General features: G+C 41.0%; 49 protein-coding genes, 7 tRNA genes and 1 pseudogene (1 of these 57 running past the window's edge). 17 read left to right on the top strand and 40 right to left on the bottom strand.

Translation table 11 applies throughout. The annotated features are described in order from the left end of the window. The 3 genes from L1272_RS12825 to L1272_RS12815 all read right to left on the bottom strand — a co-directional run. On the bottom strand, positions 1-1,238 hold the 5' portion of the coding sequence (locus L1272_RS12825; RefSeq protein WP_166339343.1) for a hypothetical protein. Its footprint begins 139 nt before the window's first position; the window shows 1,238 of its 1,377 coding nt (coding positions 1-1,238); its start codon is at positions 1,236-1,238; the stop codon falls past the left edge of the window. Between the two features lie 108 nt (positions 1,239-1,346). After that, positions 1,347-4,091, bottom strand: a complete 2,745-nt coding sequence (locus tag L1272_RS12820; RefSeq protein WP_054553057.1) for a TonB-dependent receptor plug domain-containing protein — start codon at positions 4,089-4,091, stop codon at positions 1,347-1,349. Between the two features lie 589 nt (positions 4,092-4,680). Further along, on the bottom strand, positions 4,681-5,079 hold the full coding sequence (locus L1272_RS12815) for a hypothetical protein (RefSeq protein ID WP_138600035.1): 399 nt from the start codon (positions 5,077-5,079) through the stop codon (positions 4,681-4,683). 366 nt (positions 5,080-5,445) lie between these two features. On the opposite strand from L1272_RS12815, the gene ccoN reads away from it, so the two are divergent. From ccoN to uspE, 10 genes are all read left to right on the top strand, one after another. After that, positions 5,446-6,879 carry a cytochrome-c oxidase, cbb3-type subunit I gene (gene ccoN / locus L1272_RS12810; RefSeq protein ID WP_036967883.1) on the top strand — a complete coding sequence of 478 codons (1,434 nt, stop codon included), beginning with the start codon at positions 5,446-5,448 and terminating at the stop codon, positions 6,877-6,879. A gap of 12 nt (positions 6,880-6,891) precedes the next feature. Next, complete coding sequence (gene ccoO, locus L1272_RS12805; RefSeq protein ID WP_054553056.1) at positions 6,892-7,566, top strand: cytochrome-c oxidase, cbb3-type subunit II; 675 nt, start codon at positions 6,892-6,894, stop codon at positions 7,564-7,566. Between the two features lie 5 nt (positions 7,567-7,571). After that, a complete protein-coding gene (locus L1272_RS12800) occupies positions 7,572-7,757 on the top strand; it encodes a cbb3-type cytochrome oxidase subunit 3 (protein ID WP_010373992.1) in 186 nt (61 codons plus the stop codon). Continuing rightward, positions 7,754-8,719 (top strand): cytochrome-c oxidase, cbb3-type subunit III, encoded by a 966-nt coding sequence (gene ccoP / locus L1272_RS12795; protein WP_235373576.1) that lies wholly within the window; start codon positions 7,754-7,756, stop codon positions 8,717-8,719. Before L1272_RS12800 ends, ccoP begins: the two co-directional genes overlap by 4 nt. A 149-nt stretch (positions 8,720-8,868) precedes the next feature. Next, on the top strand, positions 8,869-9,360 hold the full coding sequence (locus tag L1272_RS12790) for a FixH family protein (RefSeq protein ID WP_054553054.1): 492 nt from the start codon (positions 8,869-8,871) through the stop codon (positions 9,358-9,360). Positions 9,361-9,369: 9 nt separating this feature from the next. Beyond that, positions 9,370-11,745, top strand: coding sequence for a heavy metal translocating P-type ATPase (locus tag L1272_RS12785; protein ID WP_235373575.1), 2,376 nt, complete (start codon positions 9,370-9,372; stop codon positions 11,743-11,745). After that, on the top strand, positions 11,742-11,909 hold the full coding sequence (ccoS, locus tag L1272_RS12780) for a cbb3-type cytochrome oxidase assembly protein CcoS (RefSeq protein ID WP_054553052.1): 168 nt from the start codon (positions 11,742-11,744) through the stop codon (positions 11,907-11,909). The genes L1272_RS12785 and ccoS overlap by 4 nt, the downstream gene beginning before the upstream one ends. Beyond that, positions 11,902-12,573 (top strand): sulfite exporter TauE/SafE family protein, encoded by a 672-nt coding sequence (locus tag L1272_RS12775; RefSeq protein WP_138600032.1) that lies wholly within the window; start codon positions 11,902-11,904, stop codon positions 12,571-12,573. The genes ccoS and L1272_RS12775 overlap by 8 nt, the downstream gene beginning before the upstream one ends. Before the next feature lie 36 nt (positions 12,574-12,609). Further along, positions 12,610-13,344: an FNR family transcription factor gene (locus tag L1272_RS12770; protein WP_054553050.1), complete on the top strand. Its 735-nt coding sequence runs from the start codon at positions 12,610-12,612 to the stop codon at positions 13,342-13,344. A 102-nt stretch (positions 13,345-13,446) separates the two neighbouring features. After that, on the top strand, positions 13,447-14,370 hold the full coding sequence (uspE, locus tag L1272_RS12765) for a universal stress protein UspE (protein ID WP_138618183.1): 924 nt from the start codon (positions 13,447-13,449) through the stop codon (positions 14,368-14,370). A gap of 64 nt (positions 14,371-14,434) precedes the next feature. On the opposite strand, the gene ttcA is transcribed toward uspE, so the two are convergent. From ttcA to L1272_RS12725, 8 genes are all read right to left on the bottom strand, one after another. Then, positions 14,435-15,328, bottom strand: coding sequence for a tRNA 2-thiocytidine(32) synthetase TtcA (gene ttcA, locus L1272_RS12760; RefSeq protein WP_054553048.1), 894 nt, complete (start codon positions 15,326-15,328; stop codon positions 14,435-14,437). 242 nt (positions 15,329-15,570) lie between these two features. Next, positions 15,571-15,984, bottom strand: a complete 414-nt coding sequence (locus L1272_RS12755) for a hypothetical protein (protein ID WP_235373574.1) — start codon at positions 15,982-15,984, stop codon at positions 15,571-15,573. A 23-nt stretch (positions 15,985-16,007) separates the two neighbouring features. Beyond that, on the bottom strand, positions 16,008-16,523 hold the full coding sequence (locus L1272_RS12750; RefSeq protein WP_054553046.1) for a demethoxyubiquinone hydroxylase family protein: 516 nt from the start codon (positions 16,521-16,523) through the stop codon (positions 16,008-16,010). Position 16,524: 1 nt separating this feature from the next. Continuing rightward, entirely contained in the window at positions 16,525-16,947 is a 423-nt protein-coding gene (locus L1272_RS12745; RefSeq protein WP_235373573.1) for a hypothetical protein, read from the bottom strand. 117 nt (positions 16,948-17,064) lie between these two features. Continuing rightward, positions 17,065-17,379, bottom strand: coding sequence for a hypothetical protein (locus tag L1272_RS12740; RefSeq protein WP_054553044.1), 315 nt, complete (start codon positions 17,377-17,379; stop codon positions 17,065-17,067). 11 nt (positions 17,380-17,390) lie between these two features. Next, positions 17,391-18,284 (bottom strand): polyphosphate kinase 2, encoded by an 894-nt coding sequence (gene ppk2 / locus L1272_RS12735; RefSeq protein ID WP_235373572.1) that lies wholly within the window; start codon positions 18,282-18,284, stop codon positions 17,391-17,393. Between the two features lie 498 nt (positions 18,285-18,782). Next, the gene (locus tag L1272_RS12730; RefSeq protein WP_235373571.1) at positions 18,783-19,451 is read right to left on the bottom strand and encodes a DUF2987 domain-containing protein; all 669 of its coding nucleotides are present in this window, start codon (positions 19,449-19,451) and stop codon (positions 18,783-18,785) included. Beyond that, positions 19,444-20,262 (bottom strand): glucosaminidase domain-containing protein, encoded by an 819-nt coding sequence (locus L1272_RS12725; RefSeq protein ID WP_054553042.1) that lies wholly within the window; start codon positions 20,260-20,262, stop codon positions 19,444-19,446. The genes L1272_RS12730 and L1272_RS12725 overlap by 8 nt, the downstream gene beginning before the upstream one ends. 214 nt (positions 20,263-20,476) lie before the next feature. Between L1272_RS12725 and L1272_RS12720 the strand changes: the two genes are divergently transcribed. Together L1272_RS12720 and L1272_RS12715 are read left to right on the top strand one after the other, a co-directional pair. Then, the gene (locus L1272_RS12720; RefSeq protein ID WP_054553041.1) at positions 20,477-21,772 is read left to right on the top strand and encodes an anti-phage deoxyguanosine triphosphatase; all 1,296 of its coding nucleotides are present in this window, start codon (positions 20,477-20,479) and stop codon (positions 21,770-21,772) included. 101 nt (positions 21,773-21,873) lie between these two features. Then, entirely contained in the window at positions 21,874-22,965 is a 1,092-nt protein-coding gene (locus L1272_RS12715; protein WP_235373570.1) for a DUF481 domain-containing protein, read from the top strand. Between the two features lie 80 nt (positions 22,966-23,045). Here the strand turns inward: L1272_RS12715 and L1272_RS12710 are convergent, their stop codons facing one another. From L1272_RS12710 to L1272_RS12685, 6 genes and pseudogenes are all read right to left on the bottom strand, one after another. Next, positions 23,046-25,199, bottom strand: coding sequence for a prolyl oligopeptidase family serine peptidase (locus tag L1272_RS12710; protein ID WP_235373569.1), 2,154 nt, complete (start codon positions 25,197-25,199; stop codon positions 23,046-23,048). A 161-nt stretch (positions 25,200-25,360) separates the two neighbouring features. After that, positions 25,361-26,362 (bottom strand): annotated as a pseudogene (locus L1272_RS12705) (branched-chain amino acid aminotransferase); the annotation flags it as partial. A gap of 178 nt (positions 26,363-26,540) precedes the next feature. Further along, positions 26,541-27,329, bottom strand: coding sequence for an SDR family oxidoreductase (locus L1272_RS12700; protein WP_054561314.1), 789 nt, complete (start codon positions 27,327-27,329; stop codon positions 26,541-26,543). Between the two features lie 21 nt (positions 27,330-27,350). Then, the gene (locus L1272_RS12695) at positions 27,351-27,854 is read right to left on the bottom strand and encodes an Mpo1 family 2-hydroxy fatty acid dioxygenase (protein WP_235373567.1); all 504 of its coding nucleotides are present in this window, start codon (positions 27,852-27,854) and stop codon (positions 27,351-27,353) included. 104 nt (positions 27,855-27,958) lie between these two features. Further along, complete coding sequence (locus L1272_RS12690) at positions 27,959-28,363, bottom strand: hypothetical protein (RefSeq protein ID WP_235373566.1); 405 nt, start codon at positions 28,361-28,363, stop codon at positions 27,959-27,961. 54 nt (positions 28,364-28,417) lie between these two features. Continuing rightward, entirely contained in the window at positions 28,418-29,080 is a 663-nt protein-coding gene (locus L1272_RS12685; protein WP_235373565.1) for a Crp/Fnr family transcriptional regulator, read from the bottom strand. Between the two features lie 109 nt (positions 29,081-29,189). Between L1272_RS12685 and L1272_RS12680 the strand changes: the two genes are divergently transcribed. Beyond that, a complete protein-coding gene (locus L1272_RS12680; RefSeq protein ID WP_166339371.1) occupies positions 29,190-30,479 on the top strand; it encodes an amidohydrolase in 1,290 nt (429 codons plus the stop codon). A 116-nt stretch (positions 30,480-30,595) separates the two neighbouring features. After that, complete coding sequence (locus L1272_RS12675; RefSeq protein ID WP_063704772.1) at positions 30,596-31,225, top strand: trimeric intracellular cation channel family protein; 630 nt, start codon at positions 30,596-30,598, stop codon at positions 31,223-31,225. Here L1272_RS12675 and L1272_RS12670 read toward each other — a convergent pair. From L1272_RS12670 to L1272_RS12635, 8 genes are all read right to left on the bottom strand, one after another. Beyond that, complete coding sequence (locus tag L1272_RS12670; RefSeq protein WP_235373564.1) at positions 31,222-31,677, bottom strand: GNAT family N-acetyltransferase; 456 nt, start codon at positions 31,675-31,677, stop codon at positions 31,222-31,224. The genes L1272_RS12675 and L1272_RS12670 overlap by 4 nt on opposite strands. Then, a complete protein-coding gene (gene recD, locus L1272_RS12665; RefSeq protein ID WP_442961837.1) occupies positions 31,664-33,748 on the bottom strand; it encodes an exodeoxyribonuclease V subunit alpha in 2,085 nt (694 codons plus the stop codon). The genes L1272_RS12670 and recD overlap by 14 nt, the downstream gene beginning before the upstream one ends. Beyond that, positions 33,745-37,320, bottom strand: coding sequence for an exodeoxyribonuclease V subunit beta (gene recB / locus L1272_RS12660; protein ID WP_235373563.1), 3,576 nt, complete (start codon positions 37,318-37,320; stop codon positions 33,745-33,747). Before recB ends, recD begins: the two co-directional genes overlap by 4 nt. Then, positions 37,307-40,651: an exodeoxyribonuclease V subunit gamma gene (gene recC, locus L1272_RS12655; protein WP_235373562.1), complete on the bottom strand. Its 3,345-nt coding sequence runs from the start codon at positions 40,649-40,651 to the stop codon at positions 37,307-37,309. The genes recB and recC overlap by 14 nt, the downstream gene beginning before the upstream one ends. Before the next feature lie 153 nt (positions 40,652-40,804). Continuing rightward, on the bottom strand, positions 40,805-41,866 hold the full coding sequence (locus tag L1272_RS12650; protein WP_442961836.1) for an alkaline phosphatase D family protein: 1,062 nt from the start codon (positions 41,864-41,866) through the stop codon (positions 40,805-40,807). Next, positions 41,863-42,990, bottom strand: coding sequence for a sulfatase-like hydrolase/transferase (locus tag L1272_RS12645; RefSeq protein ID WP_235373561.1), 1,128 nt, complete (start codon positions 42,988-42,990; stop codon positions 41,863-41,865). Before L1272_RS12645 ends, L1272_RS12650 begins: the two co-directional genes overlap by 4 nt. Before the next feature lie 57 nt (positions 42,991-43,047). Beyond that, positions 43,048-45,405, bottom strand: coding sequence for a TonB-dependent receptor domain-containing protein (locus tag L1272_RS12640; protein ID WP_235373560.1), 2,358 nt, complete (start codon positions 45,403-45,405; stop codon positions 43,048-43,050). A 212-nt stretch (positions 45,406-45,617) separates the two neighbouring features. Further along, positions 45,618-46,661: an alkene reductase gene (locus L1272_RS12635; protein WP_235373559.1), complete on the bottom strand. Its 1,044-nt coding sequence runs from the start codon at positions 46,659-46,661 to the stop codon at positions 45,618-45,620. Positions 46,662-46,945: 284 nt separating this feature from the next. On the opposite strand from L1272_RS12635, the gene L1272_RS12630 reads away from it, so the two are divergent. Beyond that, positions 46,946-47,527, top strand: coding sequence for a TetR/AcrR family transcriptional regulator (locus L1272_RS12630; protein WP_235373558.1), 582 nt, complete (start codon positions 46,946-46,948; stop codon positions 47,525-47,527). 85 nt (positions 47,528-47,612) lie between these two features. Then, positions 47,613-48,011, top strand: a complete 399-nt coding sequence (locus L1272_RS12625) for a DUF2750 domain-containing protein (protein WP_138618128.1) — start codon at positions 47,613-47,615, stop codon at positions 48,009-48,011. 27 nt (positions 48,012-48,038) lie between these two features. On the opposite strand, the gene L1272_RS12620 is transcribed toward L1272_RS12625, so the two are convergent. Next, positions 48,039-48,923: an AraC family transcriptional regulator gene (locus tag L1272_RS12620; RefSeq protein ID WP_187490421.1), complete on the bottom strand. Its 885-nt coding sequence runs from the start codon at positions 48,921-48,923 to the stop codon at positions 48,039-48,041. A gap of 229 nt (positions 48,924-49,152) precedes the next feature. Between L1272_RS12620 and L1272_RS12615 the strand changes: the two genes are divergently transcribed. Beyond that, positions 49,153-49,677 (top strand): carboxymuconolactone decarboxylase family protein, encoded by a 525-nt coding sequence (locus L1272_RS12615; RefSeq protein ID WP_235373557.1) that lies wholly within the window; start codon positions 49,153-49,155, stop codon positions 49,675-49,677. Positions 49,678-49,687: 10 nt separating this feature from the next. Here the strand turns inward: L1272_RS12615 and L1272_RS12610 are convergent. The 14 genes from L1272_RS12610 to tolQ all read right to left on the bottom strand — a co-directional run bounded on the left by L1272_RS12610 (position 49,688) and on the right by tolQ (position 56,765). Then, a tRNA-Ser gene (locus L1272_RS12610) sits at positions 49,688-49,775 on the bottom strand. A 151-nt stretch (positions 49,776-49,926) separates the two neighbouring features. After that, the gene (nadA, locus tag L1272_RS12605; protein WP_138618121.1) at positions 49,927-50,967 is read right to left on the bottom strand and encodes a quinolinate synthase NadA; all 1,041 of its coding nucleotides are present in this window, start codon (positions 50,965-50,967) and stop codon (positions 49,927-49,929) included. A 129-nt stretch (positions 50,968-51,096) separates the two neighbouring features. Continuing rightward, positions 51,097-51,172: transfer RNA gene (locus L1272_RS12600), tRNA-Lys, on the bottom strand. Positions 51,173-51,223: 51 nt separating this feature from the next. Further along, positions 51,224-51,299: transfer RNA gene (locus L1272_RS12595), tRNA-Lys, on the bottom strand. 51 nt (positions 51,300-51,350) lie between these two features. Further along, positions 51,351-51,426: transfer RNA gene (locus L1272_RS12590), tRNA-Lys, on the bottom strand. A gap of 57 nt (positions 51,427-51,483) precedes the next feature. Beyond that, positions 51,484-51,559, bottom strand: a tRNA-Lys gene (locus tag L1272_RS12585). A 55-nt stretch (positions 51,560-51,614) separates the two neighbouring features. Then, positions 51,615-51,690 (bottom strand) — tRNA-Lys (locus L1272_RS12580). A 55-nt stretch (positions 51,691-51,745) separates the two neighbouring features. Next, positions 51,746-51,821 (bottom strand) — tRNA-Lys (locus L1272_RS12575). A 168-nt stretch (positions 51,822-51,989) separates the two neighbouring features. Next, positions 51,990-52,751 (bottom strand): tol-pal system protein YbgF, encoded by a 762-nt coding sequence (gene ybgF, locus L1272_RS12570; protein ID WP_235373556.1) that lies wholly within the window; start codon positions 52,749-52,751, stop codon positions 51,990-51,992. A gap of 12 nt (positions 52,752-52,763) precedes the next feature. Further along, entirely contained in the window at positions 52,764-53,306 is a 543-nt protein-coding gene (gene pal / locus L1272_RS12565; protein WP_054553016.1) for a peptidoglycan-associated lipoprotein Pal, read from the bottom strand. Positions 53,307-53,340: 34 nt separating this feature from the next. Continuing rightward, complete coding sequence (gene tolB, locus L1272_RS12560; protein WP_054553015.1) at positions 53,341-54,699, bottom strand: Tol-Pal system beta propeller repeat protein TolB; 1,359 nt, start codon at positions 54,697-54,699, stop codon at positions 53,341-53,343. 9 nt (positions 54,700-54,708) lie between these two features. Beyond that, positions 54,709-55,647 (bottom strand): cell envelope integrity protein TolA, encoded by a 939-nt coding sequence (tolA, locus tag L1272_RS12555; RefSeq protein WP_054553014.1) that lies wholly within the window; start codon positions 55,645-55,647, stop codon positions 54,709-54,711. Position 55,648: 1 nt separating this feature from the next. Then, complete coding sequence (gene tolR / locus L1272_RS12550; protein ID WP_054553013.1) at positions 55,649-56,074, bottom strand: protein TolR; 426 nt, start codon at positions 56,072-56,074, stop codon at positions 55,649-55,651. Beyond that, positions 56,061-56,765: a protein TolQ gene (gene tolQ / locus L1272_RS12545; RefSeq protein ID WP_054553012.1), complete on the bottom strand. Its 705-nt coding sequence runs from the start codon at positions 56,763-56,765 to the stop codon at positions 56,061-56,063. The genes tolR and tolQ overlap by 14 nt, the downstream gene beginning before the upstream one ends. Between the last annotated feature and the right edge of the window lie 906 nt (positions 56,766-57,671).

Raw genomic sequence — 57,671 nt, 5'->3', positions numbered from 1 at the left:
TGATAACGCCTCTCTACGGCTTTCTTAGAGATTTTATTACTATCTAGATGATAGAGCTTACCTTCACCCCGCTTTAAATAGCGAGCAAACGGTGCCAAGCTAAATTGCATGGTTTGTTGCAAGGTATCGTAGCCAGGTAAAAACTCTTTAGCGTTAACTTGTGTTTCGCTTGCAAAATGCAGCCACTGAGCAGCCTGTTTATTTTGATGACGTCGCTTCGAAAAAATTCTTCTTACCGTTTTCGGCAGGCGTTTAAAACTGGTGTATTCAAGCCAAATGTATTGGCTGGCAATTTTGTCTTTAGTAATGCTGTTTTTAAATTGAAACCGCCATTTTGGTCGCCCTCTTACGATAGCTCGCCAGATCACCCGTGTGATGTCTTCTTTAAATATTTCGCGAAGACCATAAATAACACCCAAGATCAAAATCAAGGTTGCTGTTACTTCGGTAAAGTTTGAGCGAGCATTTAACACAACCAACATCACAAAGGCCATGATCACTGCGGTCACCGTGCCCTTTACCATGCGTTTTAAATAACTGTTTAAGTGACGCGTGCTACGTGTAAGCACCACTCCATGCTCAATCAAACGTTGTAATAGGCGCATTTTATTAGTGATACGGTTGGCATCTTCGAGTGTTGATTGCGAATTATATTCTTGCTCATCACGATAACTGTTTTCAGCTTTGCAGAACTCTAATAAATCACTGCGCTCTTTTGCAAAATCACTACTGCGCGGCCCTTCATCCAATAGTTTCAAAAATGACTGCTCTACATGCCAACTTAAGTAGTTATCAGCGTTTTTATAAAATGGCAGCAGCTTTTCATCATCTGGGGTATAGCGTCTTAGCTTTTTCAACAAGCCTTTGGTTTGCTGGCACAACTCAATGGCTGCAGGGTAAAACTCTTCGGCTTCTTGGTGTTTTAGGGTGTCTTTAATATCTGCATTCAGCGCGAGTCGAACTTGATAACAATATAAGTTTAAGTTTTGTCGATAATCCTGTTGTTCACCTTTGTTTTTACTAACAAAGCGGCTTCTCACTAAGGGTAAGTGAATGTTGTTAGCGTTATACGCAAGGTGCGATTTAAAGTTATTATTAAAGAATGATTCTTCGCTCAGTGTTTGCGGGTTAACACTCATTTCATTCGGAATGGAGAAATACAGGTCGAGTCGTTGCTCTGTGCGTGGTTTAAGCTCAGGCTCAATAATAAAAGATAAGTTTTCGTCTTGTTTAAGCAATATCACCTCGTTTGTTAAAAGTACCTCTATAGTTTACGCGTTGATAGGCTTTCAGACAATAAAAAAGGCCCAGTAAAAACGGGGCCTTAGTAATCATTTCAAACTAGATTAGAACTTAACGTTAATACCAGCGTGGAAACGACGACCTAATACATCATATGTGTACGGGTCAGTGTTTGAGTCATTGTTACCAGTGTAATATGGTGGTTGTTTATCAAATAAGTTATTTACACCTGCAGAAAGTGTAATTGAGTCATTGATAAGGTATGAACCACTGATATCATGGTAAATAACCGTTGGTGTTGTAGGCGCATAACATGAATCTTCATCACCGATACATGCAAAACTATCCATACCAGCAATATAACGAGCTTGGTACTGAGCATCCCAGTTATCACCAGCAACATTAATTGTTAGGTTTGATTTAAGATCTGCATAACCACCAGAGCCTGACGTAATAACACCTGCGTAGTCAACAGGTTCACCAGTAACTTGAACAACATACTCGTCTAAGTAAGTTGTATCTAAGCCCGCTTTCCAGTTAAGGCCAGCAGCTTCAAATGAGTAAGAAAGATTTAAATCGATACCAGATGTTTTTTCAGAACCAATGTTTTGTAGCTGGTTATTGAAAATGATACGACCCGTTGAATCGATTGATACATTTGCCGAGTTACATAACGCAGAACCATTATTTGCATCTGTCTTCAAACACTGATCAACAATGTATTGGTTATCTACTGTCGCAATCGCATTTTCAATTTCGATATCGTAGTAATCTAGCGTCATGCTGAAGCCTTCAAACCACTCAGGCTCATAGACGATACCAGCAGTTAAAGTATCAGCTTCTTCAGGTGTTAAAGATGAGTTACCACCTACAGTAACTTCTGCTTGGTCTTGCGCACCAGGGTACTCAACTTGTTCGAATGAAGGTGAGTTACCAGAATAAAGCTCTGAAACAGTTGGTGCACGGAATGCTGTTGATACAACACTACGTAGCATTAACTCATCGTTTACTTTCCAAGTTAAACCAAGTTTCCAAGTCTCATCTGAACCAAATGTGCTGTAATCAAATGCACGGATAGCAGCGCTTAATTCTACATTTTGTGCAAGTGGCGCATCTGCAAGAAGTGGTAATGCAAATTCAACATATGCTTCGTTTACATCAAAACCACCTGATGTTGGCTCAACCATCGGATCATTAGCTAGGCCTTGAGCAGTTAAAGAATCAGGCGTGTACCAAGCTTTTTCTTGACGGCGCTCAACACCTGCTGCGAATGCTGCATAACCTGCTGGTAATTCAAATAACTCACCTGATACAGAAGCCGCTAGGATAAATAGTTGACTACCACCATTATTTACTTCAGTGTAAACGTTTCTACGGAAACCTTCAGAAGTCCAAGCATTTTGATCTAGTGGGTTAAATGTGCCCACAACTTGACCTTCATCATTCGTGTACATAATGCTATCAGTTAATGAACCAATATTGTGAAGGTTGCTCAATTTATCTACTGAATCATTACGACCAAAGTTAGCAGATACATCCCATGAATAGTCACCGATGAAACCATCAGCACCAATTACAGCACGAACAGTATCTACAGATTGCTCAAAATAACGTGCGCCAGTGTCTGACATACGACGACCGTAGAAAATTTTATCGCCATACGCGTAATTAGCTGTTTCAGTGATGTAGTTACCATCTGCATCACGGTCAGCAATACCATCGCCATCACGGTCAACTTTACTGTTATATGTTTGACCTAATAGTGAGTCACCCATTGATTCATCATAAGTAAAACCAAACCAAATTGGTTGAGCAGCCATTTGTTGCTCAGACCAACGCTTAGTATAAGTGAACTCAGTGAATAAACGCGTCTCGTCGCTTAGTTCATAAGTAGCAAGACCTGTTAAGTTTAAGCGCTCCATTGGCGTGTAAAGGTAGCTATCAGGTGCAAAGTTGTAACGATCAGCATCAGTAAATGGGTGTAAACCACCAAGACCGCTCAAACCATTATCTTGGTGGGCTAGGCCAGAAGTAATTGGATTACCATCTGCATCTACAGACTCACCCGCTTTATTTACATCACCAATTGTACCGTCTTGCCAAATGTGACCACCTTCAGCATAAACAGAACCGCCGTTACAGTTTAAACCATTAGCGCCTTCAGAGATTGGGCAATCAGAAAAGTCACGGTCAGATTGTTTTGCTTTGCCACGATCGGTGTATTGCATACCGATAACAATGTTACCTTTATCAAAAGACGAACCAACTGTGAAGTCGAATGAATTTTCTGTTGCATCACCTTCACCAGTGATTGCAGAGTTAACATTCATGTCAAGACCTTCAAAATCGTCTTTTAAGATGATGTTAACAACACCAGCTACCGCATCAGTACCGTAAACAGCAGAAGCACCGTCTTTAAGTACCTCAACAGATTTGATCATAGAAACAGGAATTGTATTTAAGTCAACAGTAGATGCCGCACCTGTACCAGATGCAATCATACGACGACCATTTACTAAAACTAATGTGCGGCTAGCACCTAAACCACGTAAATCAATACGTGCGTTACCACCAGAACCATTATTTACGCCTGGGTTAGTCATCGCGCCGCCTGTTGCGGTCATTTTTTGTAATACGCTATCGATGCTTGTTGCACCCATTGCTTTGATGTCATCTGCACCAATTAATGTTACTGGGCTTGCGTTTTCCATATCAGAACGCTTAATGCGAGAACCCGTAACTTGAATTTTTTCAATAGACTCTGCTGCATCATCAGCAGCTAAAACTTGCATGCTTGAGAACATTGGGATTGCTGAAACAACAGCTAAACCAAGAATTGATTTTTTCATGTGAAAACCCTACTTGTTGGAAATTTACCTTTAGTTAGGTAGCGCTCGTTATTATTAGAATCACGAGTCAGCGGAGGGCAACTTAGGCGCAGTTAACTGAACGAAAACTGAATGAAAGATCAAATAAAGAACAACCCAAAAATGGCGTACCAACTTTAGGTAATAAGGTTTCACAATGTATCAATGTTAATAGAAAAAAACAACCATACATCAACAAGATAACATTATTAAGTAGCAAAAAAAACACGATTGAAATCAATTGCACGCACTTTGTAATCAAGTGTAATCAGAGCCCAATTAATGCTACAAATGAAATTTTTACAAGTTGATCACACAACGTTATAAAAACCGTAAAAGCTTGGTAAGACTGCTAACCATAGTTATTCACTTAAATTAACTAAATAGACAAAGTTAGTCTGTTAAACAGTGTATTAGAGGATGATTTTTTGTTTTTGTTCCGTCAGTTTGTAATACCGTATAAAAATACGGCTAATAAAGAACATCAAGTAAAAAAAGGTGAAGCAGAAATTGCGCTAATCACAGCTTTTAGATAATTAAAAACTGCGATCAACAATAATAAGGGAAGATGTTATCGAGTTTGCAGTGAATCGAAATAATAAAGCAAGGTTTGAGGTTGATTATCGCCAGAAGTATAAGTGAGCATCATTTTCCAAGTCATAACAGGTTCAGAGCATGCGCCAACCATAGTATCAGCAACCCAAACTTGTCCTGTCTGTTTAAACTGCAGTGGAATAAAACCCATATACATGGTGACACCTTCAAGTTTTGCTGAAAGGTTTTTTGCCTCCTTTGGTAACTTTAGGTTAATCGTAAACGGTGTTTCTGGACTGATATCTGGGTTACTTAGCCAAACTTCTACATTATTAGGGTAATTGCAATGACTATTGTTCTGACAACTTGTACTTGTGCTGCCCTTATCTATACTTTGGCTATCACATGCAGCTAAAAAAAGACTAAAAAGGAACACGGGAAATAAGCTTATTCGCACTCTATTTGCCTGTATAAAATAAAGTCAGATACTAATTAGAATGCCCAAAAAAGACAACAGGCACCTAATAATAAGTCAATAAAAATACAATCTCTGACAAAAAATAACCAACAAAGCGCTAAAATTTGATTGATGTCATAATTTTATGCAATTGACCTATCTTTTTAAGGTCAAAAATTTTATCATTTCCATCGCAAAAATAAGGGTTTCTCGAGTTTGTTTTCTGAAGCTAGCACCGCTAAGTTGGCTTTAGGTAACACGCTTGTGAAGTAATAGTAGGCCCCACTTTGAATAAAAGTGGGTAATTCATTTCTAAAACGCATTTATTGCAGCGGAAGCCAGAAAATGAGCCAAACAGTAGCATCACAAACTGAGTACAATTATAAAGTTGTACGCCAATTCGCTATTATGACAGTGATTTGGGGCATCGTTGGCATGAGTGTTGGGGTTCTGATTGCTGCCCAATTAGCTTGGCCAGCACTTAACTTTGATACACCATGGTTAACTTACTCTCGACTACGTCCGTTACACACGAACGCAGTAATTTTCGCATTTGGTACAAGTGCACTTTTTGCGACGTCTTATTACGTCGTACAACGTACATGTCAAACGCGCCTTTTCTCAGATAAATTAGCAGCCTTCACCTTCTGGGGTTGGCAACTTGTTATCGTACTAGCAGCGATTACCTTACCATTAGGTATCACAAGCTCAAAAGAATACGCAGAACTTGAATGGCCAATCGATATTCTTATCGCCGTTGTTTGGGTAACTTACGCAGTTGTATTCTTTGGTACGTTAATCAAGCGTAAAGTATCGCACATCTATGTTGCGAACTGGTTCTACGCTGGTTTCATCATTACTGTTGCCGTTTTACACATTGTAAACAGCATGGCAATTCCAGTTTCACTAACTAAATCATACTCTATCTACGCAGGTGCTGTAGATGCAATGGTTCAGTGGTGGTACGGTCACAACGCTGTTGGTTTCTTATTAACTGCTGGTTTCTTAGGTATGATGTACTATTTCGTACCAAAACAAGCAGGCCGCCCTGTTTATTCTTACCGTTTATCGGTTGTTCACTTCTGGGCTCTTGTTTCTTTATACATCTGGGCAGGTCCTCACCACCTACACTACACTGCGCTTCCAGACTGGACGCAAAGCTTAGGTATGGTTATGTCAGTTATCCTATTCGTTCCATCTTGGGGTGGTATGATCAACGGTATCATGACGTTATCAGGTGCATGGCATAAACTACGTACTGACCCAGTACTTCGTTTCTTAGTTGTTTCTCTATCTTTCTACGGTATGTCTACGTTCGAAGGCCCAATGATGGCTATTAAGTCAGTTAACGCGCTTTCTCACTACACTGACTGGACTGTAGGTCACGTACACTCAGGTGCACTAGGTTGGGTTGCAATGATTTCTATCGGTGCTATCTATCACCTAATCCCTGCACTATTCTCACAAGGCCGTATGTACAGTGTTAAACTTGTTAACACGCACTTCTGGTTACACACTGTTGGTGTTGTTCTATACATCGTAGCAATGTGGATCTCTGGTGTAATGCAAGGTCTAATGTGGCGTGCAGTAAACTCAGACGGTACGTTAATGTACAGCTTTGTACAGTCATTAGAAGCTTCGTATCCGTTCTATATCATGCGTTTCCTAGGCGGTGTATTCATCGTAACAGGTATGCTAATTATGGCTTACAACGTTTATCGTACTATTGCAGCGAAGAAAGATTCGCTTCAACTAGACGCTGACGCACAATTGGCATAATGGAGTAGCACGATGAGCAATAATAATTCACAAAACAAACACGAAATAGTCGAAAAGAACGTTGGCCTAATGGCTATCTTGACTGTCTTTGCAATCAGCTTTGGTGCATTAGTTGAGATTACTCCACTCATGTTCCAAGACGATACGACTAAACCTGTTGATGGCTTACGCCCTCTTACAGCGTTAGAAATGGAAGGCCGTGATATCTACGTGCGTGAAGGTTGTTACAACTGTCACTCACAAATGATTCGTCCTTTCCGTGACGAGGTTGAGCGTTACGGTCACTACTCTGTAGCTGGTGAGTCAGTATGGGATCACCCATTCCAATGGGGTTCTAAGCGTACTGGTCCTGACTTAGCGCGTGTTGGTGAGCGTTACTCAGACGATTGGCACCATGCTCACTTAATGGATCCACGTGCAGTGGTTCCTGAGTCAAACATGCCAGCGTTTCCTTGGTTAGACGAAAACAGAGTCGATACGACCCATACACTTAAAAAGCTTCAAATATTCCGTGATAGCTTCGGAATTGATAAAGCGAGCGACCGTTACGACGGTAAAGGTTACGGAAGTGACGAAGAGCTACAAGCTGACATTGCGAAAATCGAAGCCATGAACGGTGGTCAAGGTGCAACTGAAATGCAAGCTCTAATCGCTTACTTACAACAGCTTGGCACACACTTGAAGTAATTATTATGGATTACGGAACATACAGAGGCATTTTGACTCTGGTAATTTTAGTACTGTTTATTGTGATTGTTGTATGGGCATACAGCAAGCGTAGCAAACGCCGTTTTGACGATGCTGCTAATGCCATATTTGAAGATGAAAAAAAACACAACAACACAATCTCTAATGAGGAAAAGGAGTCTGAGAAATGACTAGCTTTTGGAGTATATGGGTTATTGTATTAACCCTAGCGTGTCTTGCTATCATCTTCGGCCTACTTCTGTGGAACTTAAAAAACTACGCAGGTGTGAAAGAAGGCGAAAGCTGTGGTCACGAATTTGACGGCATTGAAGAACTTAACAACCCACTACCAAAATGGTGGACTTATATGTTCTTCGCGACATTTATTTGGTCTGTATACTACCTTGCTGCTTACCCAGGTTTAGGTAACTGGGAAGGTTTAGGTAAGTGGACAAGTTCTAACCAAGGTATTACCTCTTTAGCTGAGTCTAAAGAAGCGACTGAACAAGCATTAGCTAACGGTGAGAACGTTCAATTAGACCAAGAATTTATCGCTGCTGATGAGCGTTTTGGCCCAATCTTTGAGTCATTCGCAAAACAAGATATTGAAGCACTAGTTAAAGACGAAAAAGCGCTTGAGATTGGTCAACGTTTATTCTCTCAAAACTGTGCACAATGTCATGGTTCAGATGCACGTGGTGGTCAAGGCTTCCCTAACCTAACAGATAACGATTGGTTATACGGCGGTTCACCAGACAAGATCAAAGAAACACTTCTTTACGGTCGTGTTGCTGCGATGCCACCTTGGGGTGATGCGCTTGGCGAGCAAGGCATTAAAGAAATGACTGCTCACGTACTTAGCCTTTCTGGCCGTACTGTTAACCAAAAAGACGCTGCTGCAGGTGCTGCTAAGTTTGCAATGTGTGCTGCGTGTCACGGTGCTGACGGTAAAGGTTCAGTTGCACACAACTTACCATTTGGTGCACCTAACCTAACAGATAACATCTGGTTATACGGTGGTTCTAAACGTGCTGTTGAAGAAACACTAATCAATGGCCGCGCCGGTGTAATGCCAGCATGGAAAGACATTTTAGGTGAAGATAAAGTTCACTTATTAACAGCGTACGTTTACAGCTTATCGCAAGATAAATAACCACGCGGTTAATAAAATGTATAAACAATTAATCTTTTAATTCAATAGATTAATTAAGATCAAAAAAGCCTCCATCTGGAGGCTTTTTTTTAGTCTTTTGCTTTTAAATCCGATAAAATGCGTACAACGTTTTTAAAGGTATAAGTACTATGAAACCCACTCCTTGGTATAAAAACTTTTGGCCATGGTTTTTAATCTCTTTTCCTCTTGCAGCTATCATCGGCTGTGCTGGTCTTATTTATATGGCAATTGGCAACGGCCCAGATATGGTTGTTGACGATTATTATAAAAAAGGCAAGGCAATTAACCTTGAACTCAGCAAATTTAATAAAGCAAAAGCACTTTACTTACATGGCGATTTAAATGTTGCAGACGACAAAGTAACATTCACTTTCACCAAGGGTGATGCAAGCAATGTTCACTCTTTAAAAATGTCTTTTTATCATCGCACCATTAAAGCCAATGACTTTGATGTAAGCTTAATGAAAAACGCCCATGGCGATTTTACTGCCCTACTCGACACCCATGTTGACGGTGCATACACAGTGTTTATTGAACCAATCGATAACAGTTGGAAACTTAAAGAAGATGTCATTTTACCAACTGATAAAACGATTTCGATTAGCCCTGAATATAAGTAGTAAACTCTAATGTCCGATAATTGCTTTCATTGTCTTGAAAGTGTGCCAAAAGGCTTTAATGCGACTGTCGAAATAGACGGTAAGGCACAACCTATGTGTTGTATTGGTTGCCAAACGGTTGCTGAGAATATCGTCGCCCAAGGCATGACCGATTATTATAAATTTAGAACTGTACGCTCTGGTAAAGTTGAACAGCTTGTTCCAGAGCAGCTTGAGTTGATTAAAAGTTACGATAACGAAGATATTCAAGACGAGTTTATTTCAGCCACTAATGATTTATCAGAAGTACTATTAACGGTTGAAGGCATCACCTGTGCTGCCTGTGCTTGGTTAATCGAAAAACAACTACTTAACTTAAAAGCAATCAAACGTGTTGATGTAAATACTTCGACCAACCGTGCCATGATCCAATGGGATAAATCGGTTACACCGCTTAGCCAAATTATCACCTCATTACATGAAATCGGCTATAAAGCCTACCCGTTTCAGGCAGACCTTGAAGCGAGCCAAAAACAACAAGCCGCAAAAGCTTATATCCGCCGTTTAGGGGTTGCCGGTCTGATGACCATGCAAGTAATGATGTTTGCTTTCGCTATGTATTTTGGCATGTTCTCTGGCATGGAAGAGAACTTCGAGCAGTATTTTCGCTGGATAAGCTTAGTACTTGCATCTCCTGTAATTCTTTACAGTGCCCTGCCATTCTTAACCAATGCTATTAATGGTTTAAAAGCCAAACAGCTGAATATGGATTTACCTGTCTCATTAGCTATTTTTGGTGCTTATGGGGCAAGCTGTTATGCCACATTAATGTCGGTTGGCGAAGTTTATTTTGAATCTATCTGTATGTTTACCTTCTTATTATTATTAGGTAAATATTTAGAATTTAGAGCCCGTTTAAAAGCCAGTGAATTTACCGCTAACTTGCAAAAGTTACTGCCTCTTACAGCTCGTATTATCGATGAGAATAACCAAGAATCGATAATTGCGGCCAAAAAACTAAAACTGGGTGATGTTGTATTAATCAAAGCAGGCGAGACTATTCCTGCTGATGGTATTGTTACAAAAGGTCAAACAACCGTTGATGAAGCCATGATGACGGGCGAGCATCAACCCGTTAATAAGTTTGTCAGTCATCAAGTTTACGCAGGAACGATTAACCACGATGGCGTGATCAGTATTGAGATCAACAAAATCGGTCAAAATACCTTGCTTAATCAAATTATTAAGTTGCAACACACAGCGTTAACCAAACGCCCGCGATTAGTTGAGATCACAGATAAAGTAGCACAGTGGTTTGTTGCCTGCTTATTAGTGTTTGCCTCAATAACAGCGATTGGTTGGTATCAAATAGACCCCGAGCATGCCTTTTGGGTGACTATTTCTGTACTTGTGGCAACCTGCCCTTGTGCGCTTAGTTTAGCGATTCCAACTGCCCTAACTTGTGCAGTTGCAAGCTTAACAAAGCGTGGGATTTTAATTAAGCAAGCCCACGTATTAGAAACGCTACCACAATTAACTGATATCGCCTTTGATAAAACAGGTACCTTAACGCAAGGTCGCTTTACCATTGAACGCGTTGAGCTAGTAAACAGCCAGTACAGTGAAGCTGATGCATTACGCTTATCTGCCCAACTTGAAAGCTTCTCTGAGCACCCTATAGCTAATGCATTTGCTGGTTTCAACGACTCAATAAACCCTATTGAGAATGTGACTATCGAACCGGGTAAAGGCATTACCGCTTTACTCAATGATCAACACCTTGCGATAGGTAAAAGCGGTTGGTTTGATACCGAAAAAGCTGATGCTCAAGCAACCTTGTATATCGATAAACAAGTCATTGCGCGCTTTTACTTAGCAGACAGCTTACGTGATAACGCAGAAAAACTGGTTACTACACTTCATTCACAACAGCTCAAATGCCATATGTTAACGGGCGATGCCTCTAACAGTGGTGAGCGAATTGCAAAACAGCTAAATTTAGATACCGTGCATGCAGCATGTAGCCCTCGCGATAAACAAGCCCATGTTGAAACATTGGCAGCTGAAGGTGCCATTGTTGCTATGGTTGGTGATGGCGTGAATGACAGCCCGGTATTTGCCAGTGCCCATTTATCTATCGCAATGGAAACCGGCGCTGATATTTCCAAAAATAGTGCTGATGTGGTATTACTCAATAGTGATCTAACGGCTATAGAACATTTGCTTACTGTCTCGAAAAAGACGCGCCGTATTGTTAAGCAAAACTTGGCATTATCACTTATTTACAATGGTTCGATTTTACCATTGGCAGCCCTTGGGCTCGTAGCTCCTTGGATGGCCGTCATCGGTATGTCTGCAAGCTCCATTTTGGTTATTACCAACTCATTAAGGTTATTAAAACTATGAGTATCATCTATATGCTTATCCCAATTGCCATTTTATTTGTGCTAATTGCAATTGGGGTATTCTTTTGGGCTGTAAAAAGCGAGCAGTTTTCTGATTTAAATAAACAGGGTCACAGTATTCTGTTCGAAGACGATAAAGAGCAGCATAACAAAAGTAATGATTGATCCGCTGTTTATTAGTGCATTTATAATGGGCTTGTTAGGCAGTGGTCACTGCCTAGCTATGTGTGGCGGCATTGCCAGTAGTTTACAACTTGCTGCCAACAAAAATCGAGCAGTAAGCTTTTCGGTTGCTTATAACCTAGGCCGAGCACTCAGTTATATGCTGGCCGGTGCACTCGTAGCTGGAATTAGTAGTCGCTTTGCAGCGCAAAATACTTCTATATCGATAGCGTTGTCGTTTTTGAGTGGTATTTTTATGCTACTAGTTGGGGTTTACATAATGCGCTTAGCGGCAACCCTACAGTGGCTAGAAAAACTAGGCAAGGCGCTCATATGGCAGCATTTAGCTAAACTCAATCGTTTTTTATTACCGGTCGATACAACCCCGAAAGCCTTGCTTTATGGCGCTTTGTGGGGTTGGTTACCCTGTGGCCTAGTTTACTCTGCGTTAACCTGGGCACTCACAAGCCCATCAGCTCTTCACGGTGCAGGCGTAATGTTATTTTTTGCTTTGGGAACTTTTCCAGCAATGATCAGTGTTGGTCTTGTTAGTCAAAAAATAAATACTCTTTTTAACCATGTTTGGATAAGGGTTATTCTAGGCAGCGTAATAATATGGTACGGTATATACTTATTAATTATAGCAACCGATAAGTTAGTTCATTAACCTAAAGTTGTTAACCTATTTGAATGGATTTGATGTATGGACTTCTCACAAAACAAGTCAAAAGGCTTATGCACAATTAGCTGTAATAATTGCAGTATCAGCCAGCTATGTTTGCCATTTTCATTAAACGGTCAAGAAATGGATCGTCTCGATGAAATCATCGAACGTAAAAAGCCTCTACACAAAGGTGATTATTTATTTGAGTCTGGCGAAAGCTTAAATGCTATTTATGCGGTACGCTCTGGCTCGTTTAAGTCTTATACTTTGTCTGAACAAGGTGATGAACAAATTACTGGCTTTCACTTGGCTGGTGATTTAGTCGGTTTCGATGCAATCAACAAAATGGCTCATCAAAGCTTTTCGCAAGCCCTTGAAACTTCAATGGTATGTGAAATTCCATTCGATACTCTAGACGAATTAGCAGGTAAATTACCTAAGCTACGCCAACAAATTATGCGTTTAATGAGTAATGAGATTAACTACGACCAAGAAATGTTATTGTTACTCAATAAAAAGTCAGCTGAAGAGCGTCTAGCAAGTTTTATTTATAATCTTGCAGAGCGTTTTGGTGAACGTGGTTTCTCACGTAAAGAATTCCGTTTAACCATGACACGTGGTGAAATCGGTAATTATTTAGGCCTTACTGTTGAAACAATTAGCCGCCTTTTAAGCCGCTTCCAAAAAGCGGGCTTTATTAAAGTTGAAGGCAAATTTATCACCATTTTGGACCAGCAAGCGCTTGCAGCAACAGCAGCGATCAAATGTAAATAGAGTTTGATTTAACGCAACTTTATATTGTTTGCCCCTTTAACTGTTCTAAATTTAGGTTACACTCAAAGTACTACTTTTTGCGGAACAGTTAAGGAGCAGCACATGGACGCAATTAAACGAATTTTAGCAGTTATAGACCCAACCAAAGAGCAGCAACATAGTTTAAGCCGCTCAATTGATCTAGCCAAAAAATCTGGCGCGACCATCACCGCTTTCCTCAGTATCTACGACTTCTCTTATGAAATGACCACTATGCTTTCTGCTGATGAGCGTGAAGCAATGCGCGAAGCCGTAATAAAAGACCGCCAAGAATGGTTAAACGAGCAGATTGCCCTTTATCCTGATCTTACTATTGATAGCTGTGTGGTTTGGCATAACCGTCCGTACGAAGCTATTATCAATACCGTGATCAATGATGGCTTTGATCTTGTTGTTAAAGGCACCCATCAACACGATACACTTAAATCGGTTATCTTCACTCCTACTGACTGGCACCTCATTCGTAAGTGCCCTGCACCAGTTTTACTTGTTAAAGAGAAAGAGTGGCCAGCAAAAGGCAATATTTTAGCTGCTGTAAACGCAGTGAGTGAGAATGAACAACACCTTGAACTTAACAAGCGTATTATTAATGACGCTCGCTTCATTTGTGACTTGGCCAACGCCACCCTTAACTTAGTAAATGCCTACCCAGCAACGCCGGTTAATATCGCGATTGAAATTCCTGAGTTTAACCCAGGTGTTTACAACGAATCAGTTAAAAAACATCACTTTGAATCAACGCTTTCATTAGCTGAAGGCTTTGATATTGACCAAGCTCATTGCCACATTGAAGAAGGCTTACCTGAAGATGTTATTCCTGATGTTGCTGCGCGCCTCAACAGCGAATTAGTAGTGATTGGTACAGTTGGACGTACTGGCTTAAGTGCAGCGCTTGTCGGTAACACAGCAGAGCATGTGATTGATAGCCTTGACTGCGATGTATTAGCATTAAAACCAGACGGCTATGTAAGCCCACTTGCTAAATAAGCTATTGAATAGATATTAAAAAAGCCCCTGTTTGGGGCTTTTTTATATATACAGTTTAAGAGTTTTATATATTTGTTACATCAATAAATAATGATTCATCAATGTTTGTTGATGAGACCACCGCCTCGCTAAAGTCATAGCTTTCACGATTGCCTTCTCTATCAAGTGGTAAATTTTCAAAATCAAATAAGTTTCTGTCTGCAAGCTGGCTTGGGCTAACATTTTGTAAAGACTTAAAGATACTCTCAACACGACCTGGAGTTTTTTTATCCCACTCTGTCAGCATGGCTTTGATTGATTGACGCTGCAGGTTTTCTTGTGAGCCACATAAATTACAAGGAATGATCGGGAAGTCTTTGTGCTCGGCGTATTTAATTAAATCTTTTTCACGGCAATATGACAACGGACGAATGACCACGTTACGTTCATCATCAGAGCGCAATTTTGGTGGCATCGCTTTTAGTCGTGAACCATGGAACATATTTAAGAACATTGTCTCAACGATATCATCCATGTGATGACCAAGCGCTAGTTTGGTTGCACCAATTTTTTCTGCAAATGAATAAAGTGTGCCGCGACGAAGTCGTGAACACAGACCACAGGTAGTTTTCCCCTCTGGTACTTTTTCTTTTACTACTGAGTAAGTATCTTTATCGACGATGTAATACGGAATATTTAGCGTCTCAAAGTAATCAGGCAAAATGTGCTCAGGAAAACCAGGCTGCTTCTGATCAAGGTTTACAGCAATCACTTCAAATTTAATCGGCGCTGCTTTTTGTAAATTAAGCAAAATATCTAGCATTGCAAAAGAATCTTTACCACCACTGATACATGCCATAACAACATCACCGTCTTCGATCATGTTATAATCAGTAATCGCGGTACCAACATGCCTTCTTAGACGCTTTTGAAGTTTATTAAATTCAAGAGTTTCTTTTCTAGTATCAGTTTGATTCATTTGCTCTGCTCATACAGGCTTTAGTAAGCCATGTTTCATAGTAAAAAGTTCGGCGTGGATTATACGGACTTTTTGAGCGAGTTGAAATGATTAGCGTGGGATAATTAAAACGCTTCTCTCGTTGAGATACCACGTACAGCACAGCGCTTTGGGAATGAAGGTTAAGGATTCAGGTTATTTATATTTAAAACAGGTTAAGTGGTGTTTTCTGGATTTACTAAATAATTTATATGAAACAACAATTAATCTAAAACGTTCGAAGCAGCTACTTCCGCCTCGATTATGGCTCTATGCGCTTTTAAACCAATATTTGTTGAATAAAAATCTGCTGCTATTTTAAGCTCTTGTGGTGATAATAAACTAAGAATTTTAAGCTTAAAAGCCATCTTGGCGGCACTCATGTCTGTTGGCTCTGCCAATACCGATGTCCCCATCGCATTTATCAACAATTGCTTTTGACTTTCAGGTAAATCTTTTAGTGTATCTGCTAATATTTGCTTTGTATCGACCTCTACAATACCACCAAGGCCATTGAAGATTTCATCCATTTTCAATGCATTATAGTACCGTTCAAATTCTAATTCTGCATTTGGCTCAGACTGAGCCGAACACACGATAAATGGCAACGAAAACAAAATCAGCAAACAAACTCTCATTTAATTATCCTTATTTTTTAGTTTTACAACTTAGTCGAAAGCCAAATAGCAAATTTAGTGGAGTGCTTAACGACTAATCTGATTGGTGAATAATAAAGTGAACTTGAACCATTCACTTTGCCTAGGTTCTGGTGTTCAATTTCATCTTGTTGAATGCTTAGTACCGTTTGATATGCGCTTTTATTATTTTTCTCTAAATAGCTTAATTGCCATTCTAGATGATGAAGAACCGTTGATTCAACGGCTTCTGTACACACCCAAATTGCTTTACGGCCAAATAAAGCAGTAATCAAACCTAAACAATAACCACCCAAAGACCAAAACCAGATTGCGTGGCAATGCCGTACTTTATGTTCCTTTAACCAACAATCAAAAGTTTTGAAATGCTCGATTTCATGATTTAGCATTTCTTTAAGCTGTACAGAGATATCTTGATATAAAAACTTAGCGACAAATAACTGAGCCTTATAAATGCTTATCGCCCCAAATTCACCTGCATGATCAACACGCACAATTCTAGCGACTTCTTTTGAGATCATCTTAATTGCTTACTGTGCATTTATAACGGGAAGCTGTACAAGCAAGATCAGGCCAGTCATCTCTACCCCAGCAGTATTTATCATTTCTAAGTGGCTTAAGATGCCAAACAACTGGGTTGCCTTTTTTATCTAAGCGAGTTTCATTTTCAAGCTGCACACGGACTAAATTTTTCTCTGCTGAGAGAATATTATAAACGAAGGTTTTTCTCGCTTCAGACTCAGAAATATAGCCCTGTTCGTCATATGAGATTTCTAATGTGTTGTTTTTGAAAGCTACGGTATGAAAATTAGCTTCACAAACTGGGCTATTTGTAGACTGCCATGAGCCTTGCAACTTAGTTTGCATTTCTTGGTTGATAAGTGAATGACTACTACACGCTGAACATAGCAGTAAAATAACAAAAATAGACGCTAAAGGTTTCATTAAGATGCTTTTAAGTCCCTGAAAAATTGACATTTAGCATATCGAGAATCGTAAAAATGTCCAGCGATACGCTTAATAAAAACAAAGGGCACAATAGCCATGTGCCCTTTGTTAACTTTAAGCGCTTTTAGTTTTAGCTTTTTTATTCTTTGCCAATCGTTTGGCACGTTTTATAGCCGATTTTTTCGACGCATTTTTCTGCGCAATTTTTAACACTTTAGCCTCTTTTAATTGCTTTTTTGCTGCTTTAAAGCGCTTTTTAGCATTTTCAGCTAGGTTCTCAGCTTCGCTGGCACACTCTACAGCTGCTTGTGCTTTTAGTGCTGCATCTTTTGCAAGTTCAGTGGTTCTTGCCACTTCTTTTTTACTCTTTTCAAGAATTTTTTCGAGCTTAGCAAGACGTTTCTCAAATACTGACTGTGAATTTTGCATAGTATTCTCCTTCACTGGCGTATAGACATGCGGGTAGGTTCGGTAACAATAAGCGAGTCGACACAATTTACTACATCGTGATCTTTCTCCGGGTAATCTAAACAACTTAAGAAGTGGCGCATACAGTTGATTCTCCCGCGCTTTTTATCGTCAGATCGAATTTGTGTCCAAGGTGCATCCTTAGTATGGGTATGAAACATCATGGCATCTTTGGCATCACTATAATCATGCCATTTAGCCAGTGATGCCATATCAACTGGGCTTAGCTTCCATTGTTTGAGTGGGTCGTTTTGGCGCGATTTAAAGCGTCTAAATTGCTCTTCTCTACTGACCGAAAACCAATATTTAAATAGCTTAATACCGCTATTCACCAACATACGCTCAAGTTGAGGTGTTTGACGCATAAACTCCAAATATTCGTGATCATCGCAAAACCCCATTACCTTCTCAACACCGGCTCGGTTATACCAAGAACGATCGAAAAGTATGATTTCACCCTTAGTAGGTAAGTGGTTAATGTAACGCTGGAAGTACCACTGATCTCGCTCTCTAGTAGTTGGCTTTTCTAAGGCTACCACGTGTGCCCCGCGAGGATTTAAATGCTCCATAAAACGCTTTATAGTGCCACCTTTACCTGCCGCATCTCGACCTTCAAATAAAATCACAATTTGTTGTTCGGTCTCTTTTACCCAGCCTTGCATTTTTAAAAGTTCGATTTGCAATTCGTGTTTATGGCGCTCGTATTCAATCACGTCCATTTTTCGTTTATACGGGTATTTACCGTCAGCATTCCACTTTAAGCTTGGGTTTTTAACATCTAGATCAAAAACCACATCCTGTTTAGCATTGTGTTCGGATAAATTCTGCTGTTTTACTGATACAGGTTCGACATTGACTGTCTGCATAACGACTCCTATTAAACTATAACTACCTATATTGAGAACTTTATAGTTTTACTTTAAGCCAGTTATAGCTAAGTAACTTGATCTAAATCTATATTTTCATTCCTTAAAAATTCATTTAAAAATAGAAAGTTAGCACTTAATAATTAAGTAAAGATCAGGCTAGCAATATACAATCAAGTCTTTTTTCTATAATAAAAAACAATCAGAGAACACTAATACATTCCGACTATTTCTATGTTTCAAAACACACTGAACCTTAAATACACAGCAATACAAATAGTTAGGAAAAATATGAATCAAGGGAATAATTTAGAGCAAAGAAACAGTCATAGTAATTGTACTAACTACGATGAATTTACAATTTTGCTCATACGTCTAAATGCTGATATAAACTTTTGAAAAAAGAGACAAAATAACTATCTGTTTAACAACAAAAAAGGACCTATATAAGGTCCCTTTTGTCTATATTTAAACGTATTTTTGGCAGTATATAGTCCGTTATTTAACAATCCAAGGTGTGGCGCTGATAAGCTCAGCATGACTGTTTAACACTGTGTTATCGTCTTGCCAGTCATCTGTTACTTTTATTGAGCAACGCTGCTCTTTACAGCTAACCCCATTTGCCGAGATAGCGTCTTGGCCATTAAATTTAAGTACAACACCTTGTTGTTCAGGCAGCAAAAACCACATTAATTTGCTGACAAAAAAGCCCGACAAATCAGATAACAGCTCGTCAAATTCTTCATTTAACGTATATAAGTTCGCTTTACTGAGTTCAAAATCTGCCAAATCAGTCGCTTCAATTTGTAACTTTAATTGGCATTCATGTTTTGGATTTTCTGGTTGAACAACTATTACGGCTTTATCTGTATCAAGCTGCTTATCGAATGGTAAAAGTAGTTGAGCCTTATCTGTATAAGTTAGGTCAAACTCTTGTTTTTCTGTAATTATTTTACCTGATTTAATTGTGCATACTTCGTTGCTAGCAATATCAGACAAATAAAAGTTAACTTGAGCGTATTGAAATTCGCCTTTATTCACGACTTTTAAACGATCATAAAAGCCATCATAGGCAACAACAAATTCAGTTGCAGCTGCCTTGGTTGCAACTGTACCCAGCGCAACCGCGATGGTTGCTGCTTTTAACCATGGAAGGAGTTTATTCATCAAAGTAAGCTCTATTTTGATTTATCATAGTGTTTAATTCATCAATATATGCTTCACGGCGCTCAGAGTATGATAACAAACCTTGTGTTAACTTGGTTGCTTCTATAGGTTTTTGCTGGCGACGTAAATCGGCACGAATTAATCGTAAATCTTTATACGCAGCATGGGTATTAATATTTTTAAAATATGAGCTTACAGCAGCACGTACCGATTTAAATGCTGTCACTTCATGGGCCGCTTCGTTAGCACGGCGACGAGGAACCATGCCACAACCCTTTTTGTAACACCATTGACCGAAAAAGTTTAAACCAATCCGTGCAAAGCGTGACGTGCCCCATGCTGATTCATTTGCTGCTTGCATTAGCGCAAGCTCTTTAGGAATGATATCAACTCGACGTAGTGCTTGGGTAAGCGATAAAGTGTCAATAGTGTTAGGCAACTTGTAGCTGGTAAGAATTTTTTTAATATCTGACTTTTGCTTGCTCGTAAGCGGCTCATTGTACTCAAGCATCATGCGCGCAATTTCTAGTTTAGCTCGCTGCTGTAAAATTTTTTTATTTTCGGCCTCAACATGTGGGCGAATAAAATCAAAAAAAGCATGTTTCTTTTCTTTTACATCAGTAAATGCTGCAAAGTCAGGCAGTTTTACATTATGTAATGGTTTTTCTTTTTTGATTACGCGCTGGGTTCCGGTAGGCGTGCTCTGAGTTTGTTCAGATTCTTCAACTGTCACTTCTTTTTCGATAAATGGCGAAAATAACGCCCATGCAAAAAAAGCGGTTAATAAAGCTCGAAAAACGTACTTAAGCATGTATTCTCTCAAATAAACTACTACTCATGTGCGGTTAACTCACGCACACACAAAGGCGAAGTATACCAAAGCAGATGATTTTTAGCGAATTCAGCACTATAAAACCACCCATAAAAGGGACAAACTATTGACGTAACAGTGTAGTTTGCTCGCAATTTTCAAGCGCTTGCGTATACTGAAAAGTAAGCAAACAAGGAATAGGAAGGTTATTTTTATGTGCCAATCTTGGCAAGCTCGCATTATTAATCAACAAAAATATCGTCCAAACGATAACCGCTCAGCTTGGCAGGTTGACCGCTCTCGAATCATACACGCCGCAGCATTTAGGCGTTTGCAGGCCAAAACTCAGATTATGGGTATTGGCTTAAATGATTTTTATAGAACTCGTCTTACTCATTCTTTAGAAGTTGCCCAAATTGGCAGTGGTTTATTACGCCATTTGAAAAAGCAGCACCCTGAATTTACGAATTTTCCTAGCGGTAGTTTACTCGAAACCTTATGCCTTGCTCATGATATTGGCCACCCTCCTTTTGGTCATGGTGGTGAAATAGCATTAAATTACATGATGCGCGATCATGGTGGCTTTGAAGGTAACGCGCAAACACTTAGAATTGTCTCTAAGCTTGAGCCCTATTCAAATGGCTATGGCATGAACTTAACCAGGCGCACCTTGTTAGGTTTTATTAAATATCCAGCCTTCATTGATGATTTGTGGCACAGCATTCCACCTTTGAGCGAGCAGCGTAGCTTTATTAAAGCTGACCATTGGCGACCAGCTAAGGGGTTATACACCGACGATAAAGATATTTTCGACTGGATCATGGAGCCACTGTCTAATAACGATAAAGCACTGCTGAGCAGTCATTATAAGGTTGATGAATTTAGAGCCAAAACCCACTATAAATCGATAGACTCAGCAATTATGGAATTAGCTGACGATATTGCGTATGCCGTTCACGATTTAGAAGACGCCATAGCTACAGAGGTTTTAACGCTGGCTGATTGGCAAAATCATGCCCTTGTACAATTACAAGAGCTTGACTCTGCGTGGCTAACCACTCATTTAAGCTCGATAACCGCCAGACTCTTTTCTCATCACGAGTATGAGCGTAAAGACGCCATTGGTGAGTTGGTAAACACCTTTATTATTAACGCTCAGTTAGTTGTACAAAACGCAGATTTCGAATCTGAAATATTACAGTACACGGTGAGTCTTCCAGATGAATTTGCCGAAATTCTTAACGTGCTAAAACATTTTGTTTTTAAACGCTTAATTCGTGAGCCGAAGATGCAGCAAGTGGAGTTTAAAGGGCAAAACCTGCTGATTGAATTATTTAGTGCTTTTGCCAGCGACCCAATGCGCTTATTACCAGAAACAACGCAAGAAATGTGGCTAAATGCGAACCAACAAGGCGATAATGCGATGCGCATAATCTGTGATTATTTGTCAGGAATGAGTGACGAATACGCCTACAAAACCTATCAGCGGTTGTTTTTGCCATCTGCTTAAGTAATTTTTGAACACTATTTGATAGTATTCTAAAATTAAGCAGGTTATTAATAAATAATCGCACTTCTTTAGATGCATTCTATTTAACATGGATTGAAATAATGCTCAAAAAATACCTGCTCATCAGTGCAGCTGTTGCAAGTTCATTTGCTTGCTATAGCGCAGAAACACTTCCAGATCCGCTTCTCGAAGAGCGCGGAATCATAATTAAAGATGCCACCCACTTTGATTGGATACGGCTTAATTCTGGCGAATGGCTCAAAGGCGAGCTTGTCTCTTTGTACGACAAAGAAGTTGAGTTTGACAGCGACATTCTTGATACATTAATGATTGATCGCGAAGATATCTATATGATTATTTCAGATCGCCATCATACGGTTCGCTTTAACGATGGTAATGAGCTCAGTGGTACACTTAATATATCGGGCGGTTATGTAAAAGTTGGCGAACAAGACGCTAAATACCGTTATCGCGATTTAGTCTCAATTGCTCCCTCAGTTGAAAGCGAACTCAGTGCATGGACTGTAAAGTTATCCATGGGTGCAGATTTGGCCCGTGGAAATACTGACCAAACAGAGTATTCTGTTAAAGCTGACATAAAACGCCGAACTGCATCAAGTCGATTTTTATCTGAGATTTTAGGCTATCGCACCACCAGCGATGATCAAGTGACTAAAAACAATATTCGTGCTAACGGTACATTTGACTGGTTTTACACACAAAAAATGTATTATCGCCCTATTTTCTTCGAATACTATCGTGACCCGTTCCAAAATATCGCCAATAAATACACTGTCGGCGCCGGTGTTGGTTATTATGTGATAGATACCGACAAAACAGAATGGGATTTTACAGCGGGTCCCGCGTACCAAAAGACTCAATTCGATACAGTAGCTGCAGGGGAAGATAAGAGTAATTCGTCAATGTCTTGGTTTATATCTACAAATTATGAGTTAGAAGTCACCAAGAAAATCGATTTTTCATTAAATTATCGCTACCTAACTGCAAGCAGTGATGCTGGCGGTGACTCACAATATGCTTTGGCTGCGTTTGAATTTGAAATCACAGATGATATCGATTTTGATGTGTCATTAGTTTGGGATTACCTTGCCGACCCGATTGCCGATGAAAACGGTGTAGTACCAGAAAAAGAAGATTACAAAATGATTTTCGCATTGGGTATCGATTTATAATATCAATTCGCTTGATCGATACAAAAACGCCGAGCTAAGCTCGGCGTTTTTAATTTTAGTTAAGTAATATATACATTACCTTATAGCGATTTAACACCCATGTTGTAGAGGGTAAAGCCATAAATATCTGCGTATTGATCAATAATCTTACTTGTTGGTGTTCCTGCACCATGGCCTGCATTTGTTTCAATGCGAATCAGATACGGATTTTGTTTCGCACCTTTTTCTTGTAGCTCTGCTGCAAACTTAAATGAATGCGCAGGCACAACACGGTCATCATGATCCCCTGTTGTTACTAAGGTTGCTGGGTAGCTAACACCCTCTTTTACATTATGAACTGGTGAGTAACCTTTTAAGTACTCGAACATTTCTTTACTTTGTTCACTCGTACCGTAGTCATACGCCCAACCAGCACCGGCTGTAAAGGTGTGGTAACGCAGCATATCTAAAACACCTACAGCAGGAAGCGCAACTTTAAATAGCTCAGGGCGCTGTGTCATAACCGCACCAACTAACAAGCCTCCATTTGAGCCACCACGTACCGCTAAGTAATCAGGTGAGCTGTATTGTTTTTCGTTTAAGTACTCAGCCGCAGCAATAAAGTCATCAAAAACATTTTGTTTCTTAAGCTGTGTACCATTTACATGCCATTCTTTACCATATTCGCCACCACCACGAATATTAGCAACAGCATAGATACCACCGTGCTCAAGCCACGCCGCTACTGTAGGGCTATAACTTGGTGTTAGACTTACGTTAAAGCCACCATAGCCATATAAAATAGTCGGATTTTTACCGTTAAGCTCAGTGCCTTTTTTGTACGAAATAATCATCGGAACTTTGGTGCCATCTTTTGATGTATAGAACACTTGTTCAGAGATATATTCTTCGCTATTAAATTTAGCGCCCGACTTGCGGTACACATCAGACTTACCTGATTCAACATCAAACGAGTAGGTATTGCCTGGTGTAGTGTAATTCGTAAATGAGTAATACAGTGTTTGTGCATCGTGCTTGCCACTAAAGCCATATGCAGTACCTACACCTGGCAGGCTGATGTCGCGCACCAATTTACCTGATTTATCGTATTGTTTTACTTGCGAAATCGCATCAACCATATACTTAGCAAAGAAGTAGTCACCGCCTTTCGAAATGCTAAGTACATTGTCAGTTTCAGGGATTAAATCTTGCCAATTTTCAGGGCTTGGATCAGTTGCATCAACAGTCACTACACGCATATTGGGTGCGTTTAAGTTAGTCACCAAATACAGTTTTGAGCCGTCATTATCAATAATTGAGGTATCTGAGTCAGTGTTATTTAAAATCGTCACTAGCTCGCTGTCAGGCTTAGTTAAATCTTTGATAAACAGTTTATTACCTGAAGTTGAAGTACTTGCAGCAATAATTAAATAACGATTATCACGGGTCACATCAGCACCAATATAACGATGTTTCTGTGCCTCTGTGCCACCATAAACTAATTGGTCATCTGCTTGTGCCGTGCCTAACTTATGGTAGTAAACTTTATGTTGATCTGTTTTTGCAGACAGCTCACTACCCTTAGGCTTATCATAGCTCGAATAATAAAACCCTTCGTTGCCAAGCCAAGAGATACCGCTGAATTTTACATCGACTAATGCTTCTTCAATCGGCTGTTTAGTCGCTGTATCAATAATGATAATTTTACGCCAGTCACTGCCGCCTTCAGAGATTTGATAAGCCGCTAGCGTGCCGTCCTCTGTGAATGTTAAGCCCGACATTGAGGTTGTGCCGTCGCTACTGAAAGTATTTGGATCTAAGAATACCTCAGCTTCAGAGTCGCCTTTTTTACGATAAACTACGTACTGATTTTGCAGACCATCGTTTTTATAAAAGTAGGTGTACTCACCCTCTTTAAATGGCGCTGTGACTTTTTCGTAGTTCATCAACTTTTCAAGCGTAGTTTTTAGCTCATCGCGATACGGAATATTTTTTAGATAAGAAAAGGTAACGTCATTTTCGGCTTTCACCCACTGGGCTGTTTCGTCGCTCATATCGTCTTCTAACCAACGGTATGGATCGGCTACTTTTTCACCGAAGTACTCGTCAACAACATTGCCTTTTTTAGTTTCTGGATATTTCACAGCAGCTTTAACCTCTGCAGTTTTCACTGTTTGTTCTGTTTTTGTTGGGGTAGATTCACCGCAGCCCGCCAATGCAACAACAATTGCACATGCTAGTGTTTTCTTGATCATAATAAATTTACTTTTAGTTATTGTTAATAAAATGAAAGTAAAATTAAAGCATTAGAATGTCTAGTAATTTGCGGTTAAACACAGGAAGTGCTGTAAACCAATGTAAAAACAAAAAAGCCACGTAGTAACGTGGCTCTTCAAAGCATGTATTTGCTCAGCGATTATACTTTTGTTAACCAGCCATGAGTATCTGCTGATTTACCCCATTGAATATCATTCAATGCTTGGCGTAATTTAGCAACTTTCTCACCTGGTTCACCTGACCCCACTTTAAACTCTTGGTCGTTATGAGTAAGCGTGCCAACCGACGTCAGTACCGCAGCGGTACCCGATAATGCAGCTTCAGTACCTGGTTTAGCGGCTCTTTCTAGTAACTCAGACACAGTAAAGTTACGCTCAGATACAGTCATACCTAAATCTTTCGCAATCGTTAAAATACTATTACGCGTCACACCGTGTAAGAATGTGCTATCAAGTGCTTTTGTGATGATCTCATCACCATCAATTAGAATGAAGTTTGCAGCACCAGTTTCTTGTACATCACCACCAGGGCAGAATAAAATTTGGTCTGCTTGATGCTCTGAGCGAGCTTCTAAAATTGGACCTAATGCACTTGCATAGTTACCACCACTTTTAACCATTCCCATGTGTGGTGCACAGCGCATGCCGTCTTCTTCAAGTAATACACGTAATGCTGTAGCACCGCCTGAGAAATAATCACCTACTGGCGAAAGCAATACATAAAGCAAGGAACTCATTGACGGTGCAGCCGCTTTACCAATTGCCGCTTCTGTACCAATGTGAGTTGGGCGAATATACATTGAACCCGGCGGTGTTGGTGTTTCGTCTGCGTATTCTTTTACAATGTCTTTGATCATTTGCTCAAGCATGCTTTCGTCAAAGTCAGGTAAGTTAAGTAACTTAGAGCTTTGTTTCATACGCGCAATGTTAGCATCCATACGAAAGATATAGACCGAGCCATCTTCGTGACGAAATGCTTTTAATCCTTCAAAACAGGTGCTTGAGTAATGTAATACGTGAGCACCTGCATGTAATTCGATTTTATCAGATGGGACCAGCGCGCTTTCACTCCATGAGTTATCAGCAAAACGTGCTTGGATCATTTGTGGCATAAATACAGTACCAAATGCGGCCATTGTTGTTCTCTCTTGTTTGGACTACTTTTACCCCATTGTATGCTAATCCATCCCCGTTTAACCATAGCAAACTAGTGCCTTTTATCGATTAAAGTGATAATAATCCGACCATTTGGTACAAAAAATGCGCAACCCAAGTTGCGCATTGTTTACTGAGAATCATTCGCTAACAAATGACAATGGATTATCGGTAATTCATTTTTGCTGTGAGGCGATTAAAAAAGCCCGGGAAAAAACGCTTGATAGTCGGTGCTAAACCACTTATTCCTTCACCAATAACAACTTCATCTTTCTCGGCTTCAATGGCTTTAATCATTTTTGCAGCCGCTTTTGCCACATCCATGCCGTTTTCGATTGATTCCTCGGGCTTATTTTGCGGTTTACCTTGGCCATCTAACGAATTATGCGCAATGGCTGTTTTAATTGAACCCGGGCAAATAGTCAGGCAATTCACATTTTTGTCGGCTAGTTCTGCCCTTAAGCAATCCATAAAGCCCACAACTGCATACTTAGAGCCCGAATAACCAGTTCTGAATTTTGAACCGACTTTACCCGCTACACTGCTAATTGATACCACCATGCCCATACCTTGCTTCACCATCTGTGGTACGACCGCCTTAGTTAAAGCAATTAAACCAAAATAGTTTACTTCCATCAGTTGGCGATAAACCGTAAATTCGTTTTCTAAAAATAGACTACGCTGCGACACCCCACCGTTATTGATAAGCACATCAATGCGGCCAATTCGCTCGATCACTGCTGGCATATCTTCAAGTAAGGCTTCGGGCTTTGCCAAATCAAGGGCGACCACATGATGATTACCGCCGAGTCTTGTATTAAGAGCGTTGAGTTTTTCCTCATTACGGGCAGACAGTACTAGCGTTGCCCCTTTTGCCGCCAATTGCTCACAAAGTGCCTCACCAATTCCAGAAGATGCCCCAGTAACCCAAACTGTTTTACCATTTAATTGCATGTGTGTTCCTTATTATTGTTGTTATGCTTTATTAGGCCCTGCATGTTGTTCGATATGATCAGCAATATCTTTATAAAAACCAAGCATAATCAAGAACTCTGCTAATACAAATAACGGCCCTATGACCAAACCAATTAAATCATCAACAAAGGCTGGCTTTTTACCTTCAAAATAGTGACCAATAAACTGAAACACCCAACCAACAACGAAACTGCCAATGCTCACAGCTAGCCATAACTCTGTTGAAAGCGACACCACAGGCTCAGCAGCAATGCTTAACAAAATTAAGCATACAGCCATAATTAACCCCAAAGATAAGCTAAGCATTAAGTAATAAAGACAGGTGAGCGCAATTACCACGGTTGCCAAGGAGATAACAGCAGGCTCTGAGATAAGCGTGACGCGTTGCAATAAACAAATAATTGCAAACACAATTAATGGGATGCCGATAAAGTGAGTGACAATATTGCGTTTAGAACGGTGATAGAGGGCGTAATTTGTCAGTTGTTGTTTTAATGTTTTCATTGTTTTTCCTGCCAAAACTGTGTTCAAAATTCAGATTAGCAGAAAATTCACCGCCAAGAATGTCAACTAGACGACATTTAAAGTTGCTAGCTTAAACTCACACATTAAACCAGCGCATCAATAACCTTGCCTTTTTCAGCTTCTGGTCGCATATCCATGCGTTCGCGACCTTTTTGATACTCTTCATCGAGCATCGCTTGCAGCTCATTCATTTTTTCTTGCAGTGCTTTAGTATCGGCACCTTGTTGTTGCATTTGTTCAGCAAGCTTCCCTATTTGCGCTTTTATTTCATCAATTTTCTCTTTATCAACCCCGAGCCGCTGATAAACCAAAGCTTCTTGAGCTTGTGCTAAAAAAGAGCTGGACTCAGGCTGCTTTTGTAAAAGTTGTTGTGCTGAAGATGCTGGCGTATGCATGGCTTTCACACCCTCAGTGCGAGCCGTTTGCGACAGCTTAGCAGCAGCCGAAGCGTGATAAGGGTTATATTGATTATGAAATGTAATTGCCACAAGTTGTCTTCCATTTAAGCTTGATTACAACTTTGTAGCAATTTTAGTTCCAAACTAGCATTGAGATTGCAATTTATCGATATCAATAATTTCAATCGATTGATATTTAAGATTAATAATTGAATCAGCTTGCAGAGATTGTAATATTTGATTAATAGTTTGCCGTGTTAAATAAGTCATATCGGCAAGTTGTTGCTGGGTAAGCGGCAAACAGCTTTGGTGTGACGATTGAAAAAGCATGCATAACCGCTTACTCACCTTTTGCTTTGCTGTAAGGAGTGCGTGATCTTCTAATGAGTCAAACAGGTTTCGCACTTTATTGGTAAGCAGCAGACCAAAATCATGCCAATAAGCAGGATGCTCTTGTAATAACTGAGTTAATGCCCGCTCAGGTACGTGTAAAAGTCGTACCGCAGTTTGAGCATACACATCGTGGGTGCGTTTACCACCATCAAACAAAGCCACTTCACCAAACCACATAGCACCGGTTACAAAACTGAGCACGGCTTCTTTGCCTTGGCTATTGACCCCAGAAACTCTAAGCACACCATTAATAACACAATACAGACCGGTATTTTCATCACCACGCAAAAACAATGCATCACCCGCATTTAAGGTGATTAATTTAGCATTTTTTACTAGCTTGTCCCTAAATAATTGTGTGCGATTTTTAAACCATTTGTCTTGGTTAATTACCGAAAGGTATTGTTCATTCAAGTGTTTATCCTTTACATTGGTGTAGTGTGCATATATCCAAGCCACCTCAAAATGCAGAATTCAGCGTTTCACAGGTTGTTTGGATATCTAAATAATAAAAGGATACGGGATGTTAAACAAACTACTTTCGACCAGCCTACTTCTCAGTGCTATTTCTACCCCTGCATTTGCGAGTGATGTTAATACTGAACTTAAATCTGCCAATAAAAGCGTCAGCGAAAAAGTTATTAAATGGCGCCGTCATTTACACCAATACCCAGAGCTTAGTAACCGTGAGTTTGAAACAGCCAAATACGTGGCTAAGCATTTACGTTCGTTAGGCCTTGAGGTTCAAACAGGTGTGGCTCATACCGGTGTGGTTGCCAAACTTAAAGGGGGCAAAAAAGGCCCGCTTATTGCGCTGCGTGCAGATATGGATGCACTACCTGTAAAAGAGCAAGTAGACTTACCTTTCGCGTCAACTCAAACAACAGAGTACAAAGGCAATACCGTTGGCGTAATGCATGCCTGTGGTCATGATAACCATGTGGCTATTTTAATGGCAGCCGCTGAGTCTTTAGTAAAAATTAAAGAAGAGCTCGCGGGTGATATTCTGTTTGTCTTCCAACCTGCTGAAGAGGGTGCTCCTGATGGCGAAGAAGGCGGTGCAGAGCTTATGCTTAAAGAAGGCTTATTTAAAGAAAAGCCAGAAGCCGTATTTGGTTTACACGTAACCAGTTCACTTAATACCGGACAAATTGGTTTTCGTGAAGGGCCGCTAATGGCCAGCGCCGACAAATTTACAATCACAGTAAAAGGTCGCCAAACTCACGGCTCACGCCCTTGGAATGGGGTTGACCCAATTGTGGCGTCATCACAAATTATTATGGCAACACAAACTATTGCCTCACGCCAAGTTGATGTAACCAAAGCACCTTCTGTGGTTTCATTTGGTGCCATTAATGGCGGTGTGCGTAACAACATCATTCCTGATCAAGTTGAAATGGTTGGCACAATTCGTACCTTTGACCAAGAAATGCGTGCTGACATTAAAAAACGTTTAGCTAAAACCGCTGAGATGGTAGCTGAATCAGGTGGCGCAGAAGCACATGTTCACATTGACCATGGTTACCCAGTAACAGTGAACGATGTTGAATTAACCAAGAAAATGACACCAACTCTTGCTGGTGTGGTTGGCAAAGAAAACCTGATCACAACGCCACTTATCACAGGTGCCGAAGACTTTAGTTACTACGCCTTAGAAACACCAGGCATGTTCTTTTTCTTAGGTGTCACACCAAAAGGTCAAGATGCAGTCACAGCACCAAGTAACCATTCACCACACTTTTTTGCAGACGAAAAAGCCTTACAGCTTGGCGTAAATGCAATGACGCAATTAGTGGTTGATTACCTAAAATAATAATTATTTTCTTACCGGCGGGTGACATCACTACCCGCCCTATTTTCTTAGCTGTTCAGCATCAATAAAGTTCATTTTGCTAGGGTTTAGTTACTATAAACAGGTAAGGAAGCCCCATGACATCAGAATACTTTCATTTTTTAAGCATTATCGGTGTAGCGTTTTTTGCTATTTCTGGCACCTTGCTGGGCCATGAAAAAAGTGTTGGTGGTTTTGGTGTGGTGGTTGTTGCCACAGTTACCGCCTTGGGTGGTGGAACACTTCGAGACATATTGCTTAACAAACCGGTATTTTGGATAGCTCAGCCCGATTATTTGTACGCAACTTACATAGCCATATTCGCGTCTATTCTATCAATTCGTCACTTACCCGATTTAAGTAACACCACCATGCTATTAATGGATGCTGTAGGGATGGCTATTTTCAACATTATTGGTATCGAAAAGGCACTGATTGGTGGCGCAGATATGATTGTTGCCATCACCATGGGCATGACCACGGGTATTTTTGGTGGCCTGATGCGTGATGTGATCTGTAGAGAAGTGCCTCTGGTAATGGGCGAAGAGCTCTATTCAACCGCTTGCTTATCTGGCGGGTTAACTTACGCGGCTTTATTCACCCTTGAGGTGAGTTATATTTGGTGCATTATTGGCGCATTTACGGTGACTGTATGTTTACGATTAGGCGCCATACACTTTGGCTGGCAACCTAATCTGTTTCGTAAAAGCAGCTTTAAACGCTCTTAGCAGGTCATATAAATACAACCATCGAGTGGCATGTCAGCGGGGTATTGGGTTTGAATAAACCCCATTTTTTCATAAGTTGTTTTAGCAAGGGTATTATGGGTATATACAAACAACGACAAGCTATCACACTGCAACTGCTGTTTGCCCTGCTCTCCTAGTAAATTTATCAACACTTTCGCAAGACCTTTGCCTCGCTCACTTGGCGCGATAACTAGCCGTCCTAAATGGCAACGACCTTCACGTAGATAGTATTGACCAAACCCTAACATCTGGCCTTCGTCATTAACCAACGCGTAGGAATTCAGCGCATCTAGGTTTAAATCATTTTTAAAGCTTTGCGTATCAAATGGGTAATTAAAAAATGGCCCAGACCAAATACGCAGTTCAGCCTCTGAGTTAAACCAACCCATTAACTCGTTGAGTTGATCACTCGTTACTTTAACTAGCTTCATGTTTTAACCTATCGTATAAACCCGATGCACGAGTAACAGATTTATTCATTGCCATAAGCAATACATTTTTATCTGCCACCAGCTCAAATGTGGTTTTCGCGCGGGTGATACCCGTGTAAACCAATTGCCTATTAATGCCCTGATTAGCCTGTTTTATTGGTGGTAAAATCATTGCTGTGTAAGCAAATTCAGAACCTTGCGACTTATGAATTGTCATGGCATACACTTTGTCGTGAGCTGGTAAGCGTGCGGGCGAAAAGGCACGAATATTTTCTTGTTCATCAACAAACATGGCTTTTAACTGACCTTGCTCATCGTGCATTAAAATACCTATGTCGCCATTAAACAGTTTTAGCTGGTAGTCGTTTTGGCTGATCATAATTGGCATACCCACGTAATGCCTTTGATATGGCGAGATTAAACCTTGTTGAGCCAGTGCTTTTTCAATACGCTGATTAAGGCTATTTACACCATAATCGCCCTCTCTGACTGCAGCTAACAACTGATAATGCGCAAATGATCTATGCACACTGGCAACACTTGCCCCTTGCTGGATAAGCTGCAAATAATCGTGATATTGCAACGCCGCTTGTTGCACAAATTGCTCAATCGGTTTACTAATTACGCTGTAATTAAGTTTAAGGTCTTTAAAGCCACCTTGATTAATCGTTTGCTCAACATAGCCCAGTAAGCCACTGTTATTGGTATTTACAGCTTGAGCTAATTGACCAATGCCGCTGCTGCCATCAAAACGATAACTTTGCTGTAAAAACGCAATACAATCGTTAAGTACAAAATGACTGCTTGCCGCGGGTATTTCGCTCTGATTATTAAAACAAACGCGATTAAGCTGCGCTGCTCTTTCACTGCTGTAATCAGGCATTTTGCCAAGCTCTAGCCCTTGGCATAGGTCGCTAAGAATACTGCCCGTATCAACCGAGGCTAATTGGTCTTTATCACCGAGTAAAATAAGCCTTGCATGGCTCGGTAATGCCTCGATGAGTTTTGCCATAAGTGACAAATCAACCATTGATGCTTCATCAATGATCAGTACATCTAAATGCAGCGGGTTACGCTTGTTATGGCGAAACTTATTGGTATGCGGAATAACACCCAGTAAACGGTGAATCGTTTGCGCACTGTCAGGAATAAGTGGCGCGATATTATTAGGGATCATACTGAGCTTTTGCTTTGCCCCTAAAATCGACTCGGTTAAACGCGCTGCTGCTTTGCCTGTCGGTGCAACCAGCTTAATTGTTAGCGGCGCACTGGCATACAAAGATTGTAATATGGCTAGTAGCTTAGTTACCGTGGTGGTTTTACCGGTACCCGGGCCGCCAGTGATCACACTAAAGCCTTTTGTTGCAGCAATTGCACAGGCTACTTTTTGCCAGTTTAATGTTTTAATAGGATCGCTTGGGTTTGTTGTATGTTCACTATTAGGAAAATACACCTCAAGTAATGCGGTTAATTCGGCTTCATCAAGTGTGAGTTCTTTCGTTGCTAAATGATGTAAACGCGAAGCCAGTGTGGTTTCGTACTCTGCCAATCGGGCAAAGTAAAGTTTATTCGCAAACAATAGCAGTGGTTTGTCGTCCCCGACACACTCAGCATTCATTAGTTTATTAACGGCCTCAGAAAGGCCAAATTCTGTCGCAAACGGGGTTAAAACCTCAGGGGCTGCAATGCTGGCATCAGCTAGGCTTTGCTGTTTAATTTCAAACGGGTTTTGCCAGTTTATATTCACGAGCTCTAAACAACTGTGCTGACTTTGCTGCGCGGCCGCAAGCAATAAAATCAGGTAAAAAACCTCACTATGCGCTGCTTTGTTATTCTCTATCAACGATTGTGAATCGGCTACTGTTTCTGTGCCAGTCAATAGCTCTGCTAGTTTCACATCAACTAAGCGAATACGTTTTGCTTCAAGTAAATAACTCAGTAAAGGCTGCGTTTTAAGCTCTGTGGCAGGTAACACTGAATCGCTTTGGGCATGTTGTGCTGGCTGCTGTGGTTGCTTATTCATTGGCTCGTTTGGCTCATGGTAATCAAAGCCGAATGTCATTTGACTCATAGCATGGCTCCTTGTGCGAATAAGCTATCAAGCTCAGTTATTTGCTGTTTTGTTAGCTGATTGAAATACACCCCTTGCCCTTCGCTCATACCACGTAAGAAGGTGTAGTAAACACCGCCTAAATGCGTATCGCTATCGTAATCTTGAATACGTTGTTTTAATAAGCGGTGCAATGCCACGGTATATATCAAATACTGCAAATGATACTGGTGACTGGTCATGGCTTGCTCTAGTTGCTCATGTTGGTAGTCAGCCGCACTATTGCCTAAAAAGTTCGATTTATAATCAAGAATATAATACTTACCCTGCCAGCAAAATATTAAATCTATAAAGCCTTTTAGTAAGCCTTGCACCTCACTAAAATCAAGCTGCCCGGGTAAGTTAAAATGTTTAACTAAAACCTGGTTAAGCTTATCGCTTGAGAGTGATAACAAGGGTAAGTTAAATTCCATTTCGACCAAACAGGTATCGGGCTCAAGTACTGATAAACTAAGCCCTTTATCGTTTAATGGGCAACTCAGTGCAGCAAGGATCCACTGCTCGGTCATTTCCTGCCAGCTATCGTCAATATGGTATTTTTCGAATAACGTTTTGATCACTTTATCTAGTGCGTGGTCGTCTTGCTCAGTGGCTGGACGCTTTAACGCATAAGGGTCAGTAAAGTCTAATTGCTCAAATATTTCATGCAAACAACTACCTGGCTTTGCCCCTTTAGGGAAGCTGTAAGGAGTTAAAGCATTGGCGTTTTGGGGTAAAAACTCATCTTTTTCGTGGTCTTCATCACTGCGGCCAAGCTCTATATGATCAGTATGCTTTTTCAGCGTTAAGCTACTAAAGCTGGTTGAGCGCCAATCACGCTGAATGTCTGCTTTTACAGTATTAACTTGATAGGCTTGCTCACTGTCTGCACCAGCAAATGTTAACTTTTCTAGCTCATCTGCTTGGCTAAACGCCTCATAGTACATGTGCGCAGAGTCTTCACAAAATTGTTGTAACAACGCGCGCCATTCATCGCCCGATTTAATCTCTAACCCTGCAAATAATACGTGGCCAATGCTGGTACTTTGAATACCAGGGCGAGCACTGCGACCTTGGGCAATGTTATACATCCCCACAGAACAAAAATGCACGGCACGAGTCAATGCTACGTAAAGTAAGCGTAAATCTTCAGCTAAGCGCTCTTGCTCTGCTTTTTGCATTGCGTCGTCACTTTTAGCAAGGTCATAAATCAGCTTACCGTCTTTATGGTAAAGGGCTTCATTGCTTTCGCGATAACCGCAGGCAAACGGCATGAATACAATCGGGTACTCTAAGCCTTTTGAGGCGTGCATGGTGACAATTTTCACCAAATTAGCATCGCTTTCTAGGCGAACTTGCACCGCTTCGCCATCTTGTTGACTGACTTTTTGCGCAAACCAACGCAGCAATCTGTGGGTGCCCTCAAGCTCAATTTGCTTTTGCTGTAAGATTTCACCTAAATGACGGAAATCGGTGAGCCAGCGTTCAACGTTGTAGCCTAAGCCTTGCCAGCGCGCTGCAAGTTGATTATGGCTTAATAAACGCTCTAGCATCGCCATTGCGCCTTGTTTATGCCAAATGTGGGCAAGCTGAGCAAAAAAGTTTAGATGTTCTTGCCATGCACTTTCATTTTCGTGAAGCTCATAAATACGGTTGTAGCTTAAACAAAACAATGGCCCTGCTAGTACACCACGCAGTAATGATTCATCATACTGTCCATGCAATGCCGTTAAAAAGTTCAGTAAATGATGACTAAGCTCTTGGTTAAACACACTATCACGGGATAAATACACGCTGGCAATGGCGGCTTCTGCCAGTGCTGTTTTCATCAACTGTGCTTCGTTTCGGTCACGCACTAACACACAGATATCAGCGGCCGTGAGAGGTTTTCCTGCAATAGTCGCATGGCCTGCATTAGCTTGCTTGAGTAGTTCAGTGATTTTTTTCGTATATTGCAAAGCCAATGCTTGTTGAGCAACCCCTTTGCTGGTTGGCTTGTTGTTAGCTTCGGCGTATTCATCAACAAAAACCGAAAATTCAAACGCACTTGGCATTTCACCGTTTATTAAAAACGCTTTTTCTTGCTGTTTTCCTTTGGCATTGACCTTTTGAAATGGGATCGCATCGTTATAAATAAAGCTATTTTTATTTTTAGCAAATAAGCGGTTTACACTATCAACAACCCCTTCACTTGAGCGGTAGTTGGTATCTAGGGTGTATTGCTTGCCCTCTGAAACAGCTTGTTTTGCACCAATATAAGTAAAAATATCTGCACCACGGAATCCATAAATAGCCTGTTTAGGGTCACCTATCATGGCAAGCGTGGTGTTTTTATTGCCATAAATACGGCTAAAAATGCCATATTGAACTGGGTCGGTATCTTGGAATTCGTCAATCATGGCAACCGGAAATAAAGCGGCAATTTTTTCACTTAATGCTTGGCCTTGCTCACTTAAAAGCGCTTGATGCAAATTACTCAGTAAGTCATCTGGAGTAATAACGCCTTGCTCTTGCTTGCGTTTAGCTAATGCACTTGCCACCCATTTAGCAGCATATTGCACTATCGCAATATTCAATCCGTTATTGATAAGGCTACTCAGTTCAGCCATTTCATCAAACTGAGCCAGCATTGCATGACTCAGCAAGCTGCCGTTTTTCTTATAATTTGCAGGGTCGCTTAAATTCTCTGTGCTCCACACTTCGAACGAGTATTTACTGGTACCAAATACAAAAAATAGCTCATCATTGTTTATATACTCTTCAAGCGCAGCAAGGCTGTTTTTTCGACCTGGAGTTTTTGAGCCACTTAAATCAGACGCTTTTACGGCATTAATAAATTCACTATCACGGCACGCCGTTTTAAATGCTGGTACTTTTGCCACAAAGTTGTCGCGCGCTTGCCATATTTCATCAAGGTTATACTCAGGGGTAATTGTTGCCCCTTGTTTATTGAGTAAACTCACCACCTGTGAGTACAGTGACGCAGGCACAGGGAAAATATCGGTAATTGCTTGCGTGCGCTCTTTCGATTGTGGGTAAACAAAAGCACGCCAAAAGTCATTAAGGGTTTCTTGAATAAGCTCACGCTCATCTAAAATAAACTCTAAGTTAAACGCCACCCCTGATTCAAAAGCATGTTGTTTCAGCATTCGCTGACAAAAGCCATGAATAGTGAATATAGCGGCTTCATCCATCGACTTTGCCGCGGCGTCTAGCAAATCAAATGCGGCGTGTTTGTCAGTCACCTCGTTAATTACTTGCTCAATCAGCTCATCATCGGGCTTTTTACCAAGCAGTGCATCTCTGGCATTGATTATACGCGCCCGTACACGGTCTTTAATTTCTTGAGTTGCGGCCTCGGTGAAAGTCACCACCAGTATTTGCTCAACACTTAGAGGCGTATTTAATTGTTCATCTTCACCAGTCGCTTTTTGTAAGCCCAACAAATACCGTAAATACAAACCTGTAATGGTGTAGGTTTTACCTGTACCGGCACTGGCTTCAATAAGGCTTTGCCCACACAGCGCCATACTCATTGGATTAAGCGTTTGCATGATCTGCCTCCTGTGCTAATTCAACAATTGGCGATAACAGCAGCTCGCTCCATTTTATAAACTCTTCTTCACAGTCTTTAAGGCTTTTAATGGTTAAGCGAATGTATGGGTTTTCACCTTCACCTATGCCTATGTATTGCGGCGCGAATTTATTGTTTGCTTTAACCATGTCTTTATCTGTTTTTATGTACTCGTAACCACTGACCGGAAAAAACGCCACTGGGCGAGTTAAAAGCGTTTCATAAAGCGAGAACCAATCGTTTAAATACTTGCGGGCATCGTCTTCTGACAAGGGTGAAAAACTAATTTGCTTGTCTAAACCAAGAATAAGGGTTTCGACTGGCTGACCCATTATTTGCGCCGCTAAATGATGCACAAAGCCACGAATTACATCTTTTGCTTTAATACTGGCGGTGCGATAAAACACCTGTTTTTGACCATAAATATGATTTAACCAACCCTCTAGTGTGGTATTGGCTATTTTAATATTTACTTCAACGGGTAATGCTTCATCACCTTGAATATGCGCTTTTACTTGCCCAGCAAGCGCATCAACTCGGTGCTGCATACTTTCAAACACAAGATCGCCAACATGGGCTTGAGGTAATTCACCGCGCTGCATAATTTGCGCTTTGTTAAGCGGTAGCTCTTGAATGCTCGCTTCGAGAATTTCGTCAAGGTAAAAGTAGCGGCGTAATGCGTCTAAACTAAATGGCTCTTCATCTTTAGCAATATCGTTAAATTGCGGTAAGCGTAAACCCAAACTTTGTTGATAAAAGCTCTCGTGCGGCTGGCAAATACTGCGAATAAACTGAGTTAACTCAACACTGCTTTCTGGCTGTACACTAAGCGCTTTCTGTGGCTCAGGGTTAACAGCTTGAGTTGGCATCCACACAGGGTTATAGCTGTGTAATTGTGTGGCTAACTGTTTGTTTGCTTTTTGCTCGTCATCAGTTTGGCTTTTATTACCTTCTTTGTTAGTGGTCAGATAATAAGCCGGGTTAAATGGCTGTAAGTGCTGATAATTAATCAGCGCCTCTGGTAGCTTTAAGTGAGTGTCTTGATCAGCAAACTCAAAGCTACGGGCTATGTATTCCAAAAGCTCGCTCACTAAAGTTGAGGGCATTCTTGGTTGGTTATCAAAACAAGAACGGCCAATATAACTGATGTATAAATTCTCACGGGCACTTAAAATCGCTTCTAAAAACAGGTAACGGTCATCAAGTTTGCGAGAGCGGTCGCCTTTTTGGCGTTTTGAGAAAGGCACTAAGTCAAAACCGATTGGCTGAACGGTACGCGGGTAATCTGCATCATTTAAACCTAGCATGCACACCACTTTAAATGGCACCGCACGCATTGGCATCAACGTACAAAAGTTTACTTGCCCCACTAAAAAGCGCTGCCCTACGCCTTTTTCTTGAATACCTTGTTTAACCAAGTAACTCACAATACGCTGCGAAACGGCTTGTTGGTAATCGCCATTGTCATAATGCTTAATCAATGTATCGAGCACTTTTTGCAGCACTAATAAATCCCAGCTTTGTTCGCCTTCATCGCTGTATATATCGTTTAATAACTCTTTTAGAATATCTGCCTTTTCGTTAAGCGGTGCATCAGCTTGCAACTTAGTTTTATAACGGGCCAGTACATCAATAAATTCAATAAGTTTATTTAAGGTATTCAGTGCCATACCTTCAACTTCATCGGCGCTGTAAATCCCCGAAAACGGCAATTGCTCATCACGTTGTGCAACACCTAATAACAAGCGGTTTAAGCCATGTTGCCAGGTATTTAAATCTATCGCGGGTAAGCCAAAACTGTCTTTGTGGGCTGCATCTAAGCCCCATTTAACGCCAACACGCTCAAGCCAAAAACCAATTTGCTCATATTCATGGGATTCGAGGTTAAACTTCTCGGCAATTTGTGTGACTTGCAGTAAATCAAGAATGTCAGACACACCAAAGCGTGAGTAAGGTAAATCGGCTAAACTAGCAAACGAGCTAAGTACTGGTTTTTCTTGCTCTATCGCTAAATCGGCTAACGCATAAGGAATAAAACGTCGCCCTTCGGCACCACCAAACACCGCCTCAATATACGGGCTGTATGTGCCAACATCTGGCATCATTACAATAATATCTTTTGGTGTTAGCGCTTTATTTTCATTGAATAAATTGAGTAAGTAATCATGTAGTCGTTCTACTTCACGAAGTGGCGTGTGACAATCGCTCAGCACAATGCTGGTATCGTCTGCCTGAATTGGCAACTTGCCTTCGTCATTAATAAACCATTCTTTATCAGGCGTTAATGACTCACCCTTAAAAGCTAATTGGTAAATTTCTGACTGTATTTGCGATAACAAGCTTTGATCAAACTCGTTATCGAATCCGTCAAGCCACTGCGCATCTAGTTGCAGTAACTGTTCAAAATAGTCTCGGCCTAATTTACCCCACGACGCGAGTAACGGGTTACCAATAAAAAAGTACTCGTGATCAGGGTTTTTAGCGCTGTCTTCAAGCGCTTGCAACTGCGGGCGTTTAGCATATTTAGCGGCAATCTTGGCTGCTGTTTTTTCATCGAGTGTGTCGCCCCAATAATGCTCACTCGGGTTAAAGAAAAACAAAAACACCTGCGTTTTTTTCGCAATGGCCTGAAATACTTCAAGCTGGCTACTCGCAATTGCAGAAATACCAAATAAAGTAATGCGCTCAGGTAATAGGCTTGCGTCCATTTCTTCAAGGGCTGCAAGGAGTTTGTCTTGCATATTGGCGCGGTGATATTGGCTTTGCCCTAGTTCTTTACTGTGCGCCACCAGCTTACGCCAGAGATCTGGCTGCCATGGTGCAATGCCCACATCAACATCATCAAGTTCATCGATGCCCTGCTCCCAAGTGGCAATCCAATTGGGGCGATACATTAAATATTGGTCATAAACGTCGGCAATTTTCTCGCACAAAGCAAAGGTTTTTTGCCCTTCACTGTCACCATCTAAATAGGTTTTAAGTGGTAAGTACAGCGGCTCATCAATGCAGTTTGGTAAAATAGCAAACAGCTTCCAAGCAAGGTTCGCTTTGTTATACGGTGATTCACTGGGTACATCAGGCAATAATTGTTGGTAAAGCTGCCATATAAAACTCGAAGGCAGCGGAAAATCAACCTGAGCGGCAATCCCTAAGTGTTCACTTAAACCTATTTTTAGCCACTGCGACATACCCGGTGACTGCACGAGCACAATTTCTTTTTTAAAAGGGCTCGTTAGCGGATTAACTTTAAGAAGAGCGTGAAACCGCGCTTGCAGTGCTTCCATGCGATTTGATTGAATTATATTCAGCACTTTACACTGTCCTTGCTTGAAACTAACTAATTGACACAGTGTAAGATATTTTAATTAGATGGGATAGAGAGAAATACCCGCAAACAAGGCTTATTCCATGTTTGCAGGCATGTGCTGCGGGCATGTGTTTAGGATATGCGCAGCAGGCAATGTTTACTGGTATGGGCTTATCGTCGATAACGCGAACTCAGTGTGCATTATCTCATCACCCTTAATACCTTTAAGCGCAATACGAATGGTAGGGTCTGCTTTTTGCCAATCGATTGTTAAATCGCCGTAGTTTACCTCATGAGTGTAATCACCCACACGGTGTTTATTAGGGCTAACATCTTTCCACTTTTCTGTAAGCCCAGAACTAGTCATCTCATATAACGGGTAATCTAGGTTTTGTTGATACTTAGACAGCTCACCCCAGTGGGTATCGCCACTGACAATAATCACACCATTTACTTTATGCTTTTTAATAAGCGCAAATAAACGCTCACGATCAGCCGGATAATTAGCCCATGACTCCCAGCCTGTAAAATCAGCCAATAACTGTAAGCTTGAGACAATGATTTTTATCTTTTCATCTGACTTAAGCTCTTGTTCGAGCCATTGCCATTGGTTTTCGCCAAGCATAGAGGCGTTTTTATCGGTTGTTGGACTATAAGGCCCTTGTTTTGCAGGTTTACGCTCAAGTTGATAGGTCATCGCTGATACATGATTTAACGGCGCACGATTAAAACGCAGATCAGGCATGATCACCTTTACTGTTTGCTCACCTTCACCGTACGTGTACGAAGTGTAAATACCATCTTCACGAGTTCTGCGAGCAGAACCTGCTGGCTCTTGCCAAAAGTCGAGCATGATTTTTCGTGATTGCTGTTTTTTGGGGTATTCGCTGCCAGCGTCATTTTCGCCATAATCATGGTCATCCCACATGGCTATTATCGGCGTATTCGCACGTAATGTTTTAAAGCCTGGCTTTTGCCCTAAACGTTGATATTTATCGGCAAGTACCGTCATATCTTCGGTATCACCATAAATGTTATCGCCAAGGAACATAAATAAATCGGCTTGCTCTTTGTTGATGGCATCAAAAATTGGAATAGCTTTGTCTTGATGACCACATGAGCCAAACAAAATTTTACTTGGCGCGGCAATCGCACTCACACTACTAACCAGCATTAACCCAGATAAGGCGCTTTTGAACAAACCAAAAGTTAAACTCATTTTAAAATCTCCTTAATTGGCGCGGCCATTTTCGGGTTAACTTGCTGACTGTTAATGCCTAAAATATTCAGCACAGTTGCCGCTACTTGCGCTTGTTTGAGCTCATTGCTTGGCTTAATTAAGCCTGTTGCTTTTATATCTGGGCCAATCGCCGCTAACCAAATATGCTCAGAGCCAACAATACCGTTTGGAAAACGTTGCTTACCTTGTTCTGAACGAGCTAAAGCACGCTTCGAACTATGATGTTGCCAATCATCAGCATGGCTGCCACGGCCATGATCGGTGGTAATAATCATTGTGGTGTTGTCTTTATAGCCCGGTGTTTGTTGAATTGTTTGCCAAAGGTCACGAATAAACGCATCACTTTGTTTAGCCGATTTTAAATAAGCATCGTATTTACCGTTATGGGCGAAGTCATCGGTTTCACCCAAGCTAATAACAAGTAAACGCGGCTGTTTATTTAATAAATATTGTTTGGCAAATCGGTAGGTAAAGCTGTCGAGGCGCACATTATGCCAAGGGCTTGGGATCTCGCTTTGCATTTGGTTTAGCAGAGTCACTTCGGCTGACTTCACAGCATCAAAAGCTTCAAAGCCGGCATTAACATAAACCCCACTACGCTCACGATTTACAATATAGGGAAACACATCCCAGCTACCAAAAAGCGCGGTTTTACCTTTAAACTCTGGCTGAGAATTTAAACTCTCTAAAATGGTTTTATTGGGGTTAGGCACTTTATCGTTACTATCGATATTTTCGTCTACTACGCCGGTTAAAATTTCACTGTAACCTGGGTATGAGAAATACCACGGGTTGCTTACCGACATCAATGAGCCTTGCGTTCTATCGCCAATCAAAACGCCTTGCTTTGCCAATGTTTCGCTAAAAAATGGCATTAACGCTTGAGTACGCTGTGCTTGATCATCTCGCCAAAAAAGCGCCTTTAGTTCATCTGTATTTGCAACAAAATCAGTGTTATCGATTAGGTTTTTATCTGCACCAGAGAACACTTCTTGCCAGCGAAGGCCATCAAGAGTCACGAGTACAACATTGTCTGCAGCTTTACTGTTTAAGCTTAATAGTGATGCTGCTAAAACCGCCGTGGCTAAAATTAATTTTTTCATATTTCACCTGCAAAAAAGCCCATCAACGATGGGCTATTTAAAACGTTAGCTTATTACTTAAAACTGCGCTGTAAGTGTTAAAGCTGCGGTACGTGGTGCACCAATAAAGTAGGTAGAGCCATTACCTGTGCCACCTGCGAGATATGATTTATCAAACAGGTTATTCACCACAAATGCAAGGTCGATTGATTTAAACACTCCAGAATCAAGACTCGTGTTATAACCTATGTTTAAATCAACCAAGGTGTAACCATCAACCTCGTTACGCGAACGGCTTTGTTCATCAGTCCATGCACCTAAACGCTCACCTGTGTATTTAGCCGATAAACCAAAGCGGAAATCACCACTGTAGTAGTCTGCCGATACCACAAATAAATCTTGTGCTGAGTCAATCACTTCATCACCCGCTTTAAAGCTGGCTGATGCATCCTCAAGTAGCTCACCATCGCTATTGTAAGCACTTGGATCGTTCGATTGATACTCAGAGTTATTGTAGGTATACGATGTGTAAAGATTCCATTTGTCAGTCAGCATATAGCTTGCAGAAAGCTCCACACCTGTTGACTCAATACCACCTACGTTGATGTAAGAACCGTTCGTGCCAATGGTGTAGTCAATACCATCGGTATCACTGCCCGGAGCAATAAAGGTAATGCGGTTATCAAATTCAATGCTGTAAGCGGTTGCTGTTAAGCTTAAGCGGTCATCGCTGTAACGCACACCTAGGTCGATGTTTTCAGCTGTTTCAGGTTCAATTTCGGTCAGTGTTGATGAATCACGTTCAAGTACACCATCTTTAATTGCCGCAAAGTTTTCGCTGTAGCTGGTGAATAGCTCTGTGCTTGCAGATAACTGATACAGCATACCACCGCTGAATAGTACGTCTGAATCACTGTCGATTTTATCTGAGTACTCATCTTCAAAATGGTTATAACGCTGCAGCTCAACAAGGTACTGTTTAGCACCTAAATTAAGTGTGAAGTCGCCTAAACTGATTGAGTCTTGTACGTACCACTTGAATGTATCTGTTTCGAAGGTGTTTTTATATTGTGTCCAATACGGCGTATGGTCAAAGTGATGATAAATACGGGCATCAATAACTTTATGCCAGTCACGTGACTCATCACGGTCTGTTTGTTCAAACCAAAAACCGGCTTCAATGTCATGGTTGCCAAGGGTTACTTGGTATTCACCGGTCATACCTAAGCGGTCTTTTTTGTAGTGAGTATGACGATACGACATAACCGGAATCGCATCATCTGGGTAACAGGCTGGGTTTAAGCCAGGGCCTGAAGACCATGGCCACTCTAAACTTGCCGTACAACCTGCAGCAGGTGCCAGTGGGTTACCCTCACTATCTGTAAAGCCATAATTGCCAGCATTTTCGCCGCCAATCGTTGTTGGATTACCATCATCATCAACCGGTGACGTTAAATAAGGCGGGATCCAATCGCCACGACCTGAGTTTTTATGATAGTAAGGCGACAAGCTTAAGTTTGAAGTGGCACTTAGCGCGTAATCAAACTTTACATACGCAAGGGTATTTTCACGCAGTGTACCCCAGCCCTCAGCAAACATTTGATCAAAATGCGGCACGCCAGTCCAATTCCAAGTTAAACGATCCCAATCAGGGTTTTGTTCAAACTCACTAATGCTAATGCTGTTATAGTTAATTTCATGAACATCATCATACGAAACACGACCCGTTACGGTTAAGTCACTAAAGTCGGATACAAACTTCGCTTCGATGTGCTGGTTGTCTTTACCACCATTGCTGCCATCACCAATCCAGCGGCTAGTGTCTGTTTGCGAATAGCTGATATAGGCTTGCGTGTTATCAAACACAGTGCCAGTTTCGTGCTTCACAAAGTAGCGGCTAGCATTGTGATCACCCGTTGTATAAGCAAATGTGGTGCTTTGCTCGGTACTCGGTTGTGCACTCACAAAATTAAAAGTACCACCTAATGCTTCGAGTGATGCAGAGGCAATATCAGACGTACCTTGCCCTACTTCAACCGTTGCTAAGTTTTCGCTGTCTAAGTAACGGTTTGCTTTTGCACCGCCACCATAGTTAGAACCACCATTAGGAATACCATCAATCGTCATACCTAATTGCTGTTGATTACCATCAATACTAAAGCCACGCATAGTGATGGTGGTTGACCAATCGTCACCACCGAATGCATCACCTTCGTTGATGCTAATACCCGGTAGGTTATCAATCACGGCTAACACACTTGATACTGAACTTTGTTGCTCAAGCATCGCAGGTTCAATAACGTTATTTGCATAACTGGTTGGCTTTGCAACAACGGTAATTTCTTCAATTTCGTTATTCGTGTTTGCATGTGCCGATGTTGCTAAAAGCGTTGCGACTACAAGGCTTAGCTTTGTTTTTTTTGCTACTGTGCTCATTGTTTTTCCAAGGTTACGTATTTAAAAGCGGGCACAGTATGCAGAGCGCGTATTACATTTAGGGTCAAAATATTTGACACAACAATTAAACAATTAATGCATTTTCATGGCATATTTAAGACTTAACTGTTTAATAAATAAGAAAGCATTAGAAAAAATGCCCAGTTAAATTAACTGAGCGCTTATTGGTTGGACAATATTATTAGGTTTGCTTAAATCAGTTCAGCCAGCATTTCATCGCTGTATGGTGTTAAGGTTTCACCATTTTTAACTTTGCTGATGTAATCTGGGTTCGCAATGAATGGACGACCAATCGCAATTAAATCAAATTGGTTGTTATCGATAGCTTGATTAGCCGACTCAAAGCTATAGCTACCTACCCCTACTAACGTACCTTTGTACGCTCCGCGCATATATTCAGACGCTGACTTATCACCTAAACTTGCAAAGCGCATGCTGTCATCAAAAATACCAACATGTAAGTAGGCAAGGTTACGTGTTTCAAGGGCTGGTAATAGATAATCGAATACTGCTTTATCACCATCGCTTTCAGTCATATTAAAATACGCACCTGGCGATAAGCGTAATGCAGTTTTATCTGCACCAATTGCCGCCACGACAGCATCAACGACTTCAAGAGCAAAACGCGACATGTTTTCTGGTGTTTGCCCGTATTGATCTTCACGTTGGTTGGCAGCAAAGTGTAAGAATTGATCGATTAAATAACCATTTGCACCATGAATTTCAACCCCGTCAAAACCCGCTTCAATAGCGTTTTCGGCGGCTTTTGCGTAGTCAGCAATTAAACCTTGGATGTCTTCAATGGTTGCCGCTTTTGGAGTAACGTAAGTTAACTCACGCATTCTCGGTACCGAACCTTCAACACCAATTGCTGATGGTGCCAGTACATCACCACCAAAAAAGTGAGGATGAGCAACACGACCTACGTGCCAAAGCTGAGCAAACATTTTGCCGCCTTTTGCGTGCACAGCATCGGTGACTTTCTTCCAACCTTGAATTTGTTCGCTAGTAAATAGACCTGGTGTATTTGGATAACCTTGTGAATCTGGGCGAATAATCGTTGCTTCGCTAATAATTAAGCCCGCATCAGCACGGCGCGCATAATAGTCAACCATTGCTTGGGTAGGTACGAGATTATCGTCGCTCATACAGCGTGTAAGGGGTGCCATTAGTACACGGTTTTGCAACTCAATGCTGTCATTTAGTTTAAACGGAGAAAGTAAATCGGTTGTCATGGTTTTATCCTTATCTTGAACATACATTCAAGATAAGGGCGAAACAAACATACTTCAAGGTTTATTTTGAATAATCGTTCAAGATTACGTAAACTTCGTTTATACCAATTCGCTTAATTAAGTGGTCTATTTTGAGGCAAGAAAACCTCGTTGATAACAAGGCAAAAATTTCGTTATTTAGTTGTTCTAAATCAGAAATTTTTAACGCGGGTAGCGACAGGTTTAATCCCTCAAAATGACTAAGTATTATTGCGGATTGGTATTATAAACCGTGAGGAGCTTTAATGAGAACTGCTGAATTTGATACTGAATTTGTACTACGCCAAGCCATGCATGCTTTTATGCAATATGGCTATGCGAAGACCAGTATGCAAAAATTAAAAGAAGTGACTCACCTTCACCCGGGTTCTATTTACGCGGCTTATGGCAACAAAAAAGGCTTGTTTTTAGCCGCCACCGAGCAATATCAAAAAGACAGAAACCAACAATTTACAGCCCTTTTTAATGACCAACAATCAATTTTATCGACTCTTAAACATTACTTAACTGTGATTGTTGATGAGTGTATTGAAGGTGAAGTAGCTAAAGTATGCTTACTTACGAAGAGTATTTCTGAGGTTGAAGGCAATGACCCACAAATTTGCACTGTGCTGCGTAGCAACCTTAATGCATACGAGCATGCCCTCGCCGAGCAACTTCAAAAAGCCCTAGATAACAACGAATTTGTAAGTAGCAAGTCAGCGCAACAACTTGCACGCTTTTTAGTCATGGGCATATACGGTATTCGTACCTATGCGCTGACAAATCAAGACCCTAAATCTCTGCAACAACTTGCTGACGATCTTTTTGCTGCATTAGTAAATTAATTTAGCTAATAACTTTACTTGTCATATTAATTTATCACCTTATGATTAAGGTGTAGCTGTGTATAACTAAAAGAGTGAGCCTGTCATGAATAATGCAACTGCTAAACGTGTTGAAACTGAATTTGATACTGTACTCGCCTTAGGCGCAAAGAAACGACTCGCTTATATGTTTGAAACGGTACAAGAGTTTAAACAAGTGTGGATCCTCAATGATGAACATGGCTGCGTCATGCTCTCAAACGAAGATGACGACTGCGTGCCTGTATGGCCTAGCCGCGAATTTGCCCAAAGTTGGGCAACCGGTGAATGGCAAGACTGCACACCAAAAGCCATCCCTGTAAAAGACTGGTTAAGTCGCTGGACACCTGGTCTTGAGCAAGATGATTTACTGATTGCAGTATTCCCCACTGACCAAGACGACGGCACCATTTTATTCCCCGATGAGTTTGACTCACAACTGAGAATGCCAAAAAGACGATTTTAAATACAAGGGAGCCAAGCGCTCCCTTTTTTATGCGATTTGTTGCAACCGCAGTGCTGAAATATCTTTAATCGGTGGCTTGCCAAAAAAGCGTGTGTACTCGCGGCTAAACTGCGATGGGCTCTCGTAACCCACTTTTAAAGCTGCAGAGCCCACATCAATTCGCTCATTCAGCATTAATTGCCTTGCCGCCTGCAACCGTAAGTTTTTTACGTATTGCAACGGACTCATCTTTACTACATCACGAAAATGCAGTCTGAATGTCGACGGGCTCATGTGTGCATCACGGGCTAAATCATCAATTGAAAATTGACTGGTAAAGTTTTCTTTTAACCAACACAAGGTCTTAGCGATTTTTTGATGGGCTGAGCCAGACATCACAATTTGCCTTAAATAAGGGCTATGCGGGCTATTTAACAAACGCAATATAATTTCTTTTTTAATAAGTGGCGCAAGATTAGCTTTTAATTGAGGTTCATTGTCGAGTTGAATCAGCCTTAGTAAAGCGTCAAGCAAACCATTATCAGTATCAACCACCGACATAGCTTGGTGCTTAGGAAACTTGTCTTGCCCGGCAAAATCCATTTCAGCAACAATATGGCTGATTTCATGAGCATCTAAGCGTAAGTAAAGACCGTAAAATGGCTGCTCTTTACTGGCACGAGTAATATGCGAGGCAACAGGCACATCGACTGAGGTCACCAATGATTGCCCGTCAGTGTAATCATAACTATGTTCACCCAACACAACTCGCTTTGCACCTTGCAAGCTAATACCCAGCCCTAACTCATACACGCAGGCCATCGGTAATGAAACTTCGCTTCGTCTGAACACCAATAATTCTGGAATCCCTGTTTCAAAATTACCGTCTGCAATCGCTATTGCTTTCACTGCTTCTATTAATGCCTGACGCATTTAGATTACCTCACATAAATACTCAATTAAGTGTATCACTGTAATTTGAGGTTAGGACCATTTTAGGTAACAGTTCGTTATTTTAGGCAAAAATTAAATCATTTATGGCAAGCAGAAATAGCCATCATCGACCATAATGTATTTTCAATTTTTCGATTGCATGCTCTATGTAATCAGCCAACGCTACAAAACCTCAATATATTCAGTACCTAAAATCAAAAGAGAAATTATGAGCCATAACAACACGGATTTATTTGTGTTTGTCGCGATCGCTGCTTTGGTCACCGTTCATGACAAGCCTTTGTTAAAACGAGCATGTCAGCACGCATTGAATGATGGCGTTTCAATGCAAGAGTTGTGTGATATTTTACCGCATATCAGTGTATATTCTGGGGTGCCAAAAGCATTGCTGGCGCTAGAGATTTTAAAGTCACTTGATAATATTCAAGGTTCAAATGCGTTGCTTATCAAACGCACAGAGCAGCAGCTAAAAACCGCACTCACATTTGGCCAACTACCTTTTGGCATAGAACAGCAAAACAACAGAGTTTTTGAGCTTGCCTCTTTAGGCGCTTTATTTGCATTAGACGATGCCAGCAACTTAGTTAGCGAGCAACTTAAACGCTGTGTGCTGCTTGGTTATAGCCGTGAACAACTTGAATTATTAGTGATAGAACTTGCCAGAAAGGTCAGTAGCCACATAGCAATGCGCGCTAAATGTAACCTTGAAAAGCACTTTGCTATGGTGGGGTAAATTTAAGAAATGGCGGTGACGGAGAGATTCGAACTCTCGATACGTTGCCGTATACACACTTTCCAGGCGTGCTCCTTCAGCCACTCGGACACGTCACCTAAGGCGCTGCTTAGAGTTTAGCAGCGGCGTTATAGTATGAAAACAACCCTACAGACGCAAGGGCTTTTTAAAATAGTGCAGTTAAGTGATTAGTAATCAAACAAAAAAGGCAAGGTAAACACCTTGCCTTAAGTATATAGACGGTCGTTCTTAACGCTGAAGCGATGCTGAGAACTCTAACATACGATTAAGCGACTTTAATGCCCCTTCGCGTAAGTCCATATCAACAAACACTTCTTTACCTTGTGGATCTGTCAGTGCTTCTTCAATCGCTTTTAAGCCATTCATCGCCATCCACGGGCAATGTGCACAGCTTTTACAAGTTGCGCCTTCACCCGCTGTTGGGGCTTCAAAGAATTCTTTCTCTGGGCATAACTGCTGCATTTTGTAGAAAATACCTCGGTCAGTCGCGACGATGAACTTTTTGTTGTCCATAGTTTGCGCTGCTTTGATTAGTTGGCTTGTTGAGCCAACCGCATCAGCTAAGGCTACTATCTCCGCAGGAGACTCTGGGTGAACCAATACAGCCGCATCTGGGTGTAAGGCTTTCATATCCTTAAGTGCTTTGGTTTTAAACTCATCATGAACGATACAGGCGCCATTCCACATGATCATGTCTGCACCTGTGTTCTTTTGAATGTAAGAACCTAAGTGTTTATCTGGACCCCAAATGATTTTTTCGCCTTGCTCATCAAGATGCTCAACGATTTCTAGGGCACATGAAGAAGTAACAATCCAATCTGCACGCGCTTTAACAGCGGTTGATGTATTTGCATACACTACTACCTTGCGATCAGGGTGCTGATCACAAAACGCTGAGAATTCTTCAATTGGGCAACCTACGTCTAATGAACAGGTTGCAGCAAGCGTTGGCATAACAACTGTTTTATTTGGCGTTAGGATTTTTGCTGTTTCGCCCATAAAGCGAACACCGGCTACCACAATTACATCTGCGTCGTGCTTAGCGCCAAAACGCGCCATTTCTAGCGAGTCAGCAACACAACCGCCTGTTTCTTCAGCTAGTGCTTGAATTTCAGGATCAGTGTAATAATGGGCAACAAGAACCGCGTTCTTGTCTTTTAATAATTGTTTGATACGTGCCTTATACTCAGCTTGCTCGTCTTTTGATAACGGAGCTGGCTTTGGAGGGAAGATATAATCTTCAGGCATAATTTGTTCAGCTAGACTCATTTCTCGACCACTTAGTCCACAGTGCATTCATGGCGCGAATTATACGAGAATCTTAAGCTAATGAACAGTATTGCTGTGAGCTGTTAAGATAAATAAAGGATAACTTAGAAAGAAAAGATAAATCAGGAATGGTGGGTCATGATGGACTTGAACCATCGACCAATGGATTAAAAGTCCACTGCTCTACCAACTGAGCTAATGACCCGCTCTGGATATTTTGATACGTAAATCCGCCGATATGAGACCATTCGAAGAATGGTGGGTCATGATGGACTTGAACCATCGACCAATGGATTAAAAGTCCACTGCTCTACCAACTGAGCTAATGACCCGCTCTGGATATTTTGATGCGTAAATCCGCCGATATGAGACCATTCGAAGAATGGTGGGTCATGATGGACTTGAACCATCGACCAATGGATTAAAAGTCCACTGCTCTACCAACTGAGCTAATGACCCGCTCTGTTGCTTATAAAAAGCTGCGTAAATCCGCCGATATGAGACCATTCAAAAGAATGGTGGGTCATGATGGACTCGAACCATCGACCAATGGATTAAAAGTCCACTGCTCTACCAACTGAGCTAATGACCCGCTCTGATGCTTGTAAAAGCTGCGTAAATCCGCCGATATAAGACCATTCGAAGAATGGTGGGTCATGATGGACTTGAACCATCGACCAATGGATTAAAAGTCCACTGCTCTACCAACTGAGCTAATGACCCGCTCTGATGCTATTAAAAGCTGCGTAAATCCGCCGATATAGAACCATTCAAAGAATGGTGGGTCATGATGGACTTGAACCATCGACCAATGGATTAAAAGTCCACTGCTCTACCAACTGAGCTAATGACCCGCTCTTTTTTCCGCATTTTGGCTGTTGTTACCAATCGCCTGCTGCGGGCGCTTATAATACTTATTTAAATGCTGAGTGCAACAGAAAATATCTCTTTTTTTAAGTTTTTATGTCTAGTTGCCTAATTTTAGACCGCTTATGTCAAAAAGCAGTCTAATCAGGTCAAATCTACATTTGCGACAGACGTTCTGTGGCTAATTTAGCAGCGGTAGTACTTGGGTACTGATTAATTAAATCATTAAAGGTTTTAAGGGCTTGCTCGCCTAAACCTTGATCCGCTAATAAGTTTCCTAACTTTAACATTGCATCTGGGCGCTTATTAGAATTAGGGTATTCATTCACAACAACTTTAAAGTGCTCAGTCGCACCTGCTTGATCGTTTTGAATAGTTAACAGCTGACCTAACCAATAATGCGCATTAGATGCATACACTGAATTTGGATATGTCGTTAAGAATGCTTGAAACTCAGGAATTGCTTGCTCATAACGTTTATCTTTCATGATTAACGCCACTGCACGCTCATAAGCTTCGTTTTCAGATAAGTCTGAACTGATTGCCTGTGATGCACCTACATCTGTATAAGTATTTGTAGGTTGAGTTTGTGTTGCAGCAGGCTGGCTATAAGCTTGGCTAACTCGGTTCTCAATTTCTTGATATAGCTCACGCTGACGTTGCAGTACTTTTTCAAGCTTATAGCTTTGCTCTTCTGTAATACCACGTACTTGGCTCACTTCGTCTTGTAAAATATTAAGCTGCTGCTGAAGCTCAGCTTGCAATAAATTACGTGACTTCATCATGTTTTCTAAAGCGACTAAACGCTTCTCAATGCTCGATTGCGAGCTTGCAGCTTCTGAAACAGGAGCGGGAGCAGCCCATAACAGGGTGCTCCCGCTTAAGATCATTGCTGCCAAAATAATTTTCGGCTTCATAATGACTCTTTATTAGTAAACTAATACTGCGCGACGGTTCTTCGCGAACGCTTCTTCAGTGCGAGACTTAACCATTGGCTTCTCTTCACCATAGCTCACTACTGACATTTGGCTAGCAGAAACACCTAAACTTTGTAAGTATTTTTCTACTGCTTGACCACGGTGCTCGCCTAGTGCGATGTTGTACTCAGGCGTACCGCGCTCATCAGCGTGACCTTCGATTAGTACTTTAACTGAAGGGTTTTGTACTAAGAATTCAGCGTGTGCTTGTAATAGTTCAGCATACTTGCTTTGGATTTTTGCGTTATCAAAACCAAAGTAAATGATTTGCTCTTGACGTAACGCTTCGTATTTTTCACGAAGTGCTTCTTCAGCTTGTTGCTCTGGAGTAAGCGTTGCAACTTCAACAGTATCAGTGTTGTTTGATTGCTCAACCATACCTTGGTTAGATTGGTTTGCAGCACCTTCATCAACACCTGAAGAAGAGCTACACGCCGCTAATGTCATCACTGGCACAGCAATTAGCAGGCCTTTTAAAGTTTTATTAAGTTGCATTTAATTGATTCCTATATTGAGTAAACCAGTATAATTACTGTAAATAAGGCGACCAAGCCGGTGCCTTAACTTGTCCGTCTAGCACAGGTAAGCGTGCTTTAAAGCGACCATCCATAGAAACTAACGCCAACACCTGTTTATTATTATGAAGCGTGCTGTAGATAATCATCGAGCCGTTTGGTGCGATACTCGGCGATTCATCAAGGCGTGTTCTAGTTAATACTTGGAACGCACCTGTAGCTAGCTCTTTCTTAGCAAGATGGTATTGACCGTTGGTACGGTTCACCATCACTAATTCTTTTCCGTCTGGAGAAACCGAACCTGCTAGGTTCATATCTCCGTCAAACGTCATGCGTTTTGACCTACCAGTTTGCAAATTTAACTTATAAATCTGGGCATTACCACCCCTTTCAGACGTAAACACAATATCTTGCCCATTAGGGAACCAAGATGGTTCAGTATCTATACTACGGTGATTTGTAAGGCGTCTTTCTTTGCGAGTTGCAAGGTCTAAAACATATACTTCTGTTGCACCATTGCGGTCTTTAGAGAGCACTAATAGTAGCTTTTTGCCATCAGGTGAGAACTGTGGCGCACCATTAATACCAGGGTGACTTGTGATCAGCTCACGTTTACCCGTGTATAAATCTTGAATGTAAATTTGGCTTTGACGATTTTCAAATGTTACATACGCAAGCTTAGTACCATCTGGTGACCATGCCGGTGACATTAATGGTTCTTTCGAGCGAAGTAATACTTGCTCATTAAAACCATCATAATCAGCAACGACTAACTGATAAGGCATTGCCTGATTTTCTCTCACAATAACGTAGGCAATCTTCGTTAAGAATGCACCTTTTTCGCCAGTTAAAGCTTCGTATACAACATCACTGATGCGGTGAGCGTAGCGGCGGAAACCCGTTTCAGCTATTACACTTTCTCTTGCATCAAGAATATGGTCTTGGCTTTTAACTAACTTACCGTTACTCATCATCTGTGTTTGACCACCCGTGATCTGACCACGAATAACATCAATAAGCTCATACTTAACTAAGTAACGTCCACCTGGCTGTTGTTCAACTTGACCAACAAGAACGGCTTCAACACCTTTATTAACCCATGCAGCATAGTCAACGTCAGTATCAGTTGCTGGTAATTGAGGCATTGTTGCTACATCAATAGGTTTAAATTTACCACTACGCATTAAGTCTGCTGCAATAACAGTACTTAACTTTTCAGGGATGGGGCCAACCCCATTGTATTGAAATGGCACAACCGCAATCGGACGTGCACCATCAACACCTTCGGTAATAACAATTTCTAGTGCAGCACTGGCGATGCCATGAAAGCCCAGTAATACAATAAAACATGCTGTTTTTATCTGGTTGAACATATCATTCCTTTAGAATTCTGGCTTGATTGTTAAATTAATATTTTTAAGTTGCTCAAATACGTCTTTATCGGGTGATACCGGGAGTGTATCTGCCATACGAACAGCTCGAAGCGCAGCTTCACACACTAATTTATCACCACCTAATGACTTAACTTGTGTTACTAAGCCATTAAAGCCAAGACGAATATTTACACGACATTGTTTATTCTTCATCTTTTCATCGATAAGTAAAGTTTGCTGAATACGTGCCATTATTAAGGCTTTGTATTTGTCGACTTCACTTACAATTTGCTGTTGACGAACTTTATTTCGTGCAGCTTGCTCAGCAGCTAACTGCTCTTGCAACATTTGCTCTTGCAATGCTTGCTGGCGTTTACGCTCGGCTTCGGCTTCTTTGCGTTTACGTTCAGCTTCTGCTTCGGCAGCTTTACGCTTACGCTCTTCTTCCGCTTTCTTTAACGCCTCTTCTTCAGCTTTGCGCTTTTCTGCTGCAGCTTTTGCTGCTGCTTCAGCTTCTTGCTTTTGCTTTTCGGCTTGTTGCGCTTTAGCACGTTCTTTTTGCTGAATTTCACGTGCTTTTTTCGCTTGTGCTTCGGCTTCTGCTTTTTCTTTCTCTTTCGCGCGGCGCTGTTGTTCTAGCTTTTTAAGGCGACGATCTTCCGCTTCACGTTGCTTACGTGCATCATTAGCACGTCGTTCGAGATCACGAAGACGCTTTGCTTCAGCTTGTTTTTTCGCTTCTTCTTGCTTTTTTAGCTCAGCAATTTTTTGTTCAACCTTTTGTTGGTCTACCGTAACTGCTGAAACAGCCTTTTCTGGCTCAGGCATAGCTGGATTCAAAGTTACTTCCATTACCTTAGGAGTAGGTAAATGAAAACTAGCTGATCCAATTAAAAAACCAATAATACCCAGATGTAATAGAATCGATTTGATTAATGACTCACGCATACTAACCCTCAAATGATTCGGTCATTAGACCCACTGAAGGCACACCGGCATTTTTCAAAAAGTCCATGAGTAGCAGTACTTCTTGATAAGAAACACGGCCCGAACCTTTGATCATCACTGGCGTATCTGGATTCTTTTGCAGCTGAAGTTTAATCACTGCAGCAACATCCAACGCTTCCATTGGTGCTTCAGGATCTGTACCAATACTTACATAGTACTTACCTTCAGCATCAATTGACGCAATAATTGGAGGCGTGTCTTTAGTATCAACAAGATCCGATTCTTCCATCTTTGGCAAATCTACTTTTACACCATGAGTAATAAGTGGCGCAGTTGCCATAAATATGATTAGTAGTACCAACATTACGTCAATGTAAGGAACTACATTTATCTCACCTACTGGGCGACGTTTCTTACGCTGGTACATTCGCTTTAGCCTCTATTTGCGCAGCAGCTTGGCGGTGTAAAATATTGGCGAACTCTTCCATGAAGTTAATATAATTACCTTCAAGCTTTTCTACTTTGTTTGCAAAACGGTTGTAAGCAATAACAGCTGGAATTGCAGCAAATAAACCCATTGCTGTTGCGATTAGTGCTTCAGCAATACCTGGCGCTACCATTTGTAGCGTTGCTTGCTTAACTTCACCTAATGCGATAAATGCGTTCATAATACCCCACACCGTACCAAACAGGCCGATGTAAGGACTAATAGAACCCACTGTTGCTAAAAACGATAAACTTGACTCAAGCTTTTCAACTTCACGCGATAAAGCAACACGCATTGAACGGTGTGTGCCTTCCATAACAATACTTGCACTTTGTGGTGAATTTTTCTTATGACGTGCAAACTCTTTAAAACCTGCAACGAATAATGCTTCAACACCTGATGCGCCTCCAGGACGCGCTGATACTTCGTTGTATAATTTACTTAGGTCAATACCCGACCAAAACTTCTGCTCAAAGCGCTTTGCGCCATTAAGTGCATCAGAAATCGCTTTTTTACGCTGAAAGATAATTGCCCATGACATTACCGACATACCGACTAATGCCAACATTACTAGCTGGACAAGTACACTGGCTTCTAGAATAAGATCTAAAAAGTTAAGCCCTGATCCCACGTTAAACTCCTAAAATAGATTTCTATGTAATTTGTTATATTTTTTACACTTGTATTTATTGACCACAAAGGCGGCCAAAAGTTACATCTAGTGTATCTAGTCAGCTATGAACTGACAACGCTCTTGCTGTGAATTAGCGGCAAATAACGGTAAAAAGCAATTTGCTTAGTTATTTTTTAGCCATATTAGGTTTTATCAATACAATTATGCATATTTTCACCTTAATAATAAGTCACTACAGTGACACTAAAAAGCAACCAAAACAGCCAAAAACTCGGCGTTTATTCATAAATAACGCATAAACACCCAAAAGCACTTTTACGAATCTACTACAGAATACTTAAACTAATCCTGAATAAAGTTCTTAAAATTTATAAAAACCTTCCCATTCATAAACTTAAAATTAATATATTCACAATGTGAACAAAAAGAAAACAATTAAAAAATGTGCTCACATTAGTTTTTTTTATCTGAAAATAAAATTTTTCTAGTTTGAAGAAAAATCCATCATTGCGTATTATTTACCTATACCGAGCTAGCAACCTCATGAAAGTTTCTTTCATTAAGCTCCGTTTTTAGCAATATGAAAATTCGTATTGCACTAGGTTTGCTTAAATCTGGATAAAACCTTTTTTAAGTAGACCGTAGTTCCCTGGATTACTTCCTTCAACTTGTTGTTTGCCCGCATCCTTATGCGGGCTTTTTTTTGCCTACACAAACGTCAATGAGAATACCTATCGATAACTTAACAGCATGTGAATTACAGATGTTAAAATGAGACAACAACCCAGTGGTTAGTGGTTAGTGGTTAGTGGTTAGTGGTTAGTGGTTAGTGGTTAGTGGTTAGTGGTTAGTGGTTAGTGGTTAGTGGTTAGTGGTTAGTGGTTAGTGGTTAGTGGTTAGTGG

It is taken from the genome of Pseudoalteromonas sp. PAST1, assembly GCF_021532515.1.
GTDB lineage: Bacteria > Pseudomonadota > Gammaproteobacteria > Enterobacterales > Alteromonadaceae > Pseudoalteromonas > Pseudoalteromonas simplex.
Note: the sequence above shows the minus strand (reverse complement) of the source record. Positions and strands in the feature narration are given on the sequence as shown.

Coding starts and splice junctions, on each gene's coding strand:
- L1272_RS12820 (WP_054553057.1), bottom strand. CDS start 4,091: ATGAAAAAATCAATTCTTGGTTTAGCTGTTGTTTCAGCAATCCCAATG.
- ccoN (WP_036967883.1), top strand. CDS start 5,446: ATGAGCCAAACAGTAGCATCACAAACTGAGTACAATTATAAAGTTGTA.
- ccoO (WP_054553056.1), top strand. CDS start 6,892: ATGAGCAATAATAATTCACAAAACAAACACGAAATAGTCGAAAAGAAC.
- L1272_RS12800 (WP_010373992.1), top strand. CDS start 7,572: ATGGATTACGGAACATACAGAGGCATTTTGACTCTGGTAATTTTAGTA.
- ccoP (WP_235373576.1), top strand. CDS start 7,754: ATGACTAGCTTTTGGAGTATATGGGTTATTGTATTAACCCTAGCGTGT.
- L1272_RS12790 (WP_054553054.1), top strand. CDS start 8,869: ATGAAACCCACTCCTTGGTATAAAAACTTTTGGCCATGGTTTTTAATC.
- L1272_RS12785 (WP_235373575.1), top strand. CDS start 9,370: ATGTCCGATAATTGCTTTCATTGTCTTGAAAGTGTGCCAAAAGGCTTT.
- ccoS (WP_054553052.1), top strand. CDS start 11,742: ATGAGTATCATCTATATGCTTATCCCAATTGCCATTTTATTTGTGCTA.
- L1272_RS12775 (WP_138600032.1), top strand. CDS start 11,902: ATGATTGATCCGCTGTTTATTAGTGCATTTATAATGGGCTTGTTAGGC.
- L1272_RS12770 (WP_054553050.1), top strand. CDS start 12,610: ATGGACTTCTCACAAAACAAGTCAAAAGGCTTATGCACAATTAGCTGT.
- uspE (WP_138618183.1), top strand. CDS start 13,447: ATGGACGCAATTAAACGAATTTTAGCAGTTATAGACCCAACCAAAGAG.
- ttcA (WP_054553048.1), bottom strand. CDS start 15,328: ATGAATCAAACTGATACTAGAAAAGAAACTCTTGAATTTAATAAACTT.
- L1272_RS12755 (WP_235373574.1), bottom strand. CDS start 15,984: ATGAGAGTTTGTTTGCTGATTTTGTTTTCGTTGCCATTTATCGTGTGT.
- L1272_RS12750 (WP_054553046.1), bottom strand. CDS start 16,523: ATGATCTCAAAAGAAGTCGCTAGAATTGTGCGTGTTGATCATGCAGGT.
- L1272_RS12745 (WP_235373573.1), bottom strand. CDS start 16,947: ATGAAACCTTTAGCGTCTATTTTTGTTATTTTACTGCTATGTTCAGCG.
- L1272_RS12740 (WP_054553044.1), bottom strand. CDS start 17,379: ATGCAAAATTCACAGTCAGTATTTGAGAAACGTCTTGCTAAGCTCGAA.
- ppk2 (WP_235373572.1), bottom strand. CDS start 18,284: ATGCAGACAGTCAATGTCGAACCTGTATCAGTAAAACAGCAGAATTTA.
- L1272_RS12730 (WP_235373571.1), bottom strand. CDS start 19,451: ATGAATAAACTCCTTCCATGGTTAAAAGCAGCAACCATCGCGGTTGCG.
- L1272_RS12725 (WP_054553042.1), bottom strand. CDS start 20,262: ATGCTTAAGTACGTTTTTCGAGCTTTATTAACCGCTTTTTTTGCATGG.
- L1272_RS12720 (WP_054553041.1), top strand. CDS start 20,477: ATGTGCCAATCTTGGCAAGCTCGCATTATTAATCAACAAAAATATCGT.
- L1272_RS12715 (WP_235373570.1), top strand. CDS start 21,874: ATGCTCAAAAAATACCTGCTCATCAGTGCAGCTGTTGCAAGTTCATTT.
- L1272_RS12710 (WP_235373569.1), bottom strand. CDS start 25,199: ATGATCAAGAAAACACTAGCATGTGCAATTGTTGTTGCATTGGCGGGC.
- L1272_RS12700 (WP_054561314.1), bottom strand. CDS start 27,329: ATGCAATTAAATGGTAAAACAGTTTGGGTTACTGGGGCATCTTCTGGA.
- L1272_RS12695 (WP_235373567.1), bottom strand. CDS start 27,854: ATGAAAACATTAAAACAACAACTGACAAATTACGCCCTCTATCACCGT.
- L1272_RS12680 (WP_166339371.1), top strand. CDS start 29,190: ATGTTAAACAAACTACTTTCGACCAGCCTACTTCTCAGTGCTATTTCT.
- L1272_RS12675 (WP_063704772.1), top strand. CDS start 30,596: ATGACATCAGAATACTTTCATTTTTTAAGCATTATCGGTGTAGCGTTT.
- L1272_RS12670 (WP_235373564.1), bottom strand. CDS start 31,677: ATGAAGCTAGTTAAAGTAACGAGTGATCAACTCAACGAGTTAATGGGT.
- recD (WP_442961837.1), bottom strand. CDS start 33,748: ATGAGTCAAATGACATTCGGCTTTGATTACCATGAGCCAAACGAGCCA.
- recB (WP_235373563.1), bottom strand. CDS start 37,320: ATGCAAACGCTTAATCCAATGAGTATGGCGCTGTGTGGGCAAAGCCTT.
- L1272_RS12650 (WP_442961836.1), bottom strand. CDS start 41,866: ATGAGTTTAACTTTTGGTTTGTTCAAAAGCGCCTTATCTGGGTTAATG.
- L1272_RS12645 (WP_235373561.1), bottom strand. CDS start 42,990: ATGAAAAAATTAATTTTAGCCACGGCGGTTTTAGCAGCATCACTATTA.
- L1272_RS12640 (WP_235373560.1), bottom strand. CDS start 45,405: ATGAGCACAGTAGCAAAAAAAACAAAGCTAAGCCTTGTAGTCGCAACG.
- L1272_RS12635 (WP_235373559.1), bottom strand. CDS start 46,661: ATGACAACCGATTTACTTTCTCCGTTTAAACTAAATGACAGCATTGAG.
- L1272_RS12630 (WP_235373558.1), top strand. CDS start 46,946: ATGAGAACTGCTGAATTTGATACTGAATTTGTACTACGCCAAGCCATG.
- L1272_RS12625 (WP_138618128.1), top strand. CDS start 47,613: ATGAATAATGCAACTGCTAAACGTGTTGAAACTGAATTTGATACTGTA.
- L1272_RS12620 (WP_187490421.1), bottom strand. CDS start 48,923: ATGCGTCAGGCATTAATAGAAGCAGTGAAAGCAATAGCGATTGCAGAC.
- L1272_RS12615 (WP_235373557.1), top strand. CDS start 49,153: ATGAGCCATAACAACACGGATTTATTTGTGTTTGTCGCGATCGCTGCT.
- nadA (WP_138618121.1), bottom strand. CDS start 50,967: ATGAGTCTAGCTGAACAAATTATGCCTGAAGATTATATCTTCCCTCCA.
- ybgF (WP_235373556.1), bottom strand. CDS start 52,751: ATGAAGCCGAAAATTATTTTGGCAGCAATGATCTTAAGCGGGAGCACC.
- pal (WP_054553016.1), bottom strand. CDS start 53,306: ATGCAACTTAATAAAACTTTAAAAGGCCTGCTAATTGCTGTGCCAGTG.
- tolB (WP_054553015.1), bottom strand. CDS start 54,699: ATGTTCAACCAGATAAAAACAGCATGTTTTATTGTATTACTGGGCTTT.
- tolA (WP_054553014.1), bottom strand. CDS start 55,647: ATGCGTGAGTCATTAATCAAATCGATTCTATTACATCTGGGTATTATT.
- tolR (WP_054553013.1), bottom strand. CDS start 56,074: ATGTACCAGCGTAAGAAACGTCGCCCAGTAGGTGAGATAAATGTAGTT.